This is a genomic window from Arthrobacter cavernae, assembly GCF_017368795.1.
Classification (GTDB): Bacteria; Actinomycetota; Actinomycetes; order Actinomycetales; family Micrococcaceae; genus Arthrobacter; species Arthrobacter cavernae.
The window spans coordinates 1-48,457 of sequence record NZ_JAFNLL010000033.1 but is presented as its reverse complement, the minus strand read 5'-3'; the positions used below and the strand labels follow the sequence as shown (position 1 = coordinate 48,457).

Below are 48,457 nucleotides of genomic sequence, written 5' to 3'. Positions count from 1 at the left end.
GATCATGACCCACACCCATACCGTGGCGAAGGTGGCGATCGAGGCGATCAGCACGAACACGTCCTTCGGGATCAGGGCATTCAGGACAACCCCCACCAGCAGGATGCCGCCCATCATCACCACGGTCATCCAGGGGACGCCGTGCCGGGAGACCCTGCCGAAGCTCTTGGGCGCATGCCCCTGCCGGGACAGGCCGAAGAGGATGCGGCCGGCGCCGAAAATGTCGCTGTTGATGGCGGACAGTGCGGCCGTGATGACCACGGCGTTGAGGATGTGCGGGGCCGCCGGGATGCCCAGGCCATCGAAGATCTGCACGAACGGGCTGCCGTTGCTGCCGATCTCATTCCACGGGAACAGGCTCATCAGCACGCCCAGGGTCAGCACATAGAAGAGAAGTACGCGCACGGGCACGGTGTTGACGGCCTGCGGGATGACCTTCTTGGGGTTCGCGGCCTCACCTGCTGTGACGCCGATCGTTTCGATCCCGCCAAAGGCAAACATCACGACGGCGAACGCGGCCAGCAGGCCCTCGAAACCGTTCGGGAACAGGCCGCCGTGGTTGACGAGGTTCCCCAACCCCGGTGCCACGCCGCCGCCGTCGCCGGCTTGGAAGCCGAACGCCACGATCGCCGCGCCGCCCGCGATCATGGCGATGATCGCCACCACCTTGATGAGCGAGAACCAGAATTCGAGCTCGCCGAACACTTTGACGCTGAGTAGGTTCATGGCGCCCAGGAACAGGATGATGGCCAGGATCCAGATCCAGCGGTCCACCTGCGGGAACCAGAATCCCATGTAGATGCCGAAGGCCGTCACGTCGGCGATCGCCACGATCGCCATTTCGAAGACGTACGTCCAGCCCGTCACGAAACCGGCGAAGGGGCCGAGGTAGCGGCTGGCGTACTGGCCGAAGGAGCCGGAGACGGGGTGGCGGACGGCCATCTCGCCCAGGGCGCGCATCACCATGAATACGGCTGCGCCGCCGATGATGTACGCCAGGAGCACGGCGGGGCCGGCCTTCTGGATCGCGGAAGCGGAGCCGTAGAAGAGGCCCGTGCCGATGGCTGAGCCGAGGGCCATGAAGCGGATGTGGCGGACGTTGAGGCCGCGGTTGAGAACGGTCTCGACCATGCCGTCGACGGCCCGTACCGCGGGCGTCCTGACGGCTGTTGGGGATTGCTGCATACGAATACCTTCTCGTCATTGGGAGGGGGATCGTTAACCAGCAGACCATTTCCGGGCCCGTTGTGATGGGCCTCACGGCACATCACTGTCTCGGTTCTCAGACGATGAGAAGCCTGCTTGACGGGCGCTTCGCCGGCGGCCGGTGGCGAAAAGTCAAAGACTCTTGACGTGATGTCAGATAAGTTTTACATTGCCAATGTCAGCTTTGTTTTACACGGGAGCGGAAAATGTCCTTCGAAGAGAAGAGCGCCTGGATCATGGGTGTGCTCGCGGCCGGTACGTATGCGGCCTACCTCGTCATCGTTTTCGGGATGGCCGCGGGTGCTCCGCTCGCCGAGGTCCCCTATGTGGCTCCGATGCTGTGGACCATCGGGGCATCCATTGCCGTGTCCATCGTGCTCCACATCCTGATCCGGATCGCCTCGCCCAAGGACGCGGGCAAGGACCAGCGCGACAAGGAGATCTACCGCTTCGGCGAATACATCGGCCAGTCGATCGTGGTCATCGGTGCGGTGGCGGCGCTCCTCATGGCAATGGCTGAGTTCGGCCACTTCTGGATCGCCAACGCGATCTACCTGGCGTTCGTGTTGTCCGCAATCCTTGGCTCCGTGGCCAAGATCGTCGCCTACCGGAGGGGGTTCCAGCCATGGTGAAGCCCACCCGCGTCACCAACTCCATCCGCGCCCTCCGCTTCGCCAGCGGGGAAATGACCCAGGCGCAGCTCGCGGACAGCATCGGCGTGACCCGCCAGACCATCATCGCCATCGAACAGGGTAGGTATTCGCCCTCCCTTGAGATGGCATTCCAAATCGCCCGCGTGCTCAACGTGCCGCTTGACGAGGTGTTCCAGTACCCGGACAGCGAATTCCCGGACAGCGAAGGAGAAACGCCATGAAAGCAATCGTTCAGGACAACTACGGCGAGGCCGGGGTGCTCAGGCTCGAGGACATCGACAAACCGGTGCCCGGCGCCAGCGAGGTCCTCATCCGCGTCCGTGCGGCCGGCGTCGAACAGGGCGTCTGGCACCTCATGACGGGCCTGCCCTATCTGGCCCGCGCGGCGGGCTCCGGGCTCAGCAGGCCCAAGGACCGCGTCCGGGGCAGGGAAGTCGCAGGGCAGGTGGAGGCCGTTGGCCCGGACGTGACGCAGTTCCGGCCCGGCGACGAAGTGTTCGGTACCTGCGGGGGGTCCTTCGCCGAGTTCGCGTGTGCCCGGGAGGACAAGCTCGCCCTGAAGCCGGCGAACCTCAGCTTCGAACAGGCCGCGGCCGTGCCCATCTCCGGCGTCACCGCCCTCCAGGGCCTCCGCGACAGCGGGAACGTGCAGCCAGGCCAGAAGGTCCTGGTCATCGGTGCCGGCGGCGGCGTGGGATCGTTCGCCGTGCAGCTGGCGAAGGCGTTCGGCGCCGAGGTGACGGGTCTATGCAGCGCCGGCAAGGCGGATCTTGTGCGCTCGCTTGGCGCCGGGGACGTCATCGACTACACGCGCGAAGATGTGGTGGACGGGGCGCGACGCTACGACCTGATCCTCGATACCGCCGGCAACCGCCCGCTCTCGAAACTCCGGCGCGCACTCACTCCCCGCGGGACACTCGTGATCGTCGGCGGTGAGGGCGGTGGCCGCTGGCTCGGCGGCTTCGACCGGGCGCTCCGGGCTCCCCTCCTCTCCCTGTTCGTGAGCCAGAAGCTGCGCGGACTGATATCCCTGGAACGACAGGCGGACCTGCGGGTCCTGGCGGAGCTGATCGAGGCCGGCAAGGTCGTCCCGGCCATCGGCAAGGTCTTCCCCCTGGGCGAGGCGCCGGACGCCATCCGGTACATGCGCGGGGGAGGCGCCCACGGGAAGGTGGTAGTCACTGTTTGAGGCGCGGTCCAGACGATGGCCAAAGCTCATATAGACTTCCCGCAGACAGCTCCGGAGTTTTCCGGACGGGCGTCGCCGCGCACCCTTTTGCCTGCAGATGCCGCGCGCTGATTCGCTTTCTTTGGGGGAATTCTTGATCTCTGCGTTCCGTCGTGCGCGACGCCGTTGGACTGCTGCTGTTGCCGTTTCGGTGATCGGCACGGCATCGCTCCTGTTCGTCGCCCCTGCCCACGCCTACGACATGCCGGCCTTCGCGCTTCCGCACGCCTCGTCGGCTCCTGTGCCGTTCCTGGAACGTGCGGAAGACGCTGCCGGTGTCCTTGAGCTGTGGAGGACGGGTGGCCCGGCCACGCGCGCGGCGGCGAAGTTTGCTCTGGTGGGTGGCGTGGAGGCCTTGGACAAGTTCCTCCACGCAGGAGCATGGGGCGACGCCGGACAGGACGTCGCGCTGCAGGCTGACCGCAAGCAGTTGGTCACCGAGCTGACGGAGCGCGGAAGCGCGCATGTGCGCGCTTCCGCCACAAAGATCCTGGCTGCCTCGGCAACGGATCCGACGGCGATCGACAAGTTCCTTGCTGAGGGCTGGGCCAATTCCTGGCAGCTGGACCTGCGTATCACCGCTACGTACTTCCTGGACTCGGCTGTCCCGGGGATCCGGCGGGCCGCATCCGCCAGCCTCGACGCGGGCGGTGCCGCGGTTGAGAAGTTCGTGCTCTACGGCTGGAAGGGGACCGCAGAACTCGAGGACAGGATCGCTACATATCAGCTGATCGAATCCGGTTCCGCCAGCGTCAGTCTTGGAGCGCAGGCCGCCCTCGATGCGAATGACCCGGACACCGTTGCTGCCTTCCTCCGCTATGGCCAATTCGTGGCCGCGGATCGCGACACGGAAACCGCGGCGGTCGTCAAGCTTCTGGAGCAGGTTAAAGCCGACGCAGCCTCCGGACCCAGCGACCCCGCGGCTTTCGCGCAACGGGCGGGGACCGCCGTCGCGCTTGCCCGGACAACTGCCGCCACGGCGCGGACGGCGGACACTGCCCGGCTGGTTGACGAGCGTGACTTCCGCTCTGCGCAGGCCATGCCGGAGCGGGCAATCGACAATGCCGAAATCGCGGCAGACGAGGGCGCCAAGGCCGCCTATGGGGAGGCGGCTCTTGAACTACCAGGGCTGCTGGCGACGCTGACTGTGCCTGGAGTCGATCTGGATGCGCACATCAAAGAAGCCCGCCAGGCCACCTTGGATCTGGCGCTCACTGGCGGCCCTGAGGTGAAGGAGGCTGCCGAGGCTGCCCTCCTGGGCGGCGACTCCGTGATCAAATCCTTCATCGCCAACTACCCGGAGGTCCTGAAGCGGAACGAGCCTTCTCTCGTCGACGACCGCCAGCGGGTTTTCCAGTCCATCGACGGCGATGGCGACCGCGTAGATGAGGCTGCCAAGGGCGCCCTTGCCTCGGGCAACCCGGCCCAGGTCAGGTACTTCCTCGAGTATGGACTTGCCAGCGCGCAGCATCTGGACAACGCCATTCTGGCCACGTACCTTCTGGAATCCGACGGCCAGGAGCTTCGGGCCGCCGCGAGCGTGGCGCTCGATGGCAGCCGGGCTGGCCTCCAAACATTCGCCACCGCCGAACGCTTTGCCGCAGCGGAGCGGGACGCGGCGACGGCGGCGCACGTGGCGCGGATCGACGCCATGATCGCCGAACTGGCGCGGATCGCCGACCAAGCAGAGCTCGACGCCCGCACGGCGGCCGACACGGCCAAGGCTGCTGAAGCCGCGCGGCAGGCTGGTGCAGGCAGCTCGGGTCAAGCCGCCCCGCTGGTCGATGCATCCCAATCGGCCGAAGCAGCCCCCGCGGTGGTGCCGTGGCCCCCTGCGTCTGCTCCCGCCGTCGTACTTGCCGAAACTGGCTCCGCACCCGAGGCTGAAGCGCTTCCCGGTGGCCTGCCGACCGTCCAAGCCCCGCCTGCCATTCCCGCAACGCCGAGTGACGCCGTGGCAGTGGAAGGGCAAAACCCGGAATCCGCCAGCCCGCTGGTCAGTACGTCCTCTGAACTGAACTGGTGGACCATTGGGCTGATCGTGGCGCTGGTTGCTGCAGCGGCCGGCGCCATCACGTCCGTCGTGCGCCGCAAGGCCAAAGCCTAAGGGCCACGTGGCTGCCGCGGTAGCCAGTCAATACGCGGGTTGGAAGACGGACGCGTTTCCAGGATGGGTGGATCTTGAGCCGCGGCCCCTCCTTGATGGAGTCTGGCATTGCAGACAACTATGTGCTCTGATGGTCCTTCCGAGGCATTGCGCGCGGCGCACGCTTAAGTACGGGATCCCGGACATGCCGCACTGATGGTCGGTGCCGCGTTCCGGGGCAGTGCCGCAAACCGCCGCCACCCGTGTACTCGATGAGGAGCCATGACCATACAGCCGCCTACACCAGGCAAAGCCACCTCCAAGGTCCCCGCAGCGGAAAACACCCTGCGCATCCTGAAGCTCCTGGCCTCCCGCCGCGGGCCCATGGCGGCTTCCAACATTGCCACCGCGCTGGGCCTGCCCCGGTCCAGCGTCTACCACCTGCTGGGGGTCATGGAGGCCAATGGCTTCGTCCTGCACCTGCATGAGGAGCAGCGCTACGGCCTGGGCATCAGCGCCTTCGAGCTCAGCTCCGCGTATTCGCGCCAGGAGCCCCTGTCCAGACTGGGCCGCCCCTTACTGGCCGCCCTCGTGGATTCGATCGGCGAGAGCGCGCACCTTGCAGTGCTGCATGGCCGGGACGTGCTCTACATCGTCGAGGAACGCGCGAAAAACCGCCCGTCCCTGGTGACCGACGTCGGGGTCCGCCTACCCAGCCACCTCACCGCCAGCGGTCGCGCCATCCTGGCCGCCCTCCCGAAGTCCCAGGTGCGGGCGCTCTATCCGAATGCTGCCGCCTTCACGGCCCGGCACGAGACGGAATCGCCCATCATGAAGTACTCCGCCCTGTCCTCCCACCTGGACCAGGTCCGGCAGCGCGGCTTCGCCACCGAGCACGGCGAAGTGACGCCCGGTTTCGGTTCGATCGCCGCCGCCGTCACCGACCACCTGGGCTGGCCGACGGCGGCCGTCGCCGTCACGTTCCTGGAGGAGAAGCTGCAGGCCGAGGACTGGCCGGTGCTGGCTGCTCGCATCCAGAAGGCCGCCGACGAACTCTCGGTCCGGCTCCACGGCCGGCCGGCCCAGTAACGCTGCCCCAGCGCCTGCGGACCCACCCCGACTAGGTAGCAGCAAGTGTCGTTATGAGTTCTCAAAACGACACTTGCTGCTACCTAGTTGGGGGAGGAGGGCGGGTCTGTAATCCCGGACAGCACCCTTCCAAAAGCCATTCCGGGGGCCCCCTAAAGGGGCTTTAGTAGAGACAGAAGCAATTCCCACCCGACTTTCCACACGACGAAGGAGTCACCATGGCACCCGCAGATTTCACCACCGGCGCCCGCCCGGTCAAGGCCGCCCGCGGCACCGAGCTCACCGCCAAGTCCTGGCAGACCGAGGCCCCGCTGCGCATGCTCATGAACAACCTGGACCCGGAGGTGGCCGAGCGCCCGGATGACCTGGTGGTCTACGGCGGCACGGGCCGTGCTGTCCGGTCCTGGGCCGCGTTCGACGCCATCACCCGCACCCTGGAGACCATGGAGAAGGACGAGACGCTCCTGGTGCAGTCGGGCAAGCCGGTGGGCGTGTTCCGCACCAACGAGTGGGCGCCGCGCGTGCTGCTGGCCAACTCGAACCTCGTGGGCGACTGGGCGACGTGGCCCGAGTTCCGCCGCCTCGAGGCCGAGGGCCTGATGATGTACGGCCAGATGACGGCCGGGTCCTGGATCTACATCGGCACGCAGGGCATCCTGCAGGGCACCTTCGAAACCTTTGCCGCCGTCGGCAACAAGCTCGCCGCCGAGGGCCGCCACCCGGCACCCGCAGCTGTTGGCTCCACCGAGGGCCCGCTGGCCGGCACCCTGACCCTCACGGGCGGCTGCGGCGGCATGGGCGGCGCCCAGCCGCTGGCCGTCACCCTGAACGACGGCGCCTGCCTGATCGTCGACGTCGACGAGTCCCGACTGCGCCGCCGCGCGGGCAAGCGCTACCTGGACGAGGTCGAAACCGACCTCGACGCCGCCATCGCCAAGGTGCAGAAGGCCAAGGAAGAGCGCCGCGGCTGGTCCGTGGGCTACGTGGGCAACGCCGCCGAGGTCTTCCCCGAGCTGCTGCGCCGCCACAAGGCCGGCGAGCTGACCATCGACGTCGTCACCGACCAGACCTCCGCCCATGACCCGCTGTCCTACCTGCCCGAGGGCATCACCGTGGAGGACTGGCACCGCGAGGCCGAGGCCGATCCCGAAGGCTTCACCAAGAAGGCCCAGGCCTCCATGGCCCGCCACGTGCAGGCCATGGTGGAATTCCAGGACGCCGGCGCCGAGGTCTTCGACTACGGCAACTCCATCCGCGACGAAGCCCGCAAGGGCGGCTACGAGCGCGCCTTCGAGTTCCCGGGCTTCGTCCCGGCCTACATCCGCCCGCTCTTCTGCGAGGGCCTGGGCCCGTTCCGCTGGGTGGCCCTGTCCGGTGACCCGGAAGACATCGCCGTCACGGATGCGGCCATCAAGGAACTCTTCCCGGAGAACACGCACCTGCACAAGTGGATCGACGCCGCCCAGGAGCGCGTGGAGTTCGAGGGCCTGCCGGCCCGCATCTGCTGGCTGGGCTACGGCGAGCGCGCCAAGGCGGGCCTGCTGTTAAACCAGCTCGTCAAGGAAGGCAAGGTCAAGGCGCCCATCGTGATCGGCCGCGACCACCTGGACTCGGGTTCCGTGGCCTCCCCGTACCGCGAGACCGAGGCCATGGCCGACGGCTCCGACGCGATCGCCGACTGGCCGCTCCTGAACGCCCTGCTGAACACCGCCTCCGGTGCCACCTGGGTGTCCATCCACCACGGCGGCGGCGTCGGCATCGGCCGTTCCATCCACGCCGGCCAGGTCTCCGTCGCCGACGGCACGGACCTCGCGGCCCAGAAGCTGGAGCGCCTCCTGACCAACGACCCCGGCATGGGCGTCATCCGCCACGTCGACGCCGGCTATGACCGCGCCGTCGAAGTCGCCGCCGAACGCGGCGTCCGCATCCCGATGAACGAAGGCAAGTAACAGTGACCATCACAGCAACATCCCTCAGCAACCAAACGGTGATCCTCGGCTCCAGCGGCGTCACGCCGGAAGACGTCGTCGCCGTCGCACGCCACGACGCCAAGGTGACCATCTCCCAGGAAGCCCTGGACACGGTGGCCAAGGTCCGCGCCCACATTGACGGCCTCGCCCACAGCGAGGTCCCCGCCTACGGCATCTCCACGGGCTTCGGTGCCCTGGCCAACCGCCACATCCCCACCGATCTGCGCACCCAGCTGCAGAAGTCGCTCATCCGCAGCCACGCCGCCGGCATGGGCCCGGCCGTGGAGCGCGAGGTGGTCCGCGGCATCATGTTCCTGCGTGCCAAGACGCTCGCATCCGGCCGCACCGGTGTGCGCCCCGTGGTCCTGCAGACCATGGTGGACGTCCTCAACGCCGGCATCACCCCGCTGGTCCGCGAATTCGGCTCGCTCGGCTGCTCCGGCGACCTCGCCCCGCTGTCCCACTGCGCCCTCGTCCTCATGGGCGAAGGCGAGGCCACGGGCCCCGACGGCGAGCTCTACGGCACCGCCGGCCGTCCCGCCGTCGCGGATCTCCTCGCCGAGCACGGCATCGCGCCGGTCACCCTCGCGGAGAAGGAAGGCCTGGCGCTGGTCAACGGCACCGAGGGCATGCTCGGCATGCTCCTGATGGCCATCGCGGACCTGCGAATGCTGCTCACGACGGCGGACATCACCGCCGCGCTCAGCGTCGAGGCGCTGCTCGGCACGGACCAGGTGTTCCTGCCCGAGCTGCACGCCGCCCTGCGCCCGCACCCGGGCCAGGCTGCCAGCGCGGACAACATGCTGCGCGTGCTCTCCAACTCGCCGATTGTGGCCTCGCACCGTGAGGGCGACACCAAGGTCCAGGACGCCTACTCGCTGCGCTGCGCCCCGCAGGTTGCCGGTGCCGTCCGCGACACCATCACCCACGCAGAGCTGGTGGCCTCGCGCGAACTCGCGGCGGCCATCGACAACCCGGTGGTCCTCCCGGACGGCCGGGTGTCCTCCAACGGCAACTTCCACGGCGCCCCCGTGGCCTACGTGCTGGACTTCCTGGCGATCGCCGTCGCGGACCTGTCCTCGATCGCCGAGCGCCGCACGGACCGCATGCTGGACCCGGCCCGCTCGCACGGCCTCCCGGCCTTCCTGGCCGACGATCCCGGTGTGGACTCCGGCCTGATGATCGCCCAGTACACCCAGGCCGGCCTGGTCTCGGACAACAAGCGCCTGGCCGTTCCGGCGTCGGTGGACTCCATCCCGAGCTCCGCCATGCAAGAAGACCACGTCTCCATGGGCTGGCACGCCGCCCGGAAGCTGCGCAAGGCCGTGGAGAACCTCCGCCGCGTCCTGGCCGTGGAGCTGGTGGCGTCCGCCCGAGCCATCGACATGCGCACCCAGCTGTCCGACGGCGAACTGACGCCGGGCCCGGCGGGTGCAGCGGTGATCGAGGTGCTGCGCCGAGTGGTCCAGGGTCCGGGAACCGACAGGTTCCTGTCCCCGGAACTGGAAGCGGCCGACCGCCTGGTCGGCTCCGGTGAGGTCCGCGCGGCCGCCGAATCCGCCGTCGGGATTCTGGCCTGACGCCGAATAAAGCGCTCATTCGCTGAGCAGATTTGTCACGCCCCGGAAATTGTTCGCAACGCAGTCTCCGGGGCGTGGCAAATGTAGTAGAACTTATGGTGTACGTCACGTCCACGCCAACGGTGTCGTGGGCTTGACGGGCAACCGTCCATACAAATCCATACAGAGAACATCCACAAAGGGGTAGAGGTTCAATGAAGGCACGCGTGGCAGTCCTGTCCAAGCGAATCGCACAGTCCGCCACGGTTTCCGACTGGGGAGCCTTGAAGGTGGGGGAGCGGATCGAAGTCCTCAAACACGCACATGTGATCGCAGCCGGGGCGGTGCAGGAGGTCTCGGTCAGCGGCAACGTGGTGTGGCTTGAACCCGCGGGGCCCGGCGCCGACGAGGCCGCCAAGCAGCTCTTCATGAAGTCCGACGGCGTGGTGCTGCGCCGGGCGTAGCTTACGCCAGCCGGATAGACTGGAAACCGAAAGACTGAGGCACCAAAAAAACCGGGGCTTGTTCGCAATACCGCACTTTGTAGGGCGGGAATTGCGAACAAGCCCCGGTTTTTTGCGTGGAACTCGGGGATCAGGCGGCGATGGCCTCGCGGGTCTGGCCGAAGGGCACGGATTCGTCCAGGGCAACGGTGTATGTGCCCGGATCGTGGCGCGTCACCAGGATGCCGCAGGCGGCGTCCTGTGCTGCGGTCTCGATGAGGGATTCGACGGCGCGGTCGAGGCCGTCGTGGATCTCGTCGGCCCGGGAAAAGGACAAACGGATTTCGCGTTCCAAGGTGGATACGGCGGTCATTGGGGAGCCTCCTATTGCTTGCCGCCTTCGAGGGCGACCCATCAATCATAGGACCTCTGTCCGGAATATTTGTAAGATGACTGGCAGGCTGGTGACCTGGGTCTCACCGCCGCACGGTGGCACGGAGGAGTTTCACGGCCACGGACAGTGCCGCGATATCCACCGGACCTGGCTTGATGGCCTCCTTGATGGTGTCCTGGATGCGGGCGAGTTGTTCGATGTTTCCGCGTTCCCAGTCCATGATCCGCTCCACCGGTTCTGCTGCTGCTTCCGAGGAACGGGGCGTGTGCCGGACCACGGCTTTGGTCATGTCGGCCAGGACCAGGTACATGTCGTCCCGCAGCGCGGCCCGCGCCAACGCCTCCCAATGGGTATCACGGGGAAGCATGGTGATGTGCTCCAGCAGTGGTACGGCCGAGATGCGTTCGAAGACGGCGAAGTAGACCTCCGCCACGGTCTCCACGGGTTCTTGCAGTTCCTCGGCTATCGCGCAAATGTCCAGAAGCCCGTAGCAGACCAGGAGCTCGGAGGCCCGGATTCCCAAGGCATGGGGCAGTCCGACGGAGTCAGTGTGGGCGAGGCGTTTCAGGGCATGGTTCAGGTTGATGCCGTGCAGGAAGCTCGTGAAATTGGCCCGCATGAGGGACATGGGCTGCTCCAACCGGGCCAAGGCATCGGCAATGGGCTTGTCCCGGAAATCGTGGGTGACGTACCAGCGGGTGGACCGGTCGAGGAGCCGCCTCATGTCCAACGCCACGGCGCATCCGTGCTCACTGGGGAGGCTGGCAGGCAGCTGGGCCAAGGCCTCAGTGACTGAGTCGAAGTCCCAAAGATGGCGCATCACCACGAATCCGCGCGCCACCGCGGCTGCGGAAACCGTGGTTTCCTCCATGGCACGGAAAGCGAAGGCTATGCCGCCGAGGTTGATCATGTCGTTGGCCACCACAGTGGCCACGATCTGGCGCCGCAGGGGATGCGTGGCGAGATCGTCGCCGAACCGCTCGGAGAGCTGGCGGGGGAAATACTCGTGCAGCGTCTGCGAGAACCATGGCTCGTCCGCCAGCCCGCCCTCGGTCAGTTCGCGCGCCAGCTCGATCTTGGCATACGCCGCCAGGACGGCGAGTTCGGGCGTGGTCAGCCCCATTCCGGTTTCGACGCGTGCCTTCAGCTCCTCCGTGGTGGGCAAGCCTTCGAGCTTACGGTCAAGGTCCGTGGCGGAGTCCAGCCACTCCATGGTCCGCTCGAAGCTCGGGCTCCATTTGAGGACCAATTGCTTGTCGTTGAGCAGGAGGACGTTCTGGTCCACGTTGGTTTTCAGCACGAGCCGGCCCACTTCGTCCCGGAGCGAGTGCAGGAAGCCCGTCCTTTCCTCAACAGACATCTTGCCTGCGGCGATCATTCGGTCGAGGAAGATCTTGATGTTCACTTCGTGGTCCGAACAGTCCACGCCGGCAGAGTTGTCGATTGCGTCCGTGTTCAGCAGGACCCCGCCCAGCGCCGCCTCTATCCTGCCTCGCTGGGTGATGCCGAGGTTGCCGCCTTCGGCGATGATGTGGGTGCGGAGCTGGGCGGCGTTGACCCGGATGGCATCGTTTGATTTGTCTCCGACGTCGGCATGCGACTCAGTGGTGGCTTTGACGTAGGTGCCGATTCCGCCGTTGTACAGCAGGTCCACCGGGGCCATGAGGACGGCCCTCAGCAGCTCAGGCGGGGACATCGCCGTCGTGCCTTCCGCCAGTCCCAAGGCGAGGCGGACGGGGTCGGTGATGCCGATCGACTTCTCCAGCCGGGAGAACACCCCTCCGCCGGGGCTGAGCTTGCCGGGGTCGTAGTCGGCCCAGGACGAGCGCGGGAGTTTGAACAGCCGCGCCCGTTCGGCATGGGACACCGCCGGATCGGGCGTGGGGTCCAGGAAGATGTGCCGGTGGTCGAAGGCAGCAACCAGCTTGATGTGGCTGGAGAGCAGCATGCCGTTGCCGAACACATCGCCGCTCATGTCGCCGATGCCCACCACCGTGAAGTCCTCGGTGCGGGAGTCGATCAGAAGTTCGCTGAAGTGGTGCCGCACGGACTCCCAGGCGCCGCGGGCGGTGATGCCCATCTGTTTGTGGTCGTAGCCCACCGATCCGCCCGAAGCGAAGGCATCCCCCAGCCAGAATCCGTACTCCGCCGCCAGCGCGTTGGCGATGTCGGAGAACGTCGCCGTACCTTTGTCCGCGGCCACCACGAGGTAGTAGTCGTCGCCGTCGTGCCTCACGACCCGTGGCGGCGGAACCACACGTCCGTTCGTCCCGCCGTCGGGATCCGCAAGCAGGTTGTCCGTGAGGTCCAGCAGCCCGCGGATGAAGATCCGATAGCTTTCCTGGCCCTCGGCCAGCCATGCCGCCCGGTATTCGGCGGGGTCCGGGAGGTGCTTGGGGTAGAAGCCGCCCTTCGCTCCGGTGGGCACGATGACGGCATTCTTGACCGTCTGGGCCTTCACGAGTCCCAGGATTTCCGTGCGGAAGTCTTCACGGCGGTCGGACCAGCGCAGGCCACCGCGGGCGATGGCGCCGAAGCGCAAGTGGACGCCCTCAACGCGTGGTGAGTAGACCCAGATTTCGAACTGTGGCCGGGGCGCCGGCGCGGCCGGGACCATGGAAGGGTTGAGCTTGAAGCTCACGTACGGCTTGTTCAGGTAGAAGTTGGTGCGCAGCGTGGCATCCACCAGGCTCGCCAACTGCCGCAGGAGGCGGTCAGCGTCGAGGACCGGGACGGCGTCGATGGCCTCCGACAGCTCCTTGCGGGCAGCCTCGACGGCCCGGGCCCGGCGGTTGAACCTGCTGCCCTCTTCCAAGAGATTCGGCTGGAGCAGGTCAGGATCGAAAAGGTCAGGATCAAAGCGGTCGGGATCGAACTTCGTCTCGAACAGGGCAAGCAGCGCATGGGTTGCCCGGACGTTCTCGCGGAGGGTGTCCGCGATGAATCCGTACGAATTGGTGCTCCCCAACTGCCGGAGGTACTTCGCGTACGCTCGCAGGATTGTTGTCCGCCGCCAGTCGATCCGCTCCCGGATCACGAGCGCATCGAAGGCGTCCGACTCCATGTCACCACGCATCGCGGCACAGAATGAGCCGGCCAGCAGCTCGCCGGTGCCCACGGGATCTACCCCGCGCGGGTACTGGAGCCCGAGGTCGTAGAGGAAGAAGGACCGGCCGTCGGCGCGCTGCACATCGAACGGACGCTGGTCGAGGACCTTCAGGCCCAGGTTATGGAAGAACGGCAAAATCTGGGTGAGGCTCTGCGGCCGCGTCAAATAGAGCCGGATCCGTGCGTCCTCGGCCAGGACCGCAGTCCCAGGGCGCCGGTACACGGTCAGCAGCGGGTCTGCGGTGTCGACCTCCACCCCGGGTCCGAAGCTCTCAAACCGGACGATGTCCTCAACCGCGTCTTCCACGTCGTAGTCGGCTTTGTAGCTGGCCGGGAAGGCGGTGGCCCATTCCCGGGACAGCCGCGAGGCTTTGTCCGCCGGGAATCTTGCCTGCAGCGCCTCGTCCAGGCCTTCCGCCCAGGATCTTGTGGCGGCGATGATCCGCTGCTCCAGCACCGCAGAATCGACGACGGCGGCCGCTCCCCCGCTAGGCAACAGGCCCTCGCCAGGCAGCAGGACCCGGAAGAAAACACGCGCCATGGCGGATTCGCCCAGGCGAAGCTCGAACTCGATGGCGTCGGAGCCGAAGGCCTCCCGCAGTTCGCGTTCAATATTGAGCCGGACGGCCGTGCTGTAGCGGTGCCGCGGCAGGAAGACCAGCGCGGTCATGAATCGCCCGTGCGAGTCCAGGCGTAGGAACAATCTGGTGCTGTGGCGCTCCTGGAGGCGCAGGATGTCGCGCGCGTGCCCGGCCAGCTGGCCCGCATCAATGTGGAACAGTTCGTCGCGGGGATAGGCCTCCAGCACGGCCAGGAGTTCCTTGCCGTGATGCGAGGTGGGCGAGTAGCCGAACGTCCGCAGCACTTCATCCACGGTGTTCCGGATGACGGGGATCTGGAGGGCCGAACGGGAGGCAGAGCTGGGAGCAAAGAGGCCAACGAAGGTGCGCTCGCCGATGCGTGTGCCGTCGTTATTAACCGTGGCCAGGCTGATTTCGTCGAGGTAGGCCCGGCGGAGGACGGTGGAGCGGAGGGTGGACTTGGTGAGGGTCAGCACCGGCGCTGTTCCCGTCCCCATGGAAGGATTCGTGGCAGTGGCGGGTTCGTGGTGCGAAGCGTCCGCCGTGTCCCGGAGCAGTCCCAGTCCGCGCCGGCCGCGGTATCCCAGAAACGCGAAATTCCCGTCGTCCAGCCAGCGCAGCAACTCCTGGACCTCCCGCGCTGCAGGGACCGTCTGCGAGAGCTCCTCCAGGCCGCGGACCTCGCCCGCCAATTCCTCGTGGATGGCTGCCGTGTCTTCCGCCGCGGCCCGGACATCACCCAGGACGGTCTGCAGGCGCTCGACGAGGCGGTCTGCGCTCGCCTCGTCCGGAAGCCGGGAAATCTCGACGGCGATCCAAGCCTCGGTGAGCGGTCCGCCGTCGCCGTGGTGCATGGGGGCGGAGGGCACGGAAGGCGTGGCTTGCGCATGAAGGTCGACGCCGGATGGCAGTCCCGTCCGCAGCGGTCCGCGGCGGACGTCCGTCAGCGCGTGGGTTGTGGGATCCCGGCTGACGATGAAAGTGGGGTGGACCAGGATGCGGATGGAGGCGTTGTCCCTGGCGATTTCCGCGGTGACCGACGGGACCAGGTAGGGCATGTCGTCGGTGACGATCGCAACGAGGCTGGCATCGGCCTCGTTCAGTACGCCGATTACGGCCTGACCGGGAGTCCGCCGCTCCGCCAGCGATCGGTGGTACCGTGCCCGCTCCAGGAGTGTATCCGCCGTGTAGTTGCGGACATCGTCGTCGGCCACGTGCTCGTAATAGTCGGTCAGGAACCTGTCCGCGGTTCGGATGGATTCGCCGGCCTGCGCGGATCCGCCGGCGTGGTCCGCGGGCTCGATCCTTGGTGACATGTCGCTGCGCCTCCACCGCGCAAAGAGCGGCCGTGCTAATGCGGTCGGCGAAACCTTGCGCCTCCTTTCATGATGGCTGGCGCAGGGCAGGCAGTCCACCCCCGCGGAGACAAGCAAGCCATGGCCGGCCAGAGACGTGGTGGCGGGATTCGAACCCGCGTGCGCTGCTTTGCAGGCAGCTCCCTGGCCTCTTGGGTACACCACGTGCATCGAGAATAGGCAGGCCGCTGGGCGCGCTCCAAGAACGGTTTCGCCGGGTTGCCCAGGGTTGAGCCGGGTTGCGCCGGGTTGCTTGGCGTGACGCGCCTTATGCGGGCAGCGCCCCTACGCCAGCAGGGTGTTCACCAGCCGGGCCGCCACCTTGGCCGTGCGGGAGTCGATGTCGAAGTCCGGGTTCAGCTCGGCCACGTCCAGGTGCAGCAGCTTCCCGCTCGCGGCCACCTGCCGGCACACGGCGCTGATGACCGGCAGGGGCACGCCGTACGCGGCCGGGGCGCTCACGCCCGGGGCCACCGACGCCGGCAGCACGTCGAGGTCGATCGTCAGGTACAGCACGTCGATGTCCGCCAGGAACCCGGCGACGAACTCCTCCACGGCCCCGGCGGAGCAGTCCTCATCCAGCAGGTACTTCACGCCCAGCCGGTCCGCGGTGTCGAAGAGCGTGCGGGTGTTGTTCGGCTCGGAAATCCCGACGACGGCGTAGTTCAGTCCGCGTCCCGCGGCGGCTTCCGCGCGGGCCATCTGCAGGAACGGTGTGCCGGAGCTGGGCACCGGCTCGTCGCGCAGATCGAAGTGGGCGTCAAGGTTCAGCACGCCCAGGCGCTTGCCGGGCGCTGCTTCGGAACCACGCACGGCCGCGGAACCCGCTACGCCCAGGTAGCTGGCGAAGGCGGTCTCGTGCCCGCCGCCCAGCAGCACGGTGAGGTTGCCGGCGTCGAGCAGCCCGGAAACGGCGCGTCCGGCGCGCTCCTGCCCCGCCTCCAGTGAGCCGCCGTCAACCACCACGTCGCCGGCGTCGAACACCGAACGGTCCAGGTGGTACGCCAGCGGACCCAGCGCGGCGCGGATGGCGGCCGGGGCCGCCGCGGCACCGGTGCGGCCCTTGTTGCGCCGCACGCCTTCATCGCTGCAGAAACCCACGACGACGGCGGGCCGGGTGGCGCCGTCCGCGGACGCCGGGGTGTGCGGGGCGATGGCCTGCCACCAGCGGCGGTGGGCGTCGCCGTCGCCGTCGAAGCGGCCGGTCCAGGGCGCGGGGCGGACATCTGCGGAGAAGGCGCTGGTTTCCATGGTTCAAGCACACAACAGGCGGCGGGCAAAAACCAGCGCCGCCGCCTGCGGGGTGTCTGGGATTTCAGACCTACTTGATGCCAAGGATCTCTTCCACGGATCCGATGCCGAAGAACAGCAGGAACGCACCGGCCACGGCCCACATGAGCGGGTGGACGTCCCGCGCCCGGCCCTGGAAGGTGCGGATCAGGACGTAGGAGATGAAGCCGGCGCCCAGGCCGTTGGCGATCGAGTACGTGAAGGGCATGAGGGCGATCGTCAGGAACGCCGGGATGCCCACGCCCCAGTCCTGCCAGTCGATCTTGCCCACCTGGGAGACCATCATGAAGCCCACCACCACCAAGGCCGGGCCCACGGCCTCGAACGGCACCAGGTTGACCAGCGGCGTGAAGAACATGGCCACCATGAACAGCGCGCCCGTGACGATCGAGGCGAGGCCGGTCCGGGCGCCTTCGCCGATGCCGGCGCCGGACTCCACGAAGATCTGGTTGGCGGAGACGGACGCGCCGCCGCCGACAATTGCGCCGAGGGCATCCACCTGCAGGACGCGGTCGACGTTGGGGATGTTGCCATGCTCGTCGACGTTTCCGGCCTCGTTGGCCAGGCCCACCATGGTGCCCATGGCGTCGAAGAAGATGCTCAGCAGGATCACGAAGGCCAGCAGCGTGGCCGCGACAAAGCCGAGGTGTTCGAACGCGCCGAAGGGGTTGGCCTTGCCAAGGAGGGACAGGTCCGGAGCTCCCCATTCGGAGAGCCTGGGTGCCACGAGGGACCATCCGCGCGGGTTGTAGCTCTTGCCGTCGAAGCTCGGGCCGATGTGCAGCGTGAACTCAAGGACGGCGGCCAGCGCAGTGGACGCAACGATGCCGATCAGGATGGCGCCGCGGACCTTGCGGACCACCAGGGCGATGGTCAGGACCAGGCCGACGGCGAACACGAGCGTCGGCCAGCCGAGCAGCTTGCCGTCCACGCCGAGGCCCAGCGGAACCGTGGTGCCGGCGGCGTCGGGGAGGCGGCGGACGAATCCGGCGTTCACCAGGCCGACGAGGGCGATGAACAGGCCGATGCCCACCACGATCGCGGTCTTCAGCGCTTCGGGAACGGCCTTGAAGACGGCCGTGCGGAAGCCGGTGAGCACCAGGATGAGCATGGTCGTGCCGGAAATCATCACCAGACCCATCATGTCCGGCCAGCTCAGGCCCGGGTGCGAGGCAACGGTGACGGCCACGAAGGCGTTGACGCCCAGGCCGGTGGCCACGGCGAACGGGTGCTTGGCCCAGGCGCCCATCAGGATGGTCAGGACGCCGGCCACGAAGGCCGTGGTGGCGGCAACGGCGGTGAACCCCAGGGACGCGCCGCTGGAGTCGGCCCCGGAGAGGATCAGCGGGTTCAGGACCACGATGTAGCTCATCGCGAAGAACGTGGCGAAGCCGCCGCGGATTTCCCGCGAGTAGGTGGAGCCGCGTTCGGAAATCTTGAAGTAGCGGTCGAGGGCGGAACCCTGCTTAAGCATGGATTGTCTCCGGGGATTGGGGGAGTTTGCCCTCAAATCCTATGCCCGGCCGGATCTGCCGACCGGGAGATTCGCCTAGTCTGTAAGGAAGCCAACACTAGGAGTCACCGCCCCATGCGTACCATCCGCCCGCCTCTGGCCGCCGTCCTCGCTGTTCTCGCATTCGCCGCGGCAGTGCTGTTCTCCGCAGCCCCGGCTTCGGCCCACGACCTCGCCGAGTCCACCGCTCCGGCGAACGGTGCCACCGTTGCTGTTGTCCCGGCGTCGGTCTCCGTCACCTTCAGCAACAAGCCGCTGGCCATTGGCTCGGGGATCACGGTCAACGCCGGCGGCGAAAACTGGGCGGACGGCGCCGTCGAGATCGTGGACAACGTGGCGACCCAGAAGCTGCGCCCTGGCGCGCCGGCGGGTGCCTTCACGGTGGTCTGGCGCGTGGTCAGCGCCGATTCCCACCCCATCGAGGGAACCTTCAGCTTCACCGCCACCGCAGCAGGCACGACGCCGGGAACCGCCACTGCCGGCAGCTCGCCGTCCGCGATGGTCCCCTCGGCCGGCACGGCGGCGCCGGGGTCGACCCCGGCGCCGGGCAGCACCCCGGACGCCTCAGAGCCCTTCCCGTGGAGCATCGTGGGCTTCGCCGTGGTGGCCGCCGGCCTGCTGGTGTTCCTGGGTGTCACGGCACGCCGGAAACTGGGCCGCGGCGGCGAGGGTGCTGACGAAACCGGGGACGCCACGGACGAAATCCACCCCAACTAGGTAGCAGTAGGTGTCGTTTTGGAGTCGTTTTGAGGGTCCAAAACGACATCAAATGCGACTTACTTGGGTGGGGGAGTTCGCCGGTCTCGATTTGGCTACTGCAACACGCGCAATCGACATGTGTTGTTACTCAAATGTGACTTTCACGCACCGCTCACGTACCGTTGAGGGCGTGCCTGTTGTCTTCGACAGGCGTTCCCGGCTGATTGCCTAGCTCTGCCGCAGACCGGGATCCGTTCGCAAAACACGTACCGGCAGAGACGGGGAACCCATTTTGGACCGCTTTCGAGCCGGTCTTGGGGTGAAGCCGCACGCCTTCCGCTGTCAGCGGGGCTGCGGCCGGGTGACTCCCATCCGAATCCGACAGCTAACCTCGCAGGCATTGGGAGAGGCTCTTTCATGTCTTCACGCCATTTTCATGCGCGCCGGGGCGCGTCCAATGTACGCCCCAATCCGTTTGTTTCCATCTCCAAGGCAGTTGCCGGCGGCGCTGCAGGTGCAGGCCGGCAGGCCGCAGTGATCGTTGCCGCATCGGGCCTCGTGCTCGCGGGCAGCCTCGCCGCCCACGCAGCAGAGGCCCCGGCCCAGCTGGAGTCCAGCACTCCCGTAGCTGCCCCGGAGGCGGTCGTAGAGACCACCCAGCCCGTTGCAGCCACCGCCGCCGCCACCGTCTCCTTCGAGCGTCCTGCCGTGGTTACCCAGGCAGCTCCTGTTGTTGAGGCGCCCGCCCCCGTCGTCGAAGCGCCGGCACCGGTCGCCAAGGCCCCCGTCGCCGCCGCAGCACCGGCACGCGCAGCGGGACCGGCACCGGCTGCAGCAGCTCCGGCCGGCAGCATCAACGCCGCCATGGTGGCCTCCGCCTACGCGCAGATCGGCATCTTCCAAGACTGCACCGCCATGGTGGAGCGGGCCCTGGGCTCGGCCGGCATCCACGTGGGCGACCTGGGTCCCATGCAGTTCCTAAACTACGGCAGAGTGGTCAGCGATCCGCAGCCCGGTGACATGATCGTCCAGTCCGGCCACGTCGCCATCTACATCGGCAACGGCCAGGCCCTCAGTGGCGGCCTCAACGGCAACCAGACGGCCATCCACCCGATCAGCTGGCTGACCGCCACCGGCCCCATCACGTTCGTCCGCGCCGGCGCCTAACAGCAGACGCCGTCCGGCACGCCAACTCGGCAACAAAGAGGACCGGTGTTCCTGAGCCTTGGGGGCTCAGGAACACCGGTCCTTTTTCGAATGTTCAGCCGGCCGGCCAGACTCAGGCCGGCACGGCGGCGAAGCTGCCGGTGAGGGCTGCCTGGACGCTGTCCGGGTAGACCTTGGCGGAGATCGCCTGGCCCACCACCTTTGCCTGCCGCAGGACTTCCTTCGGGGTGGGGGTGATGAGCTCGCCGACGCCAACCAGGTGCATGCCGATGGCGCGCATGGCCGCGACGAAATTCTGGCCAAGGGCGATTCCGAGATCGGCAAGCATGCGGCGGAGCTGGCTTTGCCCGCACCGCGTCACGACGATGTGGTCCGCAAACAGCACGCCCTGCGCGGTGTGGACTGCCCACTGGCGCGTCGGGCAGCCTGGCACGCTGGGCTCCAGCCCGGCGTCGAACCGGGCGGCGGCAGTGTCGCCGATCAGATCCAGGCGCACGGCCCGGGTATTGTTGCGCACGTCGAGGCTGTGGCTGGCCGCATAGTTGCGCAGGTGCCGCATGATCTCGCTGCGTTCCTGCAGGGAGGCGGGATCCGCAATGTCGCACCGCGGCAGGAGCCCAGTGGAGCTGGAGAGGACCGAAGAGCCGAGGATGTCCAGGCCATCAACCACGATCGACCCCACCCCGTAGCGGCTGAGCTCGCTGGCCACAGCCAGACCGGACAGGCCGGCGCCGATCACCACGGTGGTGGTGTGTTCCGTGCCGGAGACAGGCGTGTTTGACACTTGCTGGGACCCTTCTTCGGTTCTACTGCGATGGCAGCGCTGGCGATGCGTCCGGGTCCCCAAAACGGCCGCAACAAATGGCCGGGAGTGCTCTGCAGCACCCTTGCCGGCCATTCGGTGCATCGAACACTACAGAACTTTTCCGGTGCTGGATAGCCTCCGCGCGCAGCGTTTCCAGATGTTCATCTGGAGCGTAAATCCGTCCGCTTTTCGATCGGCGCAGGGGCTTGTCCACATAGCACGGAGCCGTCTTGATTCGTCCCGGGCAACCGAGAATAGTGGGGATTGGAGGACAAACCCTCACGATTCCCCGGCGCGATCCGGTCCGCAGGCGAGGCCTCTGGCAGAATAGCCGCAACATCAGGCAGTAGTGCAAGGAGGCGGGCCCCATGGACCAGCACGGCAAACACGTTGAGGGACCAATGGGCGGTGATCCTGCCGTTGAGCCCGGCGGCATTGTCGTCGGCGTCGACGGTTCCGAACACGGCCAGTGCGCCCTGGTCTGGGCTGCCCGTGAAGCCGAGCGCCGCCAGCTGCCGCTGCACATCGTGACGGCTTACTCGGTACCCATCTTCGCGGCGTCCGGGCTGGACGGCGGCTACGCCACCGTGGACGATTCGGTCATCCGCGACGGCGCCGAGGCAATCGTCAAGCAGGCCATGGACAAGGTCTCCGGCTACAACATCGACGTCGACGCCTCCGTGGAGAACGGCGACGCCGCCGGGGTGCTGCTGGACCTGTCCCGCTCCGCCCAGCTGCTGGTCTTCGGTACCCGCGGCCGCGGCGGCTTCGTGGGCCGGCTCCTGGGCTCCGTGAGCAGCGCTTTGCCCGCGCACTCCAAATGCCCCACGGTGACGGTCCCGCTGTACTGCGCGGACCGGCTCGGTGAAAGCACGGATGACAGGCACATCAAGGCCGAGCACGCCAAGGACGGCCCCCGGACCGTGGAAAACGTCGTGGCCGTCGGCGTGGACGGCTCCGAACAGGCCCGCGTGGCTGTCCTGGAGGCCGCCGCGCAGGCGGAACGCATGGGGGCCACCCTGCGGGTCATCTGCGCCGTGCCCCAGTACAGCGGTTCCCTCGCCTGGGTACCGGCCCCCCTGGACCGCGAGGCCCTGTTCAAGGACATCCGCGTCCAACTGGACGGCGGCACTGCCTGGATCCAGAGCCACTACCCCCAATTGAACGTTGAAGCGCAGCTGCTGGACGGTTCGCCCGTGGACGTGTTGGTGGAGGCCAGCCGGGGTGTTGAGCTGGTGGTCCTCGGGACCCGCGGCCGCGGCGGATTCACCGGGATGCTGCTTGGCTCCACCTCGGACGGCGTGCTGCACCATGCCAAGGGCCCCGTGCTGGTGGTGCCGGACCGTGAGGATCCCCGGCTGGCGGACCGCGCCACGTTCGGGCCGTTCCTCGGCGCAGCCTAGAACCAGGCAAGCCTTCCCGCGATGGAGAACCCGCAACCAGGCCGGCGGCCCGCCGGAACCGGGCTCATCCTGGACTTCGGCAGCATCCACGCGGACATGCTGGCGGAGGTGGGCGGCAAGGCCGCCAACCTTGGCGAACTGACGGCCGCCGGGCTGCCCGTGCCGCCCGGCTTCTGCCTCACCACGGAGGCGTACCGCCGGGCCATGGCCCCTGCCGGCCTGGAAGTGGTCCTCAGCGCGCTGCAGGACATCGCACCGGAAAACGTTGGGGAGCTGTCCGAGCTCGCCACCCGGGCCCGCATCCTGGTGCTCGACGCCGGGATCCCGGCGGACATCGAGGAAGCCGTCCGTTCGGCCTACTTTGCGCTGGGGGACGGGATCCCCGTGGCCGTCAGGTCCTCGGCCACGGCAGAAGACCTCCCTTTCGCGAGCTTCGCCGGGCAACAGGACAGCTACCTGAACGTGATGGGGATCGACCCCGTGCTGGTCGCCGTGCGCCAGTGCTGGGCCTCGCTGTGGACGGACCGGGCCGTCAGCTACCGTGCCGCCAACGGGATCGACCACGGCGCCGTGGCGCTCGCCGTCGTCATCCAGCGCATGGTGGACGCCGAAACGGCGGGGGTGCTGTTCACCGCCAACCCCGTGACCGGCAGGAGGCGCGAGGCCGTGATCGATGCCAGCCCGGGCTTGGGCGAGGCAGTGGTTTCGGGAGCCGTAAATCCGGACCATTTCGTGGTGGACACTCTCACCGGGGTCATCCTGGAGCGCCGGATCGGGGACAGGACCGTGGAAATCCGCCCGGTTCCCGGCGGCGGCACCGAACGGATCGAACGCGCGGGAACCCCGGCCGAAGCGGACGCCTGCCTCGACGACTCCCGCGTCCGGGCGCTGGCCGCCCTCGGCCAGCGGGTCGAGGAGCACTACGGTACGCCGCAGGACACCGAATGGGCCATCGACGTCCAAGGCACGCTGTGGCTCACGCAGGCCCGGCCCGTCACCACCCTGTATCCGCAGACCACGCGGAAGCCCGCTACGCCCAGAACTCATGCGTTCCTGAATTTCAGCCTGGCCCAGGGTCTCACCCGGCCGTTGACGCCCATGGGCCTTGCCGGCGTGCGGTTGATCGCCTCCTCCGTGGCGCGCACCGCGCGGTTCGCCGTGCCGGAGCCCCGCAAGGGCCCGTCGCCCTACTACGAGGCCGGGCAGCGGATCTTCTTCGACCTCACGGCCGTGGCCCGCAGCACCGTGGGGCGCGCCATCGTGCCCCGGGTGTTCGACGTCATGGAGGCGCGCTCCGCCATGCTGCTGCGCGGTTTGTTCGACGATCCCCGCTTCCCGGTCACCAACAGGACCCCGCTGCCACTGATCCGGCACGTGGCCCCGGTGGCGGCACGTTTCCGCGTCCCGGAAACGCTGCTGCGCGGCCTCTTCCGCCCGGACGCGGCCCAACGCCGGGCGGAGCGCGTCGGCAGCGAACTGCGCGAAACTTTGGCCGTGCCGCGCGGGGCCTCGGCCAGGGAACGGCTGGAGCACGTCCAGCGCATCCTTGGCCAGGAACTGTTCGCCACCGTGCCCCGGATCCTGCCCCTTCCCGCTCTGGGCTTCGCCATGCTGGCACTAGTGCGAAAGATCCTGGGCGAGCAGGCCCCGCCGGATGAACTGCAGACTGTCCTCCGCGGGCTTCCGAACAACGTCACCACGGAAATGGACCTGGCGCTGTGGCAGCTTGCCGTCCGGATCCGCGAAGACCCCGACGCCGCAGCCTCCTTCGCTGCCGAAGCGGCAGCAGAGCTGGCCCGGCAGTACCGCGACGGCGGGCTGCCCGGCGTCGCGCAGTCGGGGCTGGCGGACTTCCTGGCCGGCTACGGGCACCGCGCCGTGGCCGAAATCGACGTCGGCATGCCGCGCTGGTCTGGCGACCCCACCCACATCATCGGCGTCCTGGCCAACTACCTCCGCCTGGACGATCCCGCGCTGGCGCCGGACAAACAGTTTGAGAAGGGTGCCCGGGAAGCGGACGAGCAGGTGGCCCGCCTCGTCGCCCGGGCCCGGAGCAGGAGCCCCCTGCACGCCACGGTGGTCCGGCTTGCCCTGGACCGCACCCGCCGCTTCGCCGGGATGCGCGAGCTCCCCAAGTTCAACCTCGTGCTCGGCCTTGCTGCGGCACGGGAGCAACTGGCCATCGTCGGGGAGGAACTGGCGGCCGCGGGCAGGATCGCCGGGGCGGACGACATCTTCTTCCTGGACCTCGACGACGCCCACGCGGCACTCGACGGCGCGGACCAACACGAACGCGTGGCGGAACGCAAGGAGGCCTACGGGCTCGAGCTCCGGCGACGGCACATTCCCCGGGTCCTGCTGTCCGACGGCACCGAGCCCGAAGCGGTCAGGCAGCCCGGCGGGCCGGCGGGCGAGGGAGCCCTCCGCGGCAGCCCGGCGTCGGCGGGTCTCGTCACCGCCCCGGCGCGGGTCATCCTGGACCCGGTGGGGGCGCGGCTGGAACCGGGCGAAATCCTGGTGGCACCATCCACGGACCCCGGCTGGACGCCCCTGTTCCTGACGGCCAGCGGGCTGGTGATGGAGATGGGCGGGCCGAACTCGCACGGCGCCGTGGTGGCGCGCGAGTACGGCATCCCGGCCGTGGTGGGTGTCCCGGACGCCACCGCACGGATCACCACAGGCCAGCGAACCACGGTGGACGGCGCCGCGGGGACGGTGAGCGTGGAGGAACCGAGCGTGGAAGAGCCGGCGCTGGAAGAGCCGGGGTAACGCTACGCGTGCTGGTGCGACTCGTGCTCCGAATGGCTGACCGGCTCCAGCTGGAACGTGCAGTGCTCGGTGTCGAAGTGCTTGCCCAGGCATGAGCCCAGCTGGTCCAGGATCATGTCTGCGCCGCTGGCGTTGAGGACCGCGTCCTCCACCACCACATGGGCCGAAAAGACCGGGACGCCGGAGGTAATGGTCCAGATGTGGATGTCGTGCGCGCCCACCACGCCTTCCACGGACTCGATGTGCTCACGGATCATGTTCACGTCCACGCCCTTGGGGGTGGCCTCGAGGAGCACGTCCACCACGTCGCGGAGCAGGTGCCAGGCGCGGGGCAGGATCATGAGGGAGATCAGCACGGAGGCGATGGGGTCGGCGGCCTGGAACCCCGTGGTCATGATGATGACGGCGGCGGCGATGACGGCGAACGAGCCCAGCAGATCGCCCAGTACCTCAAGGTAGGCTCCGCGGATGTTCAGGCTTTCCTTCTGGGCGCCGCGCAGGATCAGCAGCGAGACCAGGTTGGCCACGGCGCCAAGGACCGCGGCGTAGAGCATCACGTCCGTGTGGATCTCGGGGGATTCGCCGAAGCGCCGGACCGCCTCGATCATGATCACCACGGCGATCACGATCAGGATCAGCGCGTTGGCCAGGGCCGCGAGGACCTCGGCCCGTTGGTAGCCGTAGGTGCGCTGATCGCTGGCCGGGCGGGTGGCAATCCAGGCCGCCAACAGTGCGATGAAGACGCCGGCGGCGTCGGAAAGCATGTGGCCGGCGTCGGCAAGCAGCGCCAGCGATCCGGACACGACGGCGCCCACCACCTGGATGCCCACCACGCCGAGCGTGATGGTCAGGACGGCGATGAGCCGCTTGCGGTGCCGACCGGTGGCGGTGAGCCCGTGTGAGTGGTTGTGATCGTGCCCCATGGCTACAAGGCTAGCCCCAGCCGAGCTCGTGCAGGCGGTCATCGCCGATGCCGAAGTGGTGGGCGATCTCGTGGACCACCGTGATGACCACCTCGTCAATGACTTCCTGGCGGCTAGTACAGATGTCCAGGATCGGCTGCCGGAAGATCGTGATCCGGTCCGGAAGGGAACCGGCGCCCCACCACGAATCCCGTTCAGTGAGGGGCACGCCCTCGTACAGGCCCAGCAGCACCGTGTCCGGGTCTTCGTTCGGATGCGGAACGAAGTCGTCCTCGATGAAGATGGCCACATTGTCCATGGCCCGGGCGACCTTCCGCGGGATCAGCAGGAGGGCGTCGCTCACGGCCGCCTCGAAGTCATCCGCCGACATCTCGAACGGCGCCGCGGCGGGCTCGGCAGCAGCAGGGTCCGCGGCGGCCGGCAGCGGCGAGGAAGCGCGCTCGCCGTCGGGAAGGATCGGGAAGCCGGGAGGCAGGTTCTCGGGCATGGTTCGACTCTAGTCCGCGCGTGGACCATTGACGCCGCCTGCCCCGGAAATGGGCGTTCGGCAAGCCCGTCCACACCTATGGGTCCCGATCACGTGTTGGGTTCATAATCGAGGCATGAGACTGGCTGGAATTCTCCCCGAGGACGCGCCCGATCCTCGTGTCGAGCAGGCTGAGCGCCTGAAACTCATGCCCATCCCGGTGATGGGGCTCGTGTCCCAGCCCTCGCTGGAGGATACGGATACCGTCGGTCTGGGATACGGCCGGGACGCTCGTGGATACAGTGAAATGACAGCGAGCGTCACCTATACAGTCTGGCGAAACCCGAATGACCGCTCAGACCCGATAAACCTCGCGGACCTCGACGAGCCGACGCGGAGGGCGATCGAGGACAGTCTGCCATGGCCGCGACCTGCGTGGCTGGTGGAGCAGGTGGAACGAATGCGCTACCCGCAGCTGTGGGAGGCCGTGCGAACCACCTGGCACCGGGACTCATCCGAGCTTTCTTCGGTCCGCCGCGTGCTGGTCGACCACGTCAACTACATCCTCATGAACCAGTACCGGCAGAAGCTCGGACTGAACGGCAACCCTTGGGACCTACCCGCACCCGCAGTGACCGAGCGGATGGCCAACGGTCAGGTCAGTGTCCTCGTCAATGGCATCGAAGTGTCCGCAGCGGAGATCGATACGGACCCGTTCGTCTACGGCATCGGCGCAGAACTGGCAGGCGGTGGCGTGGTGACAGCCGTGCTTCCACGCGCCGAGCTCAAGCGCATCCAGATCCAGTTCACGACGCGCAGATAACCACCGCACCCAAGTGCGTACGGGACAACTGTCCGGTCTCATCTACCTTGAACCATCTGGACCCAAATTTACGCGGTTGAGTCAACTGTAGTGAGACAGAATGAAGGCCCTTGTCTCACTACAGTTGAACTAAATCGCAGAATCCTGCCTTGGTTATGACTCGAGCCTTAACCTTGATCGATGAGTTTGAGGTTAGGTCCGGGCGTCTCAATCACTAAATCCGTGGGAGTCCGGACCTTGGCACGGATTCCGACAACGTACTCGGCACAACCTCAAGTGTTGCGGCCATATCGGGCTCCTGCCCGCCAGGCTCATCGCCCGGCGTGTCGAGCCAGATAGACCGTTAATTCCTCAGCCCTGACTCAGTTGTGAGCTGGCGCCGTTTTGCTGAGGGGCCCTGGCAGTACCACTCCCAGCAGAGGCTCCCTTGCGCGCGTGGGCTGTGGTGTGCTCGAAGGGAAGCTGGAAAGTTTCGACGTTCGTAAACGACTATCACGAGGATGACATCACGATGAGCACGAATACTGACGGAAGCAAGAAGTCGACCTCTGGGACGAGCTGGGCGGAGCGAGGAGTGTCACGCCGGAACCTGATGAAGCTGACGGGTGTCGGTGCGGCGGCCGTCGGCCTGTCCGGTGCCGTGGGTCTGGTATCAGACGAGCAGGCCTTTGCATCCGCATCTGCATCGAAGAGGCCGCTGGAGCCGGGGGACATCTCGAATCGTGCTGACAACTTTTACACGAGTGACAAGATCACCGTCCGGAAAGTTTCGTTCAAGAACAGTATGAGATGAAGGTTGTGGGTAACCTCTTCGTGCCCAAGGATCTGGACCGCCGGACGAGTCATCCGGCACTGGTAGTGGGGCATCCCATGGGCGCCGTGAAGGAGCAAAGCGCTAACCTCTACGCCACGAAAATGGCGGAGCAGGGATTTATCACATTGTCCTTCGACCTGTCGTTCTGGGGCGAGAGTGCCGGGAAGCCCGGAAACGCCGTCGCCCCTGATATTTACAGCGAGGACTTCAGCGCTGCTGCGGATTTTCTGCGTGCGCAGTCGCTCGTTGACAAGGAGCGCGTGGGAGCCATCGGGATCTGCGGCAGCGGCAGCTTTGTTCTCAGCGCGGCAAAGATTGATCCGAGGATCAAGGCCATCGCCACGGTGAGCATGTATGACATGGGCGCCGCGAATCGTGACGGGCTCCGGAAGTCCGTGACCCTAGAACAGCGCAAGACGATGATCGCGCAGGCCGCCAATCAGCGGGATGTCGAGTTCGCCGGTGGAAAGATCCAGTACACGGGCGGCACGCCCGAAGTGCTCACCGAGGAGTCGAGCGCGGTGGACCGGGAGTTCTACGACTTCTACCGGACGGCCCGTGGGTACTGCCCGAACACAACGACGCATCCCACGCTGGCCACCAATGCCAAATTCCTGAATTTCTATCCGTTCGCGGACCTGGAAATCATCTCCCCGCGTCCGCTGCTGTTCATCACTGGTGACCAGGCGCACTCCCGTGAGTTCAGCGAGAACGCTTACCAGCTTGCGGCGGAGCCGAAGGAACTCGTCCTGGTTCCTGGGGCCGGTCACGTGGATCTCTATGATCGCGTCGGCCTCATCCCATTCGACAAACTCACTACGTTCTTCCGCGCCAATTTGAAGTAATGACGGGGAGCCCGCGGCAGCTCCTGGGCCGCGGGCGCTTCCAGCTTTCGCCAGTCCTGGAATACGGTCCGGGGTGGGGTCATTGAGGGTTGAAATCCACGCTCCGGTTCGCGTTCCCGGCCGCCTACTTCGTTGACGAGGCGCTGTTTCCCGGATCGCGGAACCAATTCGAGCGCGACGCCGGCCTCTCCGGGGGTGGGTACCCCGTGCCAGACAATTGGCCGGCTCTCCGATGGCCAGATACGGCTGCCATCGCCGCGCTGGGTCTGCCGATCTTCCGGCGACGACTGCGGTGGTCGATGCGGGTGCGCCGCGGCGGGCCAAAGCAGCGAACCGCACATGCCCCGTATCGGTGCCCGGTCCACACGCGTGGCTGGACTCCGGTCTCATCAGGACGGAGAGCGTCTGACCGGCCTGGATAGCGCCTCGAAACAAGGGGAAGGCAGAGGTTTGATGCAGATGGAGAAGGGTCAACCAAAGGCGGGGATTGTCCGACGTGCCTGAGGGCCCTGCCAGTACCTCCATCAAGCGGGACTCCCCGGACGTGAGCTGCTCTGGTGAGCTTGAACAGCTGCACAAATCGCATGCATCAGTTCCAATCGACTCTTCTATCCGGGCAATGCGCCCCTTAACACTGGAGACAACGATGTCCACTCCCACCGCTACGGTCGCCACAGAAGACCGGAGCCCGGCCGCGTCCAAGGGGCCCGTGTTTGTCGCCGGCCTGGCAATCGCTCAGCTCGGGCTTTTCATGGCCTTGTTCGCGCCGATCATGATCGGCATGGCCATCAAAGCCGGCTCGATCGCACAAACAGACACCGAGCTCACGACGATCGTGGGAAACGTCCTCGGCTACGGCGCGATCGGGGCGTTCCTGGGTAACTCGCTCTTCGGGCGCCTGTCGGACCGCTCCCGTTCGCGCTTTGGGATGCGGCGCCCTTACATGATCGCCGGGGTCCTGGTGATGGCCGGCGCATTCTTCATGATCGCCGTGGCAGCCGACGTCTGGATGCTTGCGCTCGGGTGGTTCGTGGCACAGTTCGGTGCCAACGCCGCCTACGGGCCGTTCACCGCGACGCTCGCGGACCAGCTTCCGGAGAAGCAGCATGCGCGGGTATCTGCCCTGATAGGCATTATGCAGAACGTTGCGATCTTCGCCGCAACATGGATTGCCTCGCTGCTTTCGAGCAACATCCTGGCGATGTTCATGGTCCCGGCGGTCATTGGCGTCATCGCGGTCGTGGCCTATGCCTTCGTCCTCCCGGACAAGGTGCAGCGGGAGAAGCCGGAGCCCTTCCGCTTCGGCATGCTGGCCAAAACCTTCTGGGTTAACCCTGTCAAGTACCCGGACTTCGGGTTCGCGTGGTGGTCGCGGTTCCTGGTGATCGCCGCGAACATGCTGTTCATCACCTTCCGTTTCCCGTATGTCATGAACCGCATGGGCGTCCCCGCGGAGGAAGTCCCGGCCGTCGTATCTCAAGGCGTGCTCTGGTACACCATCACTCTGATCGCCAGCGGCTACATTGCCGGGTGGCTGTCGGACCGCATCGGCCGGCGCAAGGTGTTCGTGTTCGCGTCGAGCGCGATCTTCGCGGTGGGCACCTACATGCTGCTCCACATCGACTCGGTGGGACAGTTCTACCTCGTGGAGGCGTTCATCGGTATCGGCTACGGCATCTACATGTCGATCGACCTTGCACTGGTGCTCCAGATCCTCCCGAACACGAAGGAGCGAGGCAAGGATCTTGGAGTATTCAACATCGCCAACGCACTGCCCTCCTCGCTGGCCCCTTTCATCGGTGCATGGCTGTTGGCTTTGGGCGCCACAGGGGGCATGCCGAACTATGAATTGCTGCTGATCGCGGCTGCGCTTGCCGCCTTGGCCGGCGCGTTCATCATCCTCCCGATCAAGAAGGTGAAATGACTGACATGACTGAACGATCCGTCACTGCCGGGCTCTCCGAGGAGCTGCGGCCAGAAGGGCTGCGGCGTCAGGAACGCCTACTGGAGCAACTCGGGCTGGAGGACAAGGTAGCCCTTCTGACGGGCGAGACTGCGTTCACACTCCCCGGCAATGACACGATCGGGCTTGCGCCGCTGGCATTTTCCGACGGTCCCACCGGCGTGCGCGGACTCAAGTTCATCGGCGGGGACCCGGTGGCCCTCTTCCCCAACGCGACCCTCATCTCGGGCTCCTGGGATGACGACATCGCAGAAGAAGTCGGCCGCATGCTCTCCGAGGAGGCGCACCGCCAGAAGATCCATGTGGTGCTCGGCCCAACCATCAACCTGCACCGGACCCCGCTGGGCGGACGGCTCTTTGAGGCCTACTCCGAAGATCCGTACCTGACCGGCCGTTCCGCCGCCGCCTATGTACGCGGCATGCAGGCCAACGGAACCGCCGCCTGCCTCAAGCACCTCGTGGCCAATGAATCCGAGACGCTGCGGAACTTCGTGGATTCGCGGCTGTCGGAGACGGCGCTGCGGGAGGTGTACCTCCTGCCGTTCGAGATGGCGGTGGATGATGCCGGCGCGTGGTCGATGATGGCCGCGTACAACGATATCAACGGCGTCACCGCCACCGAGCAGGACCACGTCCAGAACGACATCGTCAAGAGCGAATGGGCCTGGGACGGGCTGATCATGAGTGACTGGTTCGCTACGAAGCGCACAGTCGAATCCGCCAACGGAGGCCTTGACCTTGTCATGCCCGGACCGGAAGGTCCATGGGGCGAAAGGCTCTTTGCAGCCGTACGCCGCGGCGACGTGAGCGAGGCGACCGTGGACGAGCACCTTGCCCGGCTCCTGCTGCTCGCCGAACGAACGGGCGGTCTCCGTCCTGCCTCCGGCGAAGAAACCAACGGGTTCAAGACCGGCATGCCGGCCCCGGATTCGCCCGAACGCAAGGAACAGCTGCGCCGCATTGCCAGCCGCGGCATGGTTTTGTTGAAGAACGAAGGGGACGTGCTTCCCCTGTCCGAGGAGGGGCCGCTGGCCCTGCTCGGACGCCACGCGATTGCAACCCAGGCCATGGGAGGCGGCTCCGCCCAGGTCAATCCGCCTTATGTCTCAACCATCGCGGAAGCTCTTACTGACCGCGTTGGGGAACGGCTCACGGTCCTTGACGGCGTCGGGGTGCGGAAGCGTCCTGTTCCCGCGCTGACCGGTTTCGTAACCGACCCGGTTACGGGGGAGCAGGGCATGCGCGTGACGTACCTCAATGCCGAAGGTGCCGAAATCGCCAGCCGCCACGAAGACGGCGCAGCGATCACTGTCGGCTGGGACGACGACTTCAGCGAGATGCCCACAGCCGTGATCTTCGCGGCCCGCCTCGGCAATCACGCCGGCGCTGTATGGCTCGGCGGCATCGGCGTCGGAACCTGGACCATCTCCACCGACGCCGGAGTCCTGGGCCAGCGGAACCTCCCCATCACGGGCTTCGACCCCGCCGAGGCAATGCTCCGCCCGCCGTCCTACACCGAGGCGTTCGAGCTGCCTGCCGGTGCGGTGGTCTCCGTACGGCTGGATTTCGCCCCGGTTGACTGGGCCGCGAAGTTGGCGGGCAACCCGGCGCTGAACCTTTCCGAGGAGAGCCACCTGCTCACCACGGGTTCGTTCGGGAGCGTCGCCTTGGTGGCCCAGCAGGATGCCCGGACCGATGAGGAAGCCATCGCCGCGGCGGAGGAAGCGGCATGCGCGGCCGGCACCGCCGTCGTCGTAGTCGGCCTGACCGAAGAGGACGAGACCGAAATGTCCGACAAACAGACCCTCGCCCTTCCGGGCCGGCAGGACGAACTCGTCCTGCGGGTTGCCGCTACGGCGACGCGGACCGTCGTGGTGGTCAACGCGGCCACTCCGGTTCTGATGCCGTGGCTCGACGACGTCGACGCCGTCCTTATCGCGGGGCTTCCCGGCCAGGAGGGCGGCAACGCGGTGGCGGACGTGCTCACGGGCGCGGAAGAACCGACAGGGCGGCTGGTCACCAGCTACCCGACCGCCGACGGCGCGTCCCCGGCATGGAATGTCACCCCGGGTCCGGACTTCGGCCTCGAATACACGGACGGCACCGCCATCGGCTACCGCGGCTACCACGCCGGCAACGCGCCCGCGCCCCTGTTCTGGTTCGGCCATGGCCTGGGCTACGGAAGCTGGGAATACGGCAGCGCCCGGCTGCTTCCGCCCGAAGCCGGAGGGGGCGCCGTCGTCGAGGTGGACATCACCAACACGGGCACCCGCGCATCCCGCGAAACCGTGCAGCTCTACTTCCTCCCGGCGGAGGAGGGGCAGCCTGTCCGCCTGGCCGGCTACGCCGGTTCCCGGGTGGAGACGGGGGAGACGGCCGCTGTAAGGGTCGGCTGCGATGGCCGGCTGTTCCGCCGTTGGGATGAGGCAGAAAACGCCTGGAAGCCGTTGAACGACGGCGAACTCATCATCGCGCGCGGGCTCGGCGATGTCCGGGCACGGCTGCCGCTGGGCTGAATAAGTAACCACGCTGGATCGACAACACGAGAGAGAAAGTTTTCATGTCGCACGACACTTCCGCCACTTCCACTGACGAGAGGCAAGGACCAATCAGCGCAGAGATGCACCCCGGTCACTGGGGAGGCGTCTACGCCATGTCCCTGTGCGTCTTCGCGCTCATAGCGTCCGAGTTCATGCCCGTCAGCCTGCTCACCCCGATGGCGGCGGATCTGCAGGTCTCCGAAGGGATGGTGGGACAGGGCATTGCGATCTCGGGTCTGTTCGCCGTGTTGACGAGCCTCTCCATCTCCACCCTGGCCAGGGGCATGAACCGCAAGACTTTGCTGCTCGCGCTGACGGGTGTGATGGCGTTCTCGGGCGCGCTGGTCGCACTGGCACCGGGCTATCTTCCCTTCATGATCGGCCGGGCACTGATCGGCGTGGTCATCGGCGGGTTCTGGTCCATGTCCGCAGCCACGGCCATGCGCCTGGTGCCTGCTTCAAAAGTCCCGCGGGCCCTGGCGATCTTCAACGGGGGCAATGCCCTCGCCTCCGTCCTGGCCGCACCGCTGGGCAGCTACCTCGGCTCCGTGGTGGGGTGGCGCGGCGCCTTCTTCTGCCTGGTCCCGGTGGCTGTCCTGGTGTTCATTTGGCAGTGGATCAGCCTGCCTTCCATGAAGACCGAGGCGCGCACCGGCAAGCCCGGCAGCGTCTTCGGCATCTTCACCGCGCTCAAGAGTGCCCCCGTCGCCTGGGGCATGGCCGCCTGCGGCGCCTTCTTCATGGGGCAGTTCGTCCTGTTCACCTACGTCCGCCCGTTCCTGGAGACGGTCACCCGGATCGATGTCGCCGCGATCTCGCTTGTCCTGCTCGTGGTCGGAGCCACCGGCTTCGTGGGCACGGTCATGATCGGCCGATTCCTCGGCAAGGGCCTGTACCGCACGCTGACCGTCATCCCGGCTCTCATGGCGCTCATCGCCGCAGCGCTGGTGCCCTTCGGTGGCTGGTTCGCCGCGGTCGTCGTGCTTCTGGGGCTGTGGGGCCTGATGTCGACGGCGGCGCCCGTCGGCTGGTGGAGCTGGGTCGCCAAGGCAATGCCGCACAACGCAGAGGCCGGCGGTGGCCTGATGGTGGCCGTGATCCAGACCTCGATCGCTTTCGGTTCCACCCTTGGCGGGCTGCTGTTCGACTCGACCGGGTACCGCGGAACCTTCCTGGGCGGTGCGGCTGTGCTGATTCTCGCCTCGCTGCTGGCCTTTGTGACGGCGAGCGTCACCCGTCGTGCGGCGGCTGTTTAGGGCAGCGCGCATAGCTATCGGACGAGCCCCGCTCAGCGACGGGAAAGCCCCCCGGAGCACGTGGTCCGGGGCTTTCCCGTGCCGGTTCCGGGGCGCCTCAGCTAAGTGTCGCCCCGGTGCGCTGCGCGTATGCCTCGAGCAGGCGGTCCTGCGCAGCGGTGTTGCGGACATCGGCGTGCACGCGGGTTTCCGGTGTCTGGTGGAAGAAGAATTCTCCCGTGACCCGGCTTGCGGGTGCGATGCCTTCAGCGAGCCACACCTGGGTCATGTAGCCTTCGCGGAGGTTGTCCGGCGCGTAGGGGCCGTTGTGGAACCCCATGACGGTCGGCACCCAGCCCGGAGCCACGGCGTTGACCCTCACCGCGGGCCGGCGCCGGGCCACGGCCATGGCAAGTGCGAGGATCTGGGTCTTGGTGTCGCCGTAGCTGAAGTCACGGCCACCGGATCGCAGCGCGTCCTGTTTGAGGTCGCCGCCCAGGTGCAGATCCGAGGTGAGGTAGATCAGCTGGGCGGGAGCGTTGACCAGCGCCGTCAGCAAGTAGGGAGAAAGCGAATTGACGCTCAGCATCTCTTCACCGGAGAGGCCGTATTCCCCCGCGTTGTTGATGATGACGTCGAACGCCCCCAGCTTGTTGATCTGTCCGGCGAGGGCCCGCGATTCATCAAGGTCCCTCAGTTCGCCGACGACGACGGCTTCGAGACCGGGAAGATCGCGCCGCACGTCCGCCGCGCGCTGCTCGTTGCGCGCGTGCGCGACGACCCGGTGGCCACGGGCGAGAAGATGCGCCGCGGCGAGTTGGCCGATGCCGGCGGTGGACCCGGTGATGAGGATCCTCTTCCTGTCCCCATCTCCGGGGGCGAGCGGGCGGATGTTCTCCTCGATGTAGCCCAGCTCGTCTGCGACTTCCTGCGTGTTGTAGCTTCCCACCCCGTATGGGCCCCCTCCCGTGGCGGCTCCACCGCCGGCTGTTGGCGGGGTGCCAGGTGTGGTGCCAGGTGCCGGCGTGTTCTCGCGGGACGGAGCTGCGGTGCACGCTGTCAGGATGCCCGTGCCGAGCATGGCTGTCGAAAGGAGGAGGGTGCGTCTGGTCATGGCGGTCATGGCGTTGCTGCTTTCTCTGGGATGTTCCGCGGTCGGTTACTTCGCGATCGAAATCGTGACGTCCTGTCCATCCAGCTTTACGATCTGTTCGATGTCATCGCTTCTCCCGATGCGGACAAGAGAGTCCGAGTGGCTCGAGCCGTCGGCGTTATAGAAGAACCCGAGGTTGCTCCACGGCTGATAGGAGAACAGGTCGCCCGCTTTCGGTTTCATCCCCTCGGCCCCGGTGAAGTCGAAGTGGCGGGGAGGTGAAGCGACCTTCTCTTTGCCTCCGTAGTCGGAAAAGCGCAGGGTCATGGGCAGCATGTCCACAAAGGAACGTGCCGTCCGGGTGTCTCTGTCGATCACTGCCTTCACCACGGTGGAGCCTGCTGTGAAGTGCACGACAGTCCCTTCCACCGAACGTTCCGAACTCGCGGCAGAACTTGAGGCGCCGGACTCAGTGCCGGTGCTCGGCGTCGAAGGTTCCTGGCTGCTCCCCTGTGACGCACCGGCGCATGAGGCCACGCCGAATCCAAGGACCAGCAGCGCGCCGGCCGTCGTCCACAGTCGCTTTCCCATCCGTTGTCCTCGTTCCACTCTCACTCCCATGCTCAGCAGGCCTTGATTTCCACAATCCATCCAATGCCGCACGTATCTTTCGTGGGAGTCCCGGTTGAGGGTGGTATTCAGAGGGTCTCCCTCGGGGGAAGCGGCGCCCCTAACGTGGATTGCATGACTGTCATCGCCTCAGGCGTACAACACGAATAGGAACACCCATGCCACTTCAGCCCGACGGCTACACCTTCGCCCTCGACCCGGAGGTCACCCGCACCCCGGTCCGCTACCGCAACCGCTATGGCATTGAGCTCGCGGCCGATCTCTACACGGCCACCGGCATGGACCTTGCTGTCCGCCACGCCGGGATCGTGATCGGCCCGCCGCACGGCGGCGTGAAGGAGCAGGGCCCGGGCGTCTACGCCCAGGAATTCGCCAAGCGCGGCTTCGTCGCACTGGCCTTCGACCCGTCCTACAACGGCGAGAGTGGTGGCGAACCCCGCCACGTCACCTCTCCGGAGATCTTCGCTGAGGACTTCAGCGCCGCCCTCGATTACCTCGGCACCCTCGCCTACGTCGACCGTGAGCGCAGCGGCGCGGTCGGCCTGTGCGGCAGCGGTGGCTTCGCGCTCAGTGCCGCGCAGGCCGACCCGCGCATCAAGGCAGCCGCCACCGCGGCGATGTACGACATCAGCGGCGTGAAGCGCAACGGCTGGGAGAACAAGGGCAGCGACGAGGAGCGTCGGGCGAAGCTCGCGGCCGTCGCCGCGCAGCGCTGGAAAGACGTCGACGCCGGGGAGCCGGCCCTGGAGCCGACCTTCCCCTCCGAGATCCCTGGCGACCTGGATCCGGTCACCGCGGAGTTCTATGAGTACTACGTGGCGGACCGCGGTCACCACCCGCGATCGATCGGCGCCTTCACCCAAACAAGCGAGGCGGCGCACGTGAACTTCGGAGCCCTGCGGCACCTCGACGACATCGCGCCGCGCCCCATCCTGCTCATCACCGGCGACCAGGCGCACTCCCGCTACTTCAGCGAGGACGTCCACGCCCAGGCCTCCGGTCCGAGCGAACTGCTCGTGGTTCCGGGTGCGCGCCATATCGACCTCTACGACCGCACCGACGTCATCCCGTTCGACAAGCTTGAGGAGTTCTTCGCCGCCGCGCTGTGAGCACGGACCATCAGGAATGACGATTGCCCGCCGGACAAACCATGTCCGGCGGGCAATCTGCTGTTTGTGACTACGAGTGGCGGCCTGCGCCTCAGCCTGCGTGTTGTTTCCCGCTGTGCTGCTTCCCCGCATCCTGAACCAACTCGGTGGCAGCCCAGGAAGCGAGCAAACGCATGGCTTCTTCCGAAGGGGAACCCGGCTCAGTTGAGTAGATGGTGAGGGTGAGTCCGGGCTCGGCAGCCATCTCCAGGCCTTCGTAGGCGATGGTCATCTCGCCCACGATCGGATGGCGGAAGACCTTGGCGCCGGCGCCGTGGTGGCGGACGTTGTGCGAGCTCCAAAGACGCCGGAATTCCTGGCTCCGTGTGCTCAGCTCACCGACGAGGTCATGGAGTTCCTTGTTGTGCGGGTCCCGTCCGGCTTCGGTGCGCAGGATGGAAACGACCACCTCGGCGGCGGCGTCCCAGTCGGGGTGGAAGTCGTGGGCGCGTTCGTCGAGGAAAGTGAAACGGGCCAGGTTGGGCGGCTGGCCGGGCATGTCGTACACGTCCTTGTAGAAGGCTTGGGCGAGTGCGTTGACGGCCAGCAGGTCCATGCGTCCATTGCGGACAAAAGCCGGCCCGGCGGTGACGGCATCGAGCGCCCACTGGAGGCTGGTGTGCGGCGTCCAGCCCTTCGCGCTCCGGCGCTTGGGCGGCCTGGCTACGGGGCTCGCCGCGTGGGCGAGGTCGAACAGGTGGGCGCGCTCGGCGTCGTCGAGGTTCAACGCGCGGGAAATCGCGTCAAGGATCTCCGGGGAGGCGCCGCTGATGGCACCCCGCTCCAGCCGGGTGTAGTACTCAACGCTCACCCCGGCAAGGGTGGCCACTTCGCTGCGGCGCAGCCCGGCCACACGGCGGTTGCTTCCCGCGGGCAGCCCGACCGCTTCGGGCGAAATCTTGGCGCGCCGCGAGGTGAGGAATTCACGAACGTCTGCACGGTTGTCCATGGGTTCACGATAGGCGCGAGCTCCGGATTGAAGGAGTCTCTGTTGGTACCCCCATCAAGGGGGACTCCCTCAGCGTGAAGAGACATGGTGTTGTAAAAACATGTCCTCTGCCACCATCCCCACCAACACGGCTAAGAGCACCGGTAAGAAGAACGTGGTTTCCGCGGCACTGGTTGCCTCCGTCATCTTCATCACGGCCATCGCCCCGTTGGCGACTGACATGTACGTTCCCGCGTTCCCGATGGTTTCCGCCGATCTTGGCGCGAGCGCCACCGAGGTGCAGCTGACGCTGACCACCTTCTTCGTCGGGATGGGCCTGGGCCAGCTTGTGGGCGGTCCGTTCTCGGACCAGCGGGGACGCCGGTGGCCGTTGCTTGCGAGCACGGTGGTGGTCTTCATTGCTTCCGTGCTCTGCGCCATGGCCCCCACCGCCGGAGCCATGATGGCCGCCCGCTTTGTCCAGGGTTTCGCCGGCGGGTGGGCGATGGTGATCGGCCGCGCGATCATCATCGACCTGGTCTCCGGCTCCCAGCTGGTCCGGGTGCTGAACATCATCGCCGGCGTCGGCGGGATTTCCCCCGTGATCAGCCCGTTGCTCGGGGCCGGAATCCTGCAGGTTTCGCATTGGCGGACGGCATTCTGGGTGCTCGCCGCAGCAGGCCTCCTGATGGCGTTGTGCACGGTGTTCATCGTCCCGGAGTCCCTGCCCAAGGAGCGGAGGCACGGCGGTGGACTGCGCACCTTCGCCCGGGCGGCCCGCGAGGTACTGGGCAAACGCGAGTACCTCGGTTACATGATTGTCAGCTCGGCGGCGATGATCGCCCTCTTTGCCTACGTGGCCACCTCGGCGTTCGTGCTGCAGTCGATGAACGGGCTCTCACCGGTTGCCTATTCGGTGGTCTTCGCCGCCAATGCCGCCGCGGCCGCCGTCGCCGCCCTGGTCTCCGCCCGCCTGGCCGGACGGGTCTCAACCCGGAAAGTCATCGCGGTGGGCCTGGTCATTGACCTTGTTGCCGGGGTGGTGATGCTGGCCAGCGCACTGTGGCTCGGAACGCCGCTGTTGGCCGCACTGGGCTGCTTCCTGGCTGTGATGGTCGCCCAGGGTCTCCTTGGCGGCAACGGCGGAGCACTGGCTGCGGCCGCCGTTCCGGACCATCCGGGAACCGGTTCCGCGGTCCTCGGCATGACGCAATGGGTCATCGCAGGCATCGCCGCGCCCATCGCAGGCCTTGGCGGCAGCCATACCGCCGTGCCTATGGCCACAATGATCGTCGTCGGCACCCTTATCGCCTTCGTTGGCCTCGCCATCGCAAGACGTCCCATCAAATGAAGGAGCACTCCATGAAGACCACCCTCGCGATCATCGGTGCCGGCCCGGGCCTGGGCCTGGCCGCCGCGCGGCGTTTCGGAACCGAAGGCTTCAACGTCGCGCTGATCTCCCGTACCCAGGAGCACGTGGATGCGCTCGCCGTGGAACTGACCGACGCCGGAATCACCGCCCGCGGTTACGCCGCCGACGTCCGCGATGCTGAGTCGCTCAACACCGTCCTTGCGCAGGCCGCCCAGGAGCTGGGCGCCGTCGAAATCCTCCAGTTCAGCCCCGTGCCGTCCAAGGAGTATCTGCGTCCCGTTCTTGAGACGGGCCGTGAGGAGCTGCGCTCGGCACTCGAATTCTCCGTGCTTGGAGCAGCTGCGGCCATGAATGCGGTCCTTCCCGGCATGCGCACCCTCGGCCGCGGAACCGCCTTGTTCGTCAACGGCTCCAGCGCCGTCCGCCCCAACCACAACTACGCCGGAACCTCCGCCGCGTTCGCTGCCGAATCCGCGTACGCCCAGATGCTCCACGAGGCCCTGGCACCCGAGGGAATCCACGTTGCGCAGCTCATCATTCCCTTGGGCATCGGCGGAGGCGACCCCGCACACGAGCCGGCTGCCCTGGCCGAAACCCTCTGGAGCATCTACAGCGAAGGGACGGAATTCCGCACCTTCGTGACGCTCCTCGCCTGAGGTTCCAAAGCCACACTAAGGAGAAACGTGTCCCGTATCCTCGTCACCGGTTCCAGCGACGGACTCGGCCGCGCGGCGGCCGAAGCGCTGCTCGACGGCGGCCATGCCGTCGTCGTGCACGCCCGCACTCCGGAGCGGCTGGCAGCCGTCCAGGACCTCCTCGACCGCGGCGCGCAGTCCGTGGTGGGCGATCTCGCCCGGCTCGACGAGGTGCGCGACATGGCCGGGCAGGTGAACGCGCTGGGCCGCTTCGATGCCGTGATCCACAACGCGGGAGTCATTGGCGGGCCGTCACTGCTGCCGGTGAACGTGGTGGCTCCTTTCGTGCTTACCGCGGAAATGGAACGCCCGGACCGGCTGCTCTACCTCAGCAGCAGCATGCACCGCGGCGGCCATGCGGATCTCGACGGCGTGGACTGGAGCGGTGCGCGGGATTCCCGTTCGTATTCGGACAGCAAGCTCTTTGTGACCGCGCTCGCTGCCGCCGTGGCGAGGTTGTGGACGGAGGTGTCCGCACACGCGGTTGATCCCGGCTGGGTGCCGACCCGGATGGGCGGACCCGGCGCCAGCGATGATCTCCGCCTGGGTCACGTCACGCAAGCCTGGCTCGCTGTAAGCGACAGCCCGGAAGCGCTCCGGAGCGGGCAGTACTGGCACCACCAGAGAACCCAGGCACCGCATCCTGTGGTGCATGACCGGCATTTCCAGGCGGCGCTCCTCGGCTCCTTGGCCGACTACACCGGAAACACGATCGAAGGAGAACAGCAATGAGCACCTGGGCCCAGGCGATCGAGCGGATCGCCGCGGGGGAGACCCACGAAGTGGAGTTTGCTCCCGGCGATCCGGCGCTCAACGAGCAGATCGATGCGGCCTACCGCGAGAAGTATGCCGGCAGCCCCTACCTGCCGCCCATGGTTGTCTCGGGACCACGGGAGGCGACCGTGGAGATCACCCCAAGAAACGGGAAGCACGCGTAACAGACGGGCCCCGACTGGGAGGCTTCCCTCGTGTGAGGGTCCCTCCCAGTACCCGTAACAACCGAGGCTCCCCCTCGCCGTCGGCAGCTGTTTTGCTGGAATGGACCGAACTTTGCCTGACAGGAAGGGGATTCTCTCCCATGTGACCAAAGAAGCTGACCCTGGCCGCGATCATCGGCGAAGACAACCCGGCCACCGCCGAGGCGACAAGCACTCCCATCTCCATCCGGATCGACGGCACAACCGTGACCGGAACTCTTTCTGAGAATGCGACTGCGCGCTCGCTGATCGACCAGCTACCCTTGACGCTTTCCTTCAGCGACTACGGCGGGCAGGAAAAGCTCGCAGAGCTCCCGGATCCCCTTTCGCTCGACGGCGTTCCCGCCGGCGATGACGCTGACCCACTGACGATCGGCTACTACGCGCCCGGCCAGGCCCTGGTCCTCTACTACGAGCACGTTGGGTACTTCAGGGGGATCGTACGGATCGGAACCTTCGATGACCTCGCGGCGATCCGGGACCGCAGCGGCCGTTTCACGGCCACGCTCAGCCTCGGCGCTTGAGCAACTACCCGCAAGACTTCCCCCAAAGAATGGAACCATTTTGACTCGCGCAACCCTCCAGGATGACGCCGGCAACGCGCCTGTGGCCGGCCTGCCCCACGAAAACCTCGGTACCTATGAGGACAGCCGGGAACGTGATTCCCCGGCCCCGGCCGGGCGCTTCCCGTGGGCGGCCCTGCTGATCATGGCGCTGATGGGGTTCCTGTTGATCGCGACCGAAACCATGCCTGCCGGCCTGTTGCCACAGATCGGTGCCGGGCTGAACATCACCGAGGGAACTGCGGGGCAGTTCGTCAGCGCCTACGCCCTGGGCACTGTCATTGCTGCAATGCCCGCCATCGCGATGACGCGGGGCATGCGCCGGAAACCCGTTTTCCTTGTCGGGATACTGGGCTTCCTGGCCGCAAACCTCATCACCGCGTTCTCCACGGACATCGTGCTTTCCCTGGGAGCGCGGCTCCTTGCCGGCGCATTCTCCGGCCTGCTCTGGGGCATGCTCGCCGGCTACGCCCGCCGCATCACCGCCCCGGAACACGCAGGCCGCGCCTTGTCCGTCGCGTCCCTTGGCACCCCGCTCGGACTGGCGGTGGGGACCCCCTTTGGCTCATGGCTGGGCACAACCTTCGACTGGCGATGGTCCTTCGGCGTGCTCTCCATCCTCACCGTCGTCACCGTGCTGCTGGCGGTCTTCCTGGTCCCGGATGCGCCCGGCCAACGGGCCGCGACACGCGTGCCTCTCGTACGGGTCTTCGCCATCCCGGGCGTCGCGGTTGTCCTCGCCGTCATCGTCGGCTGGATGCTCGGGCACAACATCCTCTACACCTACATCGGCTCCTACCTCCGCACGGCAAGCCTTCAGCTCTCGGTCGACGTCGCACTCGTGGCGTTCGGAGCCGCGGCCATTGCCGGAATCGCGATCACGGGTGCAGTGATCGACAAGGGCCTTCGACGCCTGGTCCTGCTGAGCATCGGGTCCTTCATCGCGGCCGGCATGGTCTTCATCGTTGGGCACGCATCGGTGGTGGCGGTGATTGCCGCGATCGTGCTGTGGGGCATGGCGTTCGGCGGCGTGGCAGCCCAGCTGCAAACGGCCATCGGTGCGGCAAGCGGCGAAAACGCCGACGTCGCCAACTCGATGCTCGGCGTTGCGTTCAACCTGGCAATCTTCGCTGCCGGTGTGGCCGGCGCGGTGGTGATCAGCAACTTCGACGGACTGGTCCTGCCGGTCGTGATGGCCGGACTCGCCGCCGTCGCGCTCTTCATCGCCGTTGCCGGACGCCGCACGGCATTCCCCACATAAGCAACAAGCAGTGCCTGCCACTGCAGCACCTTGCAACAGATGGAGGCAGGGACTGTCCCGTAAAGGGAACCTTGTACAGGACAGCCCGCAGTGCCCGGTATGCGATCGCTAGCCGGGCGTTCCGTCGCGCTTCTTCTGAGCGAGCTGCTGTAGTTGCCATTCATGCACGTCAGGGAGCCAATCCAACGTGGCCGATGGACCGACCCGCGGGTCGTCGTGAACACCGCCGTCGCGCAGGTCCTGCACGTACGCGCGATCCTGTTCGATTCGTGCTCGTAGCTGCTCAGCTCCGCCGACTGAGCCGTGACCGGGGATGACGGCATTAACGTCGTCGGCCACGCTCTCGAACAGCCGCAGCGCGGCGAGGTAGTCTTCGATCGGATTCGCGGCCTCTAGATCGAGGAACGGCATCAGGATGTCAGAAAGCATGTCGCCGGCGACGAGGACGCCGCGCTCCTCGATCAACAGCGCCGCGTGGCCTGGGCCTGATGCTCGATGATGCGGACTTTGGGACCATCCCAAGGAATCTGCGCAGCTTCGGCGGGCAGACCTGTAATGAGACCGAGCAGATCCATCGGGATCTCCTCGGCGTACTCCGGCTAGAACGCCCTCAGCGACTTCCTTCAGCACGAAGCCCCTCCGATTGTGGTTTGCAACCGCTTGTCGAGACGGTATTACCTTGCGGCAGTAGATTGCAAGCACTATCTTCCAACGGGCACTACATGGTCGAGCCCATACGGGTGCTTCGCCCGACGCGCCGGATTCACCGAGCTCGTGTCGATGAAGCTCGTGCAGGACCCCACGTCGCAACCTTTCGCCGGACGATCACCCAGAGCCGTCTGACCGGTCGCCGCCGTAGGCGACAATGCTGAAACGAAAGCTTGACCGTACTAACCCAAAAGTCATCGGTTTCTGCTCACAGGGCGTCGCATAAGCCGGTCCATCAACGGACACGTGCCGTCGAAGGATGCCGGGTCGCTATCGCTGTGTTTCCACGACCAGCCGATTCCCATAAGAACCGCCTGCGGAAAATGCCCGGTGCGGCGACGTCATCTCTGATCCGTTCAAGGAAGAGGTCCGGCTTGCGTGAGTGGGCGAGCTTTGCCCAGTGGGGTGATGTCCCGTCTCACCTAAGTTGAACCACATTGCCCCCAAACCGTCGAATCCCGCCGTTGATGCAGGGCAGCCCCTGAACATCTCGGCGCAAACGGTACGGGTGGCGCCGATTAGGGGACTGCGGTGCTTCCTAAAAGCCCGCTGAAATGTGCATTCCACATCCAAGGAACTTGGACGCTTCGTGGCGCAGCATCACTCAAGAGGGCAGCAAGTCCAAGCACTCGTAGGTTGTTCGGGCCTATGCCCTTTAACGCGACGACCCGAGCCGGGGGTGCTGTTGGCTATGGTGGACGTGTTCGTATATGTCTTGGAACTGGGGTGGGATCTTGGCGGTTTTCGTACTTATTCATGGCGGCGGTTCCACCGCATGGGACTGGCATCTGGTCAAACCACTGCTTGAGGCATCGGGGCATGACGTCATCGCGGTCGACTTGCCCATCGAAGACGACAATGCCGGGCTTGAGGACTACACCCATGCAGTAACTGCAGCGGTGGGCGAGGCTCAGCACACCATCGTCGTCGGCCACTCGCTAGGAGGCTTTACGGCGCCCTTGGTTTGCGACGAGCTCCAATCGGACGGACTCGTATATCTCGCAGGAATGATCCCACTACCGGGCGAGACATTCGGCGATTGGTGGACCAACACAGGTCATAATCGCGAGACTATAGATCCGGACCCCCAGGCGGCGTTTTTCAACGAAGTTCCTGAAGAGTTGGTACACCAGGCACGTGACAAAGAGCGTGACCAGCAAGGTGCATGGATGGCACGGCCCTGGCCTGGTCAGCGGCATCCGGCCGTCCCCACCGGAGCAATATTGTGCCGTGACGACCGGTTCTTTCCAGCGTCATTCATGAGACGCCAAGTACATCAGCGACTTGGCGTCGAACCGCTGGAAATCCCAGGGGGTCATTACGCCACCTTGAGCAATCCAGACGCTGTAGCTGCGGCGCTGAACGACTTCGCCCAAAAGATCGCTCAGACGCAGGGCAAGATGATTTGAGGATGTTCCGCTAGCTAGGACGATGAAGGATTGTCGCTATGGGTTCGCGCGAACACCGTGGATGCCGGTAGCCGGCGAGCCACCGCAGATTCGCCCACAAGACAGGAGGCAGTGCTCCGAGTCGCTGATAACGCCAGCTGATGCTGGCGCAGAGGTCCTTGGTTGCCTGGAAAACGTCCTCGTCGGCTGGTTTCACCCGGGCGTCCGGCCGGACGTCGAGCACAACGGCGGACCCGTCGCCGCGGCGGATGAAGTAATCCGGGACGTGGGAATGCTGGGGGAGCGACGGCGGCAAAGTGATCCGGAAGGGCTGGGATGAGATAACGATGACGTTCGGGTCAAAGTCCAGGGACATCAGCTGATCGCGTTCGCACCAGGATTCGAACCCGACATGGCGCTGGTTTGTCGCGCACCACCACAGGCCGGCAACGTTGCGTTGCCCCTTGAACGCTGCCTGCAAACGGATGGGTTGGGCATGTTGAAACGGCACCATCCAGCAATCCGCCAGATATGCGGTAGTTGGGGCGCTGTTGAATCGCTCCCTGAACGTCAGGGTGCCTGCAAGATCGTGCTGCCCGGCAAGAATGTCGGACGCCGTCATCGAGCGTCCCATGGCACTTACCGTAGTAGCGTCGCCCGGCAAAATGCGTCAACTAAGGTGAGGCGCGCCGGGCCAATGCTCCAACTAACTTGAGACAAATCAGGTTAATGCTCCAACTGTTGAGATTGCGTCACTTTAGTTGAGACGGGACAACATCCATTGACGCCGCCCACCCCGGAAGATACAGTTTTCCGGGGCTAAGTTATACGCATAACCCACGCAACGTCCCACCCTCCCGACGCTCCCAATGACAGGCTCCGCGATGACCCGCCCAGGCTTCAGGTCCGGCCCCACGATGCACGACGTCGCGGCCGCTGCCGGAGTCTCGCAGGCCACGGTCTCGCTGGTCCTCAACGACGCCGGCGGGGCCAGATTCTCGGAGGAAACCCGCCAGCGCGTGCACCAAGCCGCAACCATGCTGGGGTACCGGACCAACGCCCACGCCAAGGTCCTGCGCGACGGCGTGGCCGGGATGATCGGCTTCGTCGGCGACTCCGTGGCCACCGCACCGTTTGCCGGGAAGATCATCGAGGGCGCCCAGGCCCGGGCCTGGGAAGCCGGCCTGCTGCTGCTCACCGTGAACACCGCCGGCGACCAGGAACTCGAAGCCGCATCCCTGGAAGCCATGCTTTCCTACAAGGTGGCCGGGGTGGTCTACGCATCCATGTTCCACCGCATCGTGGACGTGCCGCCCGTCCTGGGCGAGGTTCCCGCCGTCGTGCTCAACTCGCAGGACCGCGCCGGCCGCTTCCCCAGCATCGCCCCCTCGGAGGAGCTGGGCGGCTACACCGCCACCCGGACGCTGATCGACGCCGGCCACCACCGGATCGCCTTCATCAACATCGGACGCGTCGAGGATGCGCTGCCCGCCGTCGTCGGGCGCCTTGCGGGGTACCGCCGCGCGCTCGAGGAGGCCGGGCTGCCCGCCCTGCCCACGCACTACAAAACCGGCGACGGGCACGAGGACGGCGGCTACCGCAACACCCTGGAACTCATGGCCGGTCCCACCCCGCCCACGGCCATTTTCTGCGGCAACGACCGCACGGCCTGGGGCGCCTACCAGGCGCTCGCCACGCTGGGCCTGCGCATCCCCGGCGACGTCTCCGTGGTGGGTTTCGACAACCAGGAGTCCCTCGCGCCGCACCTGCGGCCGGGCCTGACCACCCTGGAACTGCCCCTCCTCGAGATGGGGCGCCGGGCCGTTGAGCTGATCCTCGACGGCGCGGAGGCCACCGGCCGCACCGAACTTCTGGAATGCCCGCTGATCGAACGCGATTCGGTAGGCCCGCCAGCGCACCTCCCCAACCAACGAACAGGAACCGCATGACCGCCACCCCAAGCTCCGCGCCCGAAACCCTCGACGTCGTCGTGGTGGGCGAGGCACTGATCGACATCGTGCACAGCCCCGAAGGCCAGCGGGAATACCCCGGCGGCTCGCCGGCCAACGTGGCATATGGGCTCGGCCGCCTGGACGTCAAGGCCGGGCTGCTCACCGCCGTCGGGCGCGACGCCCGCGGTGAGGCGATCGCCGCCCACCTGGAAAACGCCGGCGTGGTGCTGCTGCCCGGCTCGCAGTCGCTGGCCCGGACGGCGACGGCGACGGCGGACATCGCCGCGGACGGTTCGGCCGAGTACACCTTCGAGATCGAATGGGACCTGCCGCCGGTCACTCTGCCGTACGCCCCCAAGGTGCTCCACACTGGCTCGATCGCCACGTTCCTGGCCCCGGGCGCCGGCGTGGTCAAGAGCCTGCTGGAGCAGGCGCAGGGCGGATGCATGGTCACCTACGACCCCAACATCCGCACGGATCTCCTCGGTAGCCACCACGAGGCCTTGACGATCTTCGAGGAGCTCGTGCCGCTCACCGACGTCGTGAAGATGAGCGACGACGACGCCCGCTGGCTGTACCCCAGCAAGGACCTTGAGGACACGGCCAAGCACATCCTCAGCCTCGGCGCGGACCTGGCCGTGGTGACCCGCGGCTCGGAAGGCTCGCTCATGGCCACGCCGGGCATGCAGCTCAACGTCCCGGCCATCCCCTCGGTGGTGGCGGACACCATCGGCGCCGGGGACTCCTACATGTCCGCGCTGATCCTCGGTCTGCTGCTGCGCGGCAGCGACGGACTCGCCCCCACGGTCCTGGAA

41 protein-coding genes, 1 tRNA gene and 1 riboswitch are annotated in these 48,457 nt (G+C 66.6%); of the genes, 28 read left to right on the top strand and 14 right to left on the bottom strand.

The annotated features are described in order from the left end of the window. The coding region (gene hutT, locus J1902_RS13780) for an L-histidine transporter HutT (protein ID WP_207616886.1) at nucleotides 1-1,185 on the bottom strand (1,185 nt) is incomplete at its 3' end. A 227-nt stretch (nucleotides 1,186-1,412) separates the two neighbouring features. On the opposite strand from hutT, the gene J1902_RS13775 reads away from it, so the two are divergent. The 8 genes from J1902_RS13775 (at nucleotide 1,413) to J1902_RS13740 (ending at nucleotide 10,255) form a co-directional block, all read left to right on the top strand. Continuing rightward, nucleotides 1,413-1,838: a hypothetical protein gene (locus J1902_RS13775; protein ID WP_207616885.1), complete on the top strand. Its 426-nt coding sequence runs from the start codon at nucleotides 1,413-1,415 to the stop codon at nucleotides 1,836-1,838. Beyond that, nucleotides 1,832-2,080, top strand: a complete 249-nt coding sequence (locus J1902_RS13770; RefSeq protein ID WP_207616884.1) for a helix-turn-helix transcriptional regulator — start codon at nucleotides 1,832-1,834, stop codon at nucleotides 2,078-2,080. Before J1902_RS13775 ends, J1902_RS13770 begins: the two co-directional genes overlap by 7 nt. Continuing rightward, nucleotides 2,077-3,048, top strand: coding sequence for an NAD(P)-dependent alcohol dehydrogenase (locus J1902_RS13765; protein ID WP_207616883.1), 972 nt, complete (start codon nucleotides 2,077-2,079; stop codon nucleotides 3,046-3,048). Before J1902_RS13770 ends, J1902_RS13765 begins: the two co-directional genes overlap by 4 nt. A 133-nt stretch (nucleotides 3,049-3,181) precedes the next feature. Further along, the gene (locus J1902_RS13760) at nucleotides 3,182-5,194 is read left to right on the top strand and encodes an ALF repeat-containing protein (RefSeq protein ID WP_207616882.1); all 2,013 of its coding nucleotides are present in this window, start codon (nucleotides 3,182-3,184) and stop codon (nucleotides 5,192-5,194) included. A 261-nt stretch (nucleotides 5,195-5,455) separates the two neighbouring features. Further along, complete coding sequence (locus J1902_RS13755; RefSeq protein ID WP_207616881.1) at nucleotides 5,456-6,262, top strand: IclR family transcriptional regulator; 807 nt, start codon at nucleotides 5,456-5,458, stop codon at nucleotides 6,260-6,262. 218 nt (nucleotides 6,263-6,480) lie between these two features. Then, nucleotides 6,481-8,211, top strand: coding sequence for a urocanate hydratase (gene hutU, locus J1902_RS13750; protein ID WP_207616880.1), 1,731 nt, complete (start codon nucleotides 6,481-6,483; stop codon nucleotides 8,209-8,211). An 8-nt stretch (nucleotides 8,212-8,219) separates the two neighbouring features. Further along, complete coding sequence (hutH, locus tag J1902_RS13745) at nucleotides 8,220-9,812, top strand: histidine ammonia-lyase (RefSeq protein ID WP_207616889.1); 1,593 nt, start codon at nucleotides 8,220-8,222, stop codon at nucleotides 9,810-9,812. A gap of 194 nt (nucleotides 9,813-10,006) precedes the next feature. Then, nucleotides 10,007-10,255, top strand: a complete 249-nt coding sequence (locus J1902_RS13740) for a hypothetical protein (protein WP_207616879.1) — start codon at nucleotides 10,007-10,009, stop codon at nucleotides 10,253-10,255. 130 nt (nucleotides 10,256-10,385) lie between these two features. Here J1902_RS13740 and J1902_RS13735 read toward each other — a convergent pair whose 3' ends face one another. From J1902_RS13735 to J1902_RS13715, 5 genes are all read right to left on the bottom strand, one after another. Beyond that, the gene (locus J1902_RS13735; RefSeq protein ID WP_207616878.1) at nucleotides 10,386-10,607 is read right to left on the bottom strand and encodes a hypothetical protein; all 222 of its coding nucleotides are present in this window, start codon (nucleotides 10,605-10,607) and stop codon (nucleotides 10,386-10,388) included. Nucleotides 10,608-10,710: 103 nt separating this feature from the next. Beyond that, the gene (locus J1902_RS13730) at nucleotides 10,711-15,633 is read right to left on the bottom strand and encodes an NAD-glutamate dehydrogenase (RefSeq protein WP_207616877.1); all 4,923 of its coding nucleotides are present in this window, start codon (nucleotides 15,631-15,633) and stop codon (nucleotides 10,711-10,713) included. 134 nt (nucleotides 15,634-15,767) lie between these two features. After that, nucleotides 15,768-15,838 (bottom strand) — tRNA-Cys (locus tag J1902_RS13725). A gap of 119 nt (nucleotides 15,839-15,957) precedes the next feature. After that, complete coding sequence (gene hutG / locus J1902_RS13720) at nucleotides 15,958-16,923, bottom strand: formimidoylglutamase (RefSeq protein WP_207616876.1); 966 nt, start codon at nucleotides 16,921-16,923, stop codon at nucleotides 15,958-15,960. Between the two features lie 70 nt (nucleotides 16,924-16,993). Further along, complete coding sequence (locus tag J1902_RS13715) at nucleotides 16,994-18,436, bottom strand: NCS2 family permease (protein ID WP_207616875.1); 1,443 nt, start codon at nucleotides 18,434-18,436, stop codon at nucleotides 16,994-16,996. A 114-nt stretch (nucleotides 18,437-18,550) separates the two neighbouring features. On the opposite strand from J1902_RS13715, the gene J1902_RS13710 reads away from it, so the two are divergent. Both J1902_RS13710 and J1902_RS13705 read left to right on the top strand, forming a co-directional pair. Then, on the top strand, nucleotides 18,551-19,192 hold the full coding sequence (locus J1902_RS13710) for a copper resistance CopC family protein (protein ID WP_207616874.1): 642 nt from the start codon (nucleotides 18,551-18,553) through the stop codon (nucleotides 19,190-19,192). 228 nt (nucleotides 19,193-19,420) lie between these two features. Then, nucleotides 19,421-19,588: riboswitch (cyclic di-AMP (ydaO/yuaA leader) on the top strand. Nucleotides 19,589-19,591: 3 nt separating this feature from the next. Then, nucleotides 19,592-20,341: an NlpC/P60 family protein gene (locus J1902_RS13705; protein ID WP_207616873.1), complete on the top strand. Its 750-nt coding sequence runs from the start codon at nucleotides 19,592-19,594 to the stop codon at nucleotides 20,339-20,341. A 112-nt stretch (nucleotides 20,342-20,453) separates the two neighbouring features. On the opposite strand, the gene J1902_RS13700 is transcribed toward J1902_RS13705, so the two are convergent. Next, nucleotides 20,454-21,125: an NAD(P)/FAD-dependent oxidoreductase gene (locus tag J1902_RS13700; RefSeq protein ID WP_207616872.1), complete on the bottom strand. Its 672-nt coding sequence runs from the start codon at nucleotides 21,123-21,125 to the stop codon at nucleotides 20,454-20,456. Between the two features lie 389 nt (nucleotides 21,126-21,514). Between J1902_RS13700 and J1902_RS13695 the strand changes: the two genes are divergently transcribed. Continuing rightward, nucleotides 21,515-22,549 (top strand): universal stress protein, encoded by a 1,035-nt coding sequence (locus J1902_RS13695; RefSeq protein WP_207616871.1) that lies wholly within the window; start codon nucleotides 21,515-21,517, stop codon nucleotides 22,547-22,549. Nucleotides 22,550-22,570: 21 nt separating this feature from the next. Beyond that, entirely contained in the window at nucleotides 22,571-25,318 is a 2,748-nt protein-coding gene (locus J1902_RS13690) for a PEP/pyruvate-binding domain-containing protein (protein ID WP_207616870.1), read from the top strand. A 2-nt stretch (nucleotides 25,319-25,320) separates the two neighbouring features. On the opposite strand, the gene J1902_RS13685 is transcribed toward J1902_RS13690, so the two are convergent. Both J1902_RS13685 and J1902_RS13680 read right to left on the bottom strand, forming a co-directional pair. After that, complete coding sequence (locus tag J1902_RS13685) at nucleotides 25,321-26,241, bottom strand: cation diffusion facilitator family transporter (RefSeq protein WP_207616869.1); 921 nt, start codon at nucleotides 26,239-26,241, stop codon at nucleotides 25,321-25,323. Nucleotides 26,242-26,251: 10 nt separating this feature from the next. After that, nucleotides 26,252-26,728 (bottom strand): metallopeptidase family protein, encoded by a 477-nt coding sequence (locus tag J1902_RS13680; RefSeq protein WP_207616868.1) that lies wholly within the window; start codon nucleotides 26,726-26,728, stop codon nucleotides 26,252-26,254. A 115-nt stretch (nucleotides 26,729-26,843) separates the two neighbouring features. On the opposite strand from J1902_RS13680, the gene J1902_RS13675 reads away from it, so the two are divergent. The 6 genes from J1902_RS13675 (at nucleotide 26,844) to J1902_RS13650 (ending at nucleotide 34,948) form a co-directional block, all read left to right on the top strand. After that, nucleotides 26,844-27,530: a hypothetical protein gene (locus J1902_RS13675; protein ID WP_207616867.1), complete on the top strand. Its 687-nt coding sequence runs from the start codon at nucleotides 26,844-26,846 to the stop codon at nucleotides 27,528-27,530. A gap of 511 nt (nucleotides 27,531-28,041) precedes the next feature. Continuing rightward, on the top strand, nucleotides 28,042-28,323 hold the full coding sequence (locus J1902_RS13670) for a twin-arginine translocation signal domain-containing protein (protein ID WP_207616866.1): 282 nt from the start codon (nucleotides 28,042-28,044) through the stop codon (nucleotides 28,321-28,323). Then, nucleotides 28,320-29,189, top strand: coding sequence for an alpha/beta hydrolase (locus tag J1902_RS13665; RefSeq protein WP_207616865.1), 870 nt, complete (start codon nucleotides 28,320-28,322; stop codon nucleotides 29,187-29,189). Before J1902_RS13670 ends, J1902_RS13665 begins: the two co-directional genes overlap by 4 nt. A gap of 646 nt (nucleotides 29,190-29,835) precedes the next feature. Then, nucleotides 29,836-31,113, top strand: a complete 1,278-nt coding sequence (locus J1902_RS13660; RefSeq protein ID WP_207616864.1) for an MFS transporter — start codon at nucleotides 29,836-29,838, stop codon at nucleotides 31,111-31,113. A 5-nt stretch (nucleotides 31,114-31,118) separates the two neighbouring features. After that, entirely contained in the window at nucleotides 31,119-33,668 is a 2,550-nt protein-coding gene (locus tag J1902_RS13655; protein WP_207616863.1) for a glycoside hydrolase family 3 protein, read from the top strand. Between the two features lie 44 nt (nucleotides 33,669-33,712). Further along, nucleotides 33,713-34,948 carry an MFS transporter gene (locus J1902_RS13650; protein ID WP_207616862.1) on the top strand — a complete coding sequence of 412 codons (1,236 nt, stop codon included), beginning with the start codon at nucleotides 33,713-33,715 and terminating at the stop codon, nucleotides 34,946-34,948. A 97-nt stretch (nucleotides 34,949-35,045) separates the two neighbouring features. Here J1902_RS13650 and J1902_RS13645 read toward each other — a convergent pair whose 3' ends face one another. Together J1902_RS13645 and J1902_RS13640 are read right to left on the bottom strand one after the other, a co-directional pair. Further along, on the bottom strand, nucleotides 35,046-36,050 hold the full coding sequence (locus tag J1902_RS13645; RefSeq protein ID WP_207616861.1) for an SDR family NAD(P)-dependent oxidoreductase: 1,005 nt from the start codon (nucleotides 36,048-36,050) through the stop codon (nucleotides 35,046-35,048). A gap of 36 nt (nucleotides 36,051-36,086) precedes the next feature. Then, nucleotides 36,087-36,434: a cyclophilin-like fold protein gene (locus J1902_RS13640; RefSeq protein WP_307794455.1), complete on the bottom strand. Its 348-nt coding sequence runs from the start codon at nucleotides 36,432-36,434 to the stop codon at nucleotides 36,087-36,089. Nucleotides 36,435-36,808: 374 nt separating this feature from the next. Between J1902_RS13640 and J1902_RS13635 the strand changes: the two genes are divergently transcribed. Then, the gene (locus J1902_RS13635; RefSeq protein ID WP_207616859.1) at nucleotides 36,809-37,759 is read left to right on the top strand and encodes an alpha/beta hydrolase; all 951 of its coding nucleotides are present in this window, start codon (nucleotides 36,809-36,811) and stop codon (nucleotides 37,757-37,759) included. A 91-nt stretch (nucleotides 37,760-37,850) separates the two neighbouring features. Here J1902_RS13635 and J1902_RS13630 read toward each other — a convergent pair whose 3' ends face one another. Next, entirely contained in the window at nucleotides 37,851-38,747 is an 897-nt protein-coding gene (locus J1902_RS13630; RefSeq protein WP_207616858.1) for a helix-turn-helix transcriptional regulator, read from the bottom strand. Between the two features lie 100 nt (nucleotides 38,748-38,847). Here J1902_RS13630 and J1902_RS13625 point away from each other — a divergent pair, with 100 nt between their 5' ends. The 6 genes from J1902_RS13625 (at nucleotide 38,848) to J1902_RS13600 (ending at nucleotide 43,594) form a co-directional block, all read left to right on the top strand. Further along, a complete protein-coding gene (locus J1902_RS13625; protein ID WP_207616857.1) occupies nucleotides 38,848-40,077 on the top strand; it encodes a multidrug effflux MFS transporter in 1,230 nt (409 codons plus the stop codon). Nucleotides 40,078-40,088: 11 nt separating this feature from the next. Continuing rightward, nucleotides 40,089-40,754 (top strand): SDR family NAD(P)-dependent oxidoreductase, encoded by a 666-nt coding sequence (locus J1902_RS13620; protein WP_207616856.1) that lies wholly within the window; start codon nucleotides 40,089-40,091, stop codon nucleotides 40,752-40,754. Nucleotides 40,755-40,781: 27 nt separating this feature from the next. Continuing rightward, on the top strand, nucleotides 40,782-41,525 hold the full coding sequence (locus tag J1902_RS13615; protein WP_207616855.1) for an SDR family NAD(P)-dependent oxidoreductase: 744 nt from the start codon (nucleotides 40,782-40,784) through the stop codon (nucleotides 41,523-41,525). Continuing rightward, nucleotides 41,522-41,731, top strand: a complete 210-nt coding sequence (locus tag J1902_RS13610) for a DUF2255 family protein (RefSeq protein WP_207616854.1) — start codon at nucleotides 41,522-41,524, stop codon at nucleotides 41,729-41,731. Before J1902_RS13615 ends, J1902_RS13610 begins: the two co-directional genes overlap by 4 nt. 155 nt (nucleotides 41,732-41,886) lie before the next feature. Beyond that, nucleotides 41,887-42,294, top strand: coding sequence for a cyclophilin-like fold protein (locus J1902_RS13605; protein ID WP_307794456.1), 408 nt, complete (start codon nucleotides 41,887-41,889; stop codon nucleotides 42,292-42,294). A gap of 40 nt (nucleotides 42,295-42,334) precedes the next feature. Then, on the top strand, nucleotides 42,335-43,594 hold the full coding sequence (locus J1902_RS13600) for an MFS transporter (protein WP_242702007.1): 1,260 nt from the start codon (nucleotides 42,335-42,337) through the stop codon (nucleotides 43,592-43,594). A gap of 108 nt (nucleotides 43,595-43,702) precedes the next feature. On the opposite strand, the gene J1902_RS13595 is transcribed toward J1902_RS13600, so the two are convergent. Continuing rightward, nucleotides 43,703-44,059 carry an MBL fold metallo-hydrolase gene (locus tag J1902_RS13595; RefSeq protein WP_242702006.1) on the bottom strand — a complete coding sequence of 119 codons (357 nt, stop codon included), beginning with the start codon at nucleotides 44,057-44,059 and terminating at the stop codon, nucleotides 43,703-43,705. 977 nt (nucleotides 44,060-45,036) lie between these two features. Here J1902_RS13595 and J1902_RS13590 point away from each other — a divergent pair. After that, on the top strand, nucleotides 45,037-45,711 hold the full coding sequence (locus J1902_RS13590) for an alpha/beta fold hydrolase (protein WP_207616852.1): 675 nt from the start codon (nucleotides 45,037-45,039) through the stop codon (nucleotides 45,709-45,711). Nucleotides 45,712-45,721: 10 nt separating this feature from the next. Here J1902_RS13590 and J1902_RS13585 read toward each other — a convergent pair whose 3' ends face one another. Further along, nucleotides 45,722-46,324 (bottom strand): TnsA-like heteromeric transposase endonuclease subunit, encoded by a 603-nt coding sequence (locus tag J1902_RS13585; protein WP_207616851.1) that lies wholly within the window; start codon nucleotides 46,322-46,324, stop codon nucleotides 45,722-45,724. A 250-nt stretch (nucleotides 46,325-46,574) separates the two neighbouring features. On the opposite strand from J1902_RS13585, the gene J1902_RS13580 reads away from it, so the two are divergent. Together J1902_RS13580 and J1902_RS13575 are read left to right on the top strand one after the other, a co-directional pair. Next, the gene (locus J1902_RS13580; protein WP_242702005.1) at nucleotides 46,575-47,639 is read left to right on the top strand and encodes a LacI family DNA-binding transcriptional regulator; all 1,065 of its coding nucleotides are present in this window, start codon (nucleotides 46,575-46,577) and stop codon (nucleotides 47,637-47,639) included. Continuing rightward, on the top strand, nucleotides 47,636-48,457 hold an 822-nt coding region (locus J1902_RS13575; protein ID WP_207616850.1), incomplete at its 3' end, for a PfkB family carbohydrate kinase. The genes J1902_RS13580 and J1902_RS13575, both read left to right, overlap by 4 nt.

Excerpts from the sequence above, each read along its gene's own strand:
- J1902_RS13655 (WP_207616863.1), top strand. The coding sequence starts at position 31,119 with ATGACTGAACGATCCGTCACTGCCGGGCTCTCCGAGGAGCTGCGGCCA.
- J1902_RS13665 (WP_207616865.1), top strand. The coding sequence starts at position 28,320 with ATGAAGGTTGTGGGTAACCTCTTCGTGCCCAAGGATCTGGACCGCCGG.
- J1902_RS13735 (WP_207616878.1), bottom strand. The coding sequence starts at position 10,607 with ATGACCGCCGTATCCACCTTGGAACGCGAAATCCGTTTGTCCTTTTCC.
- J1902_RS13580 (WP_242702005.1), top strand. The coding sequence starts at position 46,575 with ATGACCCGCCCAGGCTTCAGGTCCGGCCCCACGATGCACGACGTCGCG.
- J1902_RS13670 (WP_207616866.1), top strand. The coding sequence starts at position 28,042 with ATGAGCACGAATACTGACGGAAGCAAGAAGTCGACCTCTGGGACGAGC.
- J1902_RS13620 (WP_207616856.1), top strand. The coding sequence starts at position 40,089 with ATGAAGACCACCCTCGCGATCATCGGTGCCGGCCCGGGCCTGGGCCTG.
- J1902_RS13765 (WP_207616883.1), top strand. The coding sequence starts at position 2,077 with ATGAAAGCAATCGTTCAGGACAACTACGGCGAGGCCGGGGTGCTCAGG.
- J1902_RS13645 (WP_207616861.1), bottom strand. The coding sequence starts at position 36,050 with ATGACCGCCATGACCAGACGCACCCTCCTCCTTTCGACAGCCATGCTC.
- J1902_RS13710 (WP_207616874.1), top strand. The coding sequence starts at position 18,551 with ATGCGTACCATCCGCCCGCCTCTGGCCGCCGTCCTCGCTGTTCTCGCA.
- J1902_RS13755 (WP_207616881.1), top strand. The coding sequence starts at position 5,456 with ATGACCATACAGCCGCCTACACCAGGCAAAGCCACCTCCAAGGTCCCC.
- J1902_RS13685 (WP_207616869.1), bottom strand. The coding sequence starts at position 26,241 with ATGGGGCACGATCACAACCACTCACACGGGCTCACCGCCACCGGTCGG.
- hutG (WP_207616876.1), bottom strand. The coding sequence starts at position 16,923 with ATGGAAACCAGCGCCTTCTCCGCAGATGTCCGCCCCGCGCCCTGGACC.
- J1902_RS13770 (WP_207616884.1), top strand. The coding sequence starts at position 1,832 with ATGGTGAAGCCCACCCGCGTCACCAACTCCATCCGCGCCCTCCGCTTC.
- J1902_RS13610 (WP_207616854.1), top strand. The coding sequence starts at position 41,522 with ATGAGCACCTGGGCCCAGGCGATCGAGCGGATCGCCGCGGGGGAGACC.
- hutU (WP_207616880.1), top strand. The coding sequence starts at position 6,481 with ATGGCACCCGCAGATTTCACCACCGGCGCCCGCCCGGTCAAGGCCGCC.
- J1902_RS13695 (WP_207616871.1), top strand. The coding sequence starts at position 21,515 with ATGGACCAGCACGGCAAACACGTTGAGGGACCAATGGGCGGTGATCCT.
- J1902_RS13675 (WP_207616867.1), top strand. The coding sequence starts at position 26,844 with ATGAGACTGGCTGGAATTCTCCCCGAGGACGCGCCCGATCCTCGTGTC.
- J1902_RS13680 (WP_207616868.1), bottom strand. The coding sequence starts at position 26,728 with ATGCCCGAGAACCTGCCTCCCGGCTTCCCGATCCTTCCCGACGGCGAG.
- J1902_RS13730 (WP_207616877.1), bottom strand. The coding sequence starts at position 15,633 with ATGTCACCAAGGATCGAGCCCGCGGACCACGCCGGCGGATCCGCGCAG.
- J1902_RS13630 (WP_207616858.1), bottom strand. The coding sequence starts at position 38,747 with ATGGACAACCGTGCAGACGTTCGTGAATTCCTCACCTCGCGGCGCGCC.
- J1902_RS13715 (WP_207616875.1), bottom strand. The coding sequence starts at position 18,436 with ATGCTTAAGCAGGGTTCCGCCCTCGACCGCTACTTCAAGATTTCCGAA.
- J1902_RS13660 (WP_207616864.1), top strand. The coding sequence starts at position 29,836 with ATGTCCACTCCCACCGCTACGGTCGCCACAGAAGACCGGAGCCCGGCC.
- J1902_RS13585 (WP_207616851.1), bottom strand. The coding sequence starts at position 46,324 with ATGGGACGCTCGATGACGGCGTCCGACATTCTTGCCGGGCAGCACGAT.
- J1902_RS13705 (WP_207616873.1), top strand. The coding sequence starts at position 19,592 with ATGTCTTCACGCCATTTTCATGCGCGCCGGGGCGCGTCCAATGTACGC.
- J1902_RS13625 (WP_207616857.1), top strand. The coding sequence starts at position 38,848 with ATGTCCTCTGCCACCATCCCCACCAACACGGCTAAGAGCACCGGTAAG.
- J1902_RS13690 (WP_207616870.1), top strand. The coding sequence starts at position 22,571 with ATGGAGAACCCGCAACCAGGCCGGCGGCCCGCCGGAACCGGGCTCATC.
- J1902_RS13635 (WP_207616859.1), top strand. The coding sequence starts at position 36,809 with ATGCCACTTCAGCCCGACGGCTACACCTTCGCCCTCGACCCGGAGGTC.
- J1902_RS13740 (WP_207616879.1), top strand. The coding sequence starts at position 10,007 with ATGAAGGCACGCGTGGCAGTCCTGTCCAAGCGAATCGCACAGTCCGCC.
- J1902_RS13775 (WP_207616885.1), top strand. The coding sequence starts at position 1,413 with ATGTCCTTCGAAGAGAAGAGCGCCTGGATCATGGGTGTGCTCGCGGCC.
- J1902_RS13650 (WP_207616862.1), top strand. The coding sequence starts at position 33,713 with ATGTCGCACGACACTTCCGCCACTTCCACTGACGAGAGGCAAGGACCA.